The organism is Cellulomonas pakistanensis, assembly GCF_016862755.1.
Lineage (GTDB): Bacteria > Actinomycetota > Actinomycetes > Actinomycetales > Cellulomonadaceae > Cellulomonas > Cellulomonas pakistanensis.
Genome location: NZ_BONO01000033.1, coordinates 1 through 44,436, shown reverse-complemented (window position 1 = coordinate 44,436; position 44,436 = coordinate 1). Strand labels below are relative to the sequence as shown.

At 76.2% G+C, this 44,436-nt stretch carries 39 protein-coding genes; 11 read left to right on the top strand and 28 right to left on the bottom strand.

Annotated elements, in window-relative coordinates:
* Positions 1-521: 521 nt before the first annotated feature.
* The 11 genes from tyrS to argC all read right to left on the bottom strand — a co-directional run bounded on the left by tyrS (position 522) and on the right by argC (position 12,023).
* Positions 522-1,787 carry a tyrosine--tRNA ligase gene (gene tyrS, locus Cpa01nite_RS17210; protein ID WP_203670085.1) on the bottom strand — a complete coding sequence of 422 codons (1,266 nt, stop codon included), beginning with the start codon at positions 1,785-1,787 and terminating at the stop codon, positions 522-524.
* 52 nt (positions 1,788-1,839) lie between these two features.
* On the bottom strand, positions 1,840-2,547 hold the full coding sequence (locus Cpa01nite_RS17205) for a DNA-3-methyladenine glycosylase (protein WP_373307467.1): 708 nt from the start codon (positions 2,545-2,547) through the stop codon (positions 1,840-1,842).
* Between the two features lie 122 nt (positions 2,548-2,669).
* Entirely contained in the window at positions 2,670-3,272 is a 603-nt protein-coding gene (locus Cpa01nite_RS17200) for a nucleoside/nucleotide kinase family protein (RefSeq protein ID WP_239068883.1), read from the bottom strand.
* A gap of 19 nt (positions 3,273-3,291) precedes the next feature.
* A complete protein-coding gene (argH, locus tag Cpa01nite_RS17195; RefSeq protein WP_203670083.1) occupies positions 3,292-4,707 on the bottom strand; it encodes an argininosuccinate lyase in 1,416 nt (471 codons plus the stop codon).
* Complete coding sequence (locus Cpa01nite_RS17190; protein WP_203670082.1) at positions 4,700-5,938, bottom strand: argininosuccinate synthase; 1,239 nt, start codon at positions 5,936-5,938, stop codon at positions 4,700-4,702. The genes argH and Cpa01nite_RS17190 overlap by 8 nt, the downstream gene beginning before the upstream one ends.
* Positions 5,939-5,997: 59 nt before the next feature.
* Positions 5,998-6,549, bottom strand: coding sequence for an arginine repressor (locus Cpa01nite_RS17185; RefSeq protein ID WP_203670081.1), 552 nt, complete (start codon positions 6,547-6,549; stop codon positions 5,998-6,000).
* Complete coding sequence (gene argF / locus Cpa01nite_RS17180) at positions 6,546-7,478, bottom strand: ornithine carbamoyltransferase (RefSeq protein ID WP_203670080.1); 933 nt, start codon at positions 7,476-7,478, stop codon at positions 6,546-6,548. Before argF ends, Cpa01nite_RS17185 begins: the two co-directional genes overlap by 4 nt.
* Complete coding sequence (locus tag Cpa01nite_RS17175; protein ID WP_239068882.1) at positions 7,475-8,761, bottom strand: acetylornithine transaminase; 1,287 nt, start codon at positions 8,759-8,761, stop codon at positions 7,475-7,477. The genes argF and Cpa01nite_RS17175 overlap by 4 nt, the downstream gene beginning before the upstream one ends.
* On the bottom strand, positions 8,762-9,775 hold the full coding sequence (gene argB, locus Cpa01nite_RS17170; RefSeq protein WP_203670079.1) for an acetylglutamate kinase: 1,014 nt from the start codon (positions 9,773-9,775) through the stop codon (positions 8,762-8,764). It abuts the gene before it with no gap.
* Positions 9,772-10,956 carry a bifunctional glutamate N-acetyltransferase/amino-acid acetyltransferase ArgJ gene (argJ, locus tag Cpa01nite_RS17165; protein WP_239068881.1) on the bottom strand — a complete coding sequence of 395 codons (1,185 nt, stop codon included), beginning with the start codon at positions 10,954-10,956 and terminating at the stop codon, positions 9,772-9,774. Before argJ ends, argB begins: the two co-directional genes overlap by 4 nt.
* A complete protein-coding gene (gene argC, locus Cpa01nite_RS17160; protein ID WP_239068885.1) occupies positions 10,953-12,023 on the bottom strand; it encodes an N-acetyl-gamma-glutamyl-phosphate reductase in 1,071 nt (356 codons plus the stop codon). Before argC ends, argJ begins: the two co-directional genes overlap by 4 nt.
* Positions 12,024-12,148: 125 nt before the next feature.
* Here argC and Cpa01nite_RS17155 point away from each other — a divergent pair, with 125 nt between their 5' ends.
* The 3 genes from Cpa01nite_RS17155 (at position 12,149) to Cpa01nite_RS17145 (ending at position 14,338) form a co-directional block, all read left to right on the top strand.
* Positions 12,149-13,132 carry a quinone oxidoreductase family protein gene (locus Cpa01nite_RS17155; RefSeq protein ID WP_203670077.1) on the top strand — a complete coding sequence of 328 codons (984 nt, stop codon included), beginning with the start codon at positions 12,149-12,151 and terminating at the stop codon, positions 13,130-13,132.
* Positions 13,129-13,860, top strand: a complete 732-nt coding sequence (locus Cpa01nite_RS17150) for a DsbA family oxidoreductase (RefSeq protein ID WP_203670076.1) — start codon at positions 13,129-13,131, stop codon at positions 13,858-13,860. Before Cpa01nite_RS17155 ends, Cpa01nite_RS17150 begins: the two co-directional genes overlap by 4 nt.
* Before the next feature lie 85 nt (positions 13,861-13,945).
* Positions 13,946-14,338 (top strand): VOC family protein, encoded by a 393-nt coding sequence (locus Cpa01nite_RS17145; protein ID WP_203670075.1) that lies wholly within the window; start codon positions 13,946-13,948, stop codon positions 14,336-14,338.
* 2 nt (positions 14,339-14,340) lie between these two features.
* Here Cpa01nite_RS17145 and Cpa01nite_RS17140 read toward each other — a convergent pair whose 3' ends face one another.
* The 9 genes from Cpa01nite_RS17140 to infC form a co-directional block, all read right to left on the bottom strand.
* The gene (locus Cpa01nite_RS17140) at positions 14,341-15,036 is read right to left on the bottom strand and encodes a helix-turn-helix transcriptional regulator (protein WP_203670074.1); all 696 of its coding nucleotides are present in this window, start codon (positions 15,034-15,036) and stop codon (positions 14,341-14,343) included.
* Between the two features lie 92 nt (positions 15,037-15,128).
* Positions 15,129-19,376, bottom strand: a complete 4,248-nt coding sequence (locus Cpa01nite_RS17135) for an ExeM/NucH family extracellular endonuclease (RefSeq protein WP_203670091.1) — start codon at positions 19,374-19,376, stop codon at positions 15,129-15,131.
* Positions 19,377-19,748: 372 nt separating this feature from the next.
* Entirely contained in the window at positions 19,749-22,331 is a 2,583-nt protein-coding gene (pheT, locus tag Cpa01nite_RS17130; protein WP_203670073.1) for a phenylalanine--tRNA ligase subunit beta, read from the bottom strand.
* Complete coding sequence (gene pheS / locus Cpa01nite_RS17125) at positions 22,331-23,395, bottom strand: phenylalanine--tRNA ligase subunit alpha (RefSeq protein ID WP_203670072.1); 1,065 nt, start codon at positions 23,393-23,395, stop codon at positions 22,331-22,333. Before pheS ends, pheT begins: the two co-directional genes overlap by 1 nt.
* A 267-nt stretch (positions 23,396-23,662) precedes the next feature.
* Positions 23,663-24,301, bottom strand: a complete 639-nt coding sequence (thpR, locus tag Cpa01nite_RS17120; RefSeq protein WP_203670071.1) for an RNA 2',3'-cyclic phosphodiesterase — start codon at positions 24,299-24,301, stop codon at positions 23,663-23,665.
* A 189-nt stretch (positions 24,302-24,490) separates the two neighbouring features.
* Positions 24,491-25,387, bottom strand: a complete 897-nt coding sequence (locus tag Cpa01nite_RS17115) for a TrmH family RNA methyltransferase (protein WP_203670090.1) — start codon at positions 25,385-25,387, stop codon at positions 24,491-24,493.
* Positions 25,388-25,742: 355 nt separating this feature from the next.
* Positions 25,743-26,129, bottom strand: a complete 387-nt coding sequence (gene rplT, locus Cpa01nite_RS17110; protein ID WP_147793760.1) for a 50S ribosomal protein L20 — start codon at positions 26,127-26,129, stop codon at positions 25,743-25,745.
* A gap of 61 nt (positions 26,130-26,190) precedes the next feature.
* Positions 26,191-26,385 (bottom strand): 50S ribosomal protein L35, encoded by a 195-nt coding sequence (gene rpmI, locus Cpa01nite_RS17105; RefSeq protein WP_147793761.1) that lies wholly within the window; start codon positions 26,383-26,385, stop codon positions 26,191-26,193.
* A gap of 86 nt (positions 26,386-26,471) precedes the next feature.
* On the bottom strand, positions 26,472-27,524 hold the full coding sequence (gene infC / locus Cpa01nite_RS17100; protein ID WP_239068880.1) for a translation initiation factor IF-3: 1,053 nt from the start codon (positions 27,522-27,524) through the stop codon (positions 26,472-26,474).
* 371 nt (positions 27,525-27,895) lie between these two features.
* Between infC and Cpa01nite_RS17095 the strand changes: the two genes are divergently transcribed.
* From Cpa01nite_RS17095 to Cpa01nite_RS17085, 3 genes are all read left to right on the top strand, one after another.
* On the top strand, positions 27,896-28,387 hold the full coding sequence (locus tag Cpa01nite_RS17095) for a Fur family transcriptional regulator (RefSeq protein ID WP_203670070.1): 492 nt from the start codon (positions 27,896-27,898) through the stop codon (positions 28,385-28,387).
* 139 nt (positions 28,388-28,526) lie between these two features.
* Positions 28,527-30,029 carry a catalase gene (locus Cpa01nite_RS17090; RefSeq protein ID WP_203670069.1) on the top strand — a complete coding sequence of 501 codons (1,503 nt, stop codon included), beginning with the start codon at positions 28,527-28,529 and terminating at the stop codon, positions 30,027-30,029.
* Between the two features lie 186 nt (positions 30,030-30,215).
* A complete protein-coding gene (locus Cpa01nite_RS17085; protein WP_203670068.1) occupies positions 30,216-30,572 on the top strand; it encodes a DUF1844 domain-containing protein in 357 nt (118 codons plus the stop codon).
* A 116-nt stretch (positions 30,573-30,688) separates the two neighbouring features.
* Here the strand turns inward: Cpa01nite_RS17085 and Cpa01nite_RS17080 are convergent, their stop codons facing one another.
* Entirely contained in the window at positions 30,689-32,089 is a 1,401-nt protein-coding gene (locus Cpa01nite_RS17080) for an MFS transporter (protein WP_308439397.1), read from the bottom strand.
* A 138-nt stretch (positions 32,090-32,227) separates the two neighbouring features.
* Here Cpa01nite_RS17080 and Cpa01nite_RS17075 point away from each other — a divergent pair, with 138 nt between their 5' ends.
* From Cpa01nite_RS17075 to Cpa01nite_RS17065, 3 genes are all read left to right on the top strand, one after another.
* Complete coding sequence (locus Cpa01nite_RS17075) at positions 32,228-32,992, top strand: hypothetical protein (RefSeq protein WP_239068879.1); 765 nt, start codon at positions 32,228-32,230, stop codon at positions 32,990-32,992.
* Entirely contained in the window at positions 32,989-33,726 is a 738-nt protein-coding gene (locus Cpa01nite_RS17070; protein ID WP_239068878.1) for a S1C family serine protease, read from the top strand. The genes Cpa01nite_RS17075 and Cpa01nite_RS17070 overlap by 4 nt, the downstream gene beginning before the upstream one ends.
* 81 nt (positions 33,727-33,807) lie before the next feature.
* On the top strand, positions 33,808-34,650 hold the full coding sequence (locus Cpa01nite_RS17065; RefSeq protein WP_203670095.1) for a hypothetical protein: 843 nt from the start codon (positions 33,808-33,810) through the stop codon (positions 34,648-34,650).
* A 234-nt stretch (positions 34,651-34,884) separates the two neighbouring features.
* Here the strand turns inward: Cpa01nite_RS17065 and Cpa01nite_RS17060 are convergent, their stop codons facing one another.
* The 6 genes from Cpa01nite_RS17060 to Cpa01nite_RS17035 all read right to left on the bottom strand — a co-directional run bounded on the left by Cpa01nite_RS17060 (position 34,885) and on the right by Cpa01nite_RS17035 (position 39,657).
* Positions 34,885-35,757, bottom strand: a complete 873-nt coding sequence (locus tag Cpa01nite_RS17060) for an SseB family protein (RefSeq protein ID WP_203670066.1) — start codon at positions 35,755-35,757, stop codon at positions 34,885-34,887.
* Positions 35,754-36,494: a bifunctional 1-(5-phosphoribosyl)-5-((5-phosphoribosylamino)methylideneamino)imidazole-4-carboxamide isomerase/phosphoribosylanthranilate isomerase PriA gene (gene priA, locus Cpa01nite_RS17055; protein ID WP_203670065.1), complete on the bottom strand. Its 741-nt coding sequence runs from the start codon at positions 36,492-36,494 to the stop codon at positions 35,754-35,756. The genes Cpa01nite_RS17060 and priA overlap by 4 nt, the downstream gene beginning before the upstream one ends.
* Positions 36,495-36,566: 72 nt before the next feature.
* Positions 36,567-37,214, bottom strand: coding sequence for an imidazole glycerol phosphate synthase subunit HisH (gene hisH / locus Cpa01nite_RS17050; RefSeq protein WP_203670064.1), 648 nt, complete (start codon positions 37,212-37,214; stop codon positions 36,567-36,569).
* A 69-nt stretch (positions 37,215-37,283) separates the two neighbouring features.
* Positions 37,284-37,919 carry a hypothetical protein gene (locus Cpa01nite_RS17045; protein WP_239068877.1) on the bottom strand — a complete coding sequence of 212 codons (636 nt, stop codon included), beginning with the start codon at positions 37,917-37,919 and terminating at the stop codon, positions 37,284-37,286.
* Positions 37,916-38,530: an imidazoleglycerol-phosphate dehydratase HisB gene (gene hisB / locus Cpa01nite_RS17040; RefSeq protein ID WP_203670063.1), complete on the bottom strand. Its 615-nt coding sequence runs from the start codon at positions 38,528-38,530 to the stop codon at positions 37,916-37,918. Before hisB ends, Cpa01nite_RS17045 begins: the two co-directional genes overlap by 4 nt.
* The gene (locus tag Cpa01nite_RS17035) at positions 38,527-39,657 is read right to left on the bottom strand and encodes a histidinol-phosphate transaminase (protein ID WP_203670062.1); all 1,131 of its coding nucleotides are present in this window, start codon (positions 39,655-39,657) and stop codon (positions 38,527-38,529) included. Before Cpa01nite_RS17035 ends, hisB begins: the two co-directional genes overlap by 4 nt.
* Before the next feature lie 100 nt (positions 39,658-39,757).
* Here Cpa01nite_RS17035 and Cpa01nite_RS17030 point away from each other — a divergent pair, with 100 nt between their 5' ends.
* Entirely contained in the window at positions 39,758-41,947 is a 2,190-nt protein-coding gene (locus tag Cpa01nite_RS17030; RefSeq protein ID WP_203670061.1) for a RecQ family ATP-dependent DNA helicase, read from the top strand.
* Positions 41,948-42,532: 585 nt separating this feature from the next.
* Here the strand turns inward: Cpa01nite_RS17030 and hisD are convergent.
* On the bottom strand, positions 42,533-43,855 hold the full coding sequence (hisD, locus tag Cpa01nite_RS17025) for a histidinol dehydrogenase (protein ID WP_203670060.1): 1,323 nt from the start codon (positions 43,853-43,855) through the stop codon (positions 42,533-42,535).
* Positions 43,856-43,931: 76 nt separating this feature from the next.
* Here hisD and Cpa01nite_RS17020 point away from each other — a divergent pair, with 76 nt between their 5' ends.
* Complete coding sequence (locus Cpa01nite_RS17020; protein ID WP_203670059.1) at positions 43,932-44,150, top strand: RNA-binding S4 domain-containing protein; 219 nt, start codon at positions 43,932-43,934, stop codon at positions 44,148-44,150.
* The last annotated feature ends 286 nt before the right edge of the window (positions 44,151-44,436 follow it).

The window sequence follows — 44,436 nt, the reverse complement described above, 5'->3', positions numbered from 1 at the left end:
TCTACCAGAGCTTCTTTCTCGTCTTCACCGCCCGTTCATCGGGCGTTTCCGACGTTCCGAAACCCTACCAGGCTTTCCGGCCCGGTTTGTCCGCGGCATTTCGCGAACTGCACCGACCATGGTTCCCGGTCCGGCGCGACCGTAGGGGCGCCGAAGCGCCTGCAGGCCGTGCCGGGGGTTCGTCGTCCGTGGGACCAGCCGCCGAGGTGACCCTCGGTGTCCGTTCCTCCCTGCGGGGCGACGAGGAGATACCTTACGCACGCCGTCCGACCATCGTCAAACCGGCGCCTCGGGCGCTCCTCGCACCCCGTCCCACCTGGGCTTTCGCCCCGCGGCGGCCAGGGTGACCCCCCCGTCGTCGGGCTGGGACCTCGGTCCTGCGCCCGTCGAGCTCATCCATGGTGACCCGACCGCGTCACGGGCGCAACCCGTCGGGGCACGGCCGCCGCGGAACGGCGGAGGGGCGGCCCGCACCCGCGGACCGCCCCTCCCCGGCCGGCGCGCGCCGGTCGGCAGGCCTGTCAGGCCCCGGCCACCCGCGCCACCGCGAGCGTCCGCTTCCCGCGCCGGAGCACGAGGTACTTCCCGTGCAGCAGGTCGCCGGCCTCGACCACCGCGGCCTCGTCGGTGACCTTGCGGTTGTTGACGTTCGCCCCGCCCTCGGCGATCGCCCGCCGGGCGGCGCCCTTGCTCGCGACGAGCCCGGTCGCGGCGAGCACGTCGACCAGCGGGTCGCCGACGGCGACGTCCGCCGCGGGCAGCTCGGCGACCGCGGCCGCCAGGGTCGCGGCGTCCAGCTCGGCCAGGTCGCCGCCGCCGAACAGCGCGCGGCTCGCGGCGATGACCTTCTCGGTCGCGTCGACCCCGTGCACGAGCGAGGTCACGTCGTACGCCAGGGCGCGCTGCGCCTCGCGGGCGGCGGGCCGGGCGGCCACGGCCTCCTCGAGCTCGGCGATCTGCTCCCGGGTCCGGAAGGTGAAGACCTTGAGGTAGCCGATCACCTCGGCGTCGTCCTGGTTGAGCCAGAACTGGTAGAAGGCGTACGGGCTCATCATCTCGGGGTCGAGCCAGATGGCCCCGCCCTCGGACTTGCCGAACTTGGTGCCGTCGGCCTTCGTGATGAGCGGCGTGGTCAGCGCGTGCACGGACGCGTGCTCGGCCTTGCGGATCAGCTCGACGCCGGACAGCAGGTTGCCCCACTGGTCGTTGCCGCCGGTCTGCAGCGTGCACCCGTGCCGGCGGTGCAGCTCCAGGTAGTCCATGCCCTGGAGGATCTGGTAGCTGAACTCGGTGAACGAGATCCCCTCGTCGGACGCGAGCCGCCGGGCGACGGTGTCCTTGGCGAGCATGGTGCCGAGCCGGTAGTGCTTGCCGACCTCGCGCAGGAAGTCGATCGCGGTGAGCTCGCCGGTCCAGTCGAGGTTGTTCACCATTCGCGCGGGGTTGTCCCCGTCGAAGTCGAGGAACCGGCTGATCTGGCTCTGCAGGCGCTGCACCCACTCGGCGACGGTGTCCTTGGTGTTGAGCACCCGCTCCCCCGACATCCGGGGGTCGCCGATGAGGCCGGTGGCCCCGCCGACGAGCGCCAGCGGGTGGTGGCCGGCGAGCTGCAGGTGCCGCATGAGCACCAGCTGCACGAGGTGGCCGTGGTGCAGGCTCGGCGCGGTCGGGTCGAACCCGGCGTAGAAGGTCACCGGGCCGGCGTCGAACGCCTCGCGCAGGGCGTCGAGGTCGGTGGTCTGGGCGACGAGGCCGCGCCAGGCGAGCTCGTCCAGAAGGTGGGTCACGTCGTGCTCCTTGCTTCGCGCGGCCGCGGGGCCGCACCGTCGGCGGAAGAGGTCAGGCCGGCGTCGTCCCGCGTCGCGGGGTTGTCGACGCCGGCCGGCGATACGCCGGCCGGAACGCCGAGACCGTCGGCTCGCCCGAGAGCCAGAACCGCCAGGGGTAGGTCGCCGCGTCGCCGCCGGGTCCCGCCACCCCCACACGCGGCCCGGTGGCGTGCACGCCCACGACCGCGTCCGGGTCCCGGTGCACGACGACCCGCCCGCCGGGCTCGGTCAGGTCGGCGCCGTAGTCGGACAGGTCCAGCCCCAGCGCGACGGCGAGCCGCGCCGGGCCGCGGGCGATCTGCCGGTCGGAGTCGACGACCCCGGACCGCAGCCGCCTGTCCCGGGCGAGCTCCACGCCGTCGACGACTTCGCCCGCGCGCAGCAGCACCGCCGAGGCGGCGCCGGCCGGGCCGGTCACGACGTTGACGCAGTGGTGCAGGCCGAGGTGCCGGTACACGTACAGCCGGCCGGGCTCGCCGAACATGACGGCGTTGCGGGCGGTGCGGCCACGGAAGGCGTGCGAGCCCGGGTCGGCCTCGCCGGCGTAGGCCTCGACCTCGGTGATCCGCAGCGTGATGTCGCCCTCGTCGGACCGCACGGTCACGAACGCTCCGAGCAGGTCGGGGGCGACGGTCAGCACGGGGCGGCCGAACCAGGTCCGCGCGGGGACGACGCCGGGGACGTCGCCGGGCAGCCGCGGCCTGGCGACGTCCGACACCCTCGCACCCGACGGCACTCCCGCACCCGCCGCCGCGGCGCCCGCCCGCACCGCGGGGTCACCGGTGCCGGCGGGCGTCGCGTCGCGCGCGTCGTCCGCCCCGCCGTCCGGGACCGCCTGGCTCACCCGGCCATCCTGCCCCATGCGTCGACCCGCACGTCGGCGCGTCCACGCGTGCCCTCGCGGGAGTAGTGCTCCGCCTCGTCGCGCATCCACCGCCGCCAGTGCGGCAGGGCGTCCGCGCCGTCGCGCTCGAGCCCGCGGGCGAGCCGCGTCGCGTCGTCGGCCTCGACCCACACGAGCGCCGACAGGTCCCGGGCGCCCGCGCGCCGGCCCGAGCCGCAGCCCTCGAGCACGAGGACGTCCGGCACCGGCACGTCCACCCAGCCGTCGAACCGCCCGGCGTGCCAGTCGTACCGCTGGAACCGCCCGGGCCGTCCGCGCCGCAGCGGCTCCAGCACCTGCGCGGACAGGCGCGGCCACAGGTCGCCGTCGAGCCCGGACCAGCCCGCGTAGAGGTCGTCCATGTGCACGACGTGCGCGCGCACGCCGGCCTCGGCGCACCGGCGCGCGACCGACCCGGCGAGCGTGGTCTTGCCGGACCCCGCCGGGCCGTCGACCGCCAGCACCCGGACCGGGCCCAGCCGCCGCGGCGCGGACAGCAGCAGGGGCACGAGCACGCCCGCGGCGTCCTCGTGCCCCTGCTGCTGCCGCGTCAGGTCCACGCGGTGATCGTGCCAGACCTCACGACGCGACGGCGCGCAGCTCGCTCGCCCGGGCCCGCGCTCGGGCCAGCTGCTCCGCCACCCGCACCGGCGCCGTCCCGCCGTGGGCGGACCGCGAGGCGACCGACCCCTCGACGCTCAGGACCGACCGCACCTCCGGCGTGAGCGCCGGGTGGATCGCGGCGAGCTCGTCGTCGGTCAGCTCCCACAGCTCGACCGGCGGCTCGTGCTGCTCGCACGCCCGGACGCACGCGCCCGCGACCTCGTGGGCCACCCGGAACGGCACGCCCTCGCGCACCAGCCACTCGGCGATGTCGGTCGCGAGGGAGAAGCCCTGCGGCGCGAGCGACGCCATCCGCTCGGTGTCGAACCGCAGCGTCGCGACCATGCCCGCGAAGGCCGGCAGCAGGACCGTCAGCGTGTCGACCTGGTCGAACACCGGCTCCTTGTCCTCCTGCAGGTCGCGGTTGTACGCCAGCGGCAGGCCCTTGAGCGTGGTGAGCAGCCCCGTGAGGTCGCCGACCAGCCGCCCGGCCTTGCCGCGCGCGAGCTCGGCGACGTCCGGGTTCTTCTTCTGCGGCATGATGCTCGACCCGGTCGAGTACGCGTCGTCCAGCCGGACGAACCCGAACTCGACCGTCGACCAGAGGATGACCTCCTCGGCCAGCCGGGACAGGTCGACGCCGAGCATCGCGGACACCCAGGCGAACTCGGCCACGACATCGCGGGACGCGGTGCCGTCGATCGAGTTCTCCACCGGGCCGTCGAAGCCGAGGTCGGCCGCGACGGCCGCCGGGTCCAGGCCCAGCGAGGACCCGGCCAGCGCGCCGGAGCCGTACGGGGACACCGCCGCGCGGCGGTCCCAGTCGGCGTACCGCTCGACGTCGCGCAGCAGCGGCCAGGCGTGCGCCAGCAGGTGGTGCGCGAGCAGGACGGGCTGCGCGTGCTGCAGGTGCGTGCGCCCCGGCATGATCGCGTCGCCCGCCGCCTCGGCCTGCGCGACGAGCGCGTCGACGACGTCGAGGGTCAGCCCCACGATGTCGCGGGCCGAGTCCCGCAGGTACATCCGCACCAGCGTGGCGATCTGGTCGTTGCGCGACCGCCCGGCGCGCAGCCGCCCGCCGAGGTCGGCCCCGGCGCGCTCGATCAGCCCGCGCTCCAGGGCGCCGTGCACGTCCTCGTCCGACTCGGCGGCGACGAACGCCCCTGACGCGACGTCGGCGCGCAGCCGCTCGAGCGCGTCGAGCATGCCCGCGAGCGCGTCGTCGTCCAGCAGTCCGGCGGCGTGCAGCACCCGGGCGTGGGCCTGCGAGCCCGCGATGTCCTGCGGCGCCAGCCGCCAGTCGAACTGCGTGGACTTGGAGAGCACAGCCAGCGCGTCCGACGGGCCGCCGGCGAACCGGCCGCCCCACAGCGCGCCGGCCTGCTCAGGCACCGATGCCGCCCTGCGAGCCGAGGTCCTCGGCGTTGCCGAACTTCACGTCGCGCGCGGCGGCGAGCTTGGACGACAGGCCGTAGATCTCGATGAACCCGCGCGCCGCGGACTGGTCGAACGTGTCGCCCGAGTCGTAGGTCGCCAGGTTGAAGTCGTACAGCGACGTCTCGGAGCGCCGGCCGGTGACCGTCGCGCGGCCGCCGTGCAGCACCATGCGCACCTCGCCGGAGACGTACCGCTGGGTGTCGTCGATGAACGTGTCGAGCGACTTCTTCAGCGGGGAGAACCACTGGCCGTCGTAGACCAGCTCGGTCCAGCGCTGCTCGACCTGGCGCTTGAACCGCGCCTGCTCGCGCTCGACGGTGACGTTCTCGAGCTCCTGGTGCGCGGCGATGAGCGCGATCGCGCCCGGCGCCTCGTAGACCTCGCGGGACTTGATGCCCACCAGGCGGTCCTCGACGATGTCGATCCGGCCGACGCCCTGGGCGCCCGCGCGGCGGTTCATCTCCTGGATCGCCTGGAGCGGGGTGACCGGCGCGCCGTCCAGCGCGACCGGGACGCCCTGGTCGAACGTGATGACGACCTCGTCGGCGACGGGCGGGAAGGTCGGGTCGTCCGTGTAGGTGTAGACGTCCTTGGTGGGCTCGTTCCAGATGTCCTCGAGGAAGCCCGTCTCGACGGCGCGGCCCCACACGTTCTGGTCGATCGAGAACGGGTTGTGCTTGGTGGTCGCGATCGGCAGCTTCTTCCGCTCGGCGAACTCGATCGCCTTGTCGCGGGTCAGCGCCAGGTCGCGCACCGGCGCGAGGCACTTGAGGTCCGGCGCCAGTGAGGTGATGCCGACCTCGAACCGCACCTGGTCGTTGCCCTTGCCGGTGCAGCCGTGCGCGACGGTGGTGGCGCCGAACTGACGGGCCGCGCGCACCAGGTGCTTGACGATGACCGGGCGGGACAGCGCGGACACCAGCGGGTACCGGTCGAGGTACATGCCGTTCGCGCGCAGCGCGGGCATGCAGTACTCGGCGGCGAACTCGTCGCGGGCGTCGGCGACGTACGCCTCGACGGCGCCGCAGTCGAGCGCGCGCTGGCGGATGACCTCGAGGTCCTCGCCGCCCTGGCCGACGTCGACCGCCACGGCGATCACCTCGGCGCCGGTCGCCTCGGCGATCCAGCCGATGCCCACGGAGGTGTCCAGGCCGCCCGAGTAGGCGAGGACGACGCGCTCAGTCATGTGTCTTCTCTTTCGGTGTCGTGAGTCGTACGGAGCAGGGGGCGCGAGGGCCGGCGCGGTCAGCCGGTCGTCGCGAGCTCGAGGAACCGGGCGGCGAGCGCGGTGCCCTCGGGGCCGTCGGCGCCCTCGCGGGCGATGACGAGGACGGTGTCGTCCCCCGCGATGGTGCCGAGCACGCCCGGCAGCACCGAGTGGTCGATCGCGGAGGCGAGGAACTGGGCGGCCCCGGGCGGGGTCCGCAGGACGACGAGGCTGCCGGACGCCTCGGCGGTGACGAGCAGCTCGGAGCACAGCCGGGCGAGCCGGGCGGCGAGCGCCTCGGCGTCGACCACGGGGGCCGGCGTCCGGTCGCCGCCCTCCCCCGGCGCCGCGTACGCGAGCGACCCGGCGGGCGTGCGGATCTTCACCGCGCGCAGCTCGACGAGGTCCCGGGACAGCGTGGCCTGGGTGACGGTGACGCCCTGGTGCGCGAGCAGGTCGGCGAGCTCGGACTGCGAGTGCACCGACTGCCGGGCGAGCAGGTCGCGGATCAGCGCGTGCCGGGCCGCCTTGGTCGACGGCACACGGCCGGTCGTGGCGGCGGGCTCGTCGGCCCGGGCGGACGCCGTCATGCCGCACGCTCCAGCAGCCAGGCCAGCAGCGCCTTCTGCGCGTGCAGCCGGTTCTCCGCCTCGTCCCAGACCACCGACTGCGGGCCGTCGAGCACCTCGGCGGTGATCTCCTTGCCGCGGTAGGCGGGCAGGCAGTGCAGGACCAGCGCGTCGGGGGCCGCGAGGGCGAGCGCCGCGGCGTCCAGCCGGTAGGGCACGAACGGCTGCTCGCGCTCGGCGGCCTCGGCCTCCTGGCCCATCGAGACCCAGGTGTCGGTGGCGACGGCGTCCGCGCCGGCGACGGCCCTCGCGAGGTCGTCGGTCACCTCGACGGACCCGCCGGTACGTGCGGCGATCGCGGCCGCGGCCTCGACCACGTCCGCCGCCGGCAGGTACGCCGCCGGCGTCGCGATCCGCACGTGCATCCCCGCGGTCGCCCCGCCGAGCAGGTACGACTGCGCCATGTTGTTCGACCCGTCGCCGGTGTAGGCGAGCGTCCGCCCGTGCAGCGCCGCGACGCCGCCCCGGTGCTGCGCGATCGTCAGCAGGTCGGCGAGGATCTGGCACGGGTGGAAGTCGTCGGTCAGCGCGTTGACCACCGGCACGCCGGCGTAGGCCGCCATCTCGTCGATCCGCGCCTGCGCGTGGGTGCGCCAGACGACCGCCGCCACCTGGGGCCCGAGGACCCGCGCGGTGTCGGCGATCGACTCCCGCTCCCCGATCCGGGCCAGGTTGCCGTCGACCAGCAGCGGGTAGCCGCCGAGCTCGGCGACCCCGGTCGTGAACGACACCTGGGTCCGCAGCGTCGGCTTGTCGAAGATGATCGCGACCGCGCGCGGGCCGTCGAGCGGGCGCCGGGCGAACCGGTCCGCCCGCAGCGCGAGCCCGAGCTCGAGGACCTCGGCCTGCTCGGCGGGCGACAGGTCGTCGTCGCGCAAGAAGTGCCTCACGCCGTCACCCCCAGGTCGTGCGGGAGCGCCGCGAGGAAGTCGGTGAACGTCGCGGCCTGCTCGCGGGTGAGCACGAACGGCGGCGCGAGCCGGATGGTCGACGGCGTGCAGGGGTTGACGACGAAGCCCTCGCCCAGCGCCCGGGAGGCGACCTCGGCCGCCACCGGGGCCGTGAGCTGGACCGCGATCAGCAGGCCCTCTCCGCGCACCTCGGCGACCAGCGGGTGGCCCAGCGCGGCGATCGCGCCCCGCCACCAGGCGCCCAGGTCGGTCACGTGCGCCAGCAGGCCGTCGCGCTCGATGACGCCGATGGTCGCCAGCGCCGCGGCCGAGGCGACCGGGTTGCCGCCGAACGTCGTGCCGTGCTGGCCGCGGCCGAGCAGCGTCGCCGCCCGCTCGCCGTACGCGAGGACGGCGCCGACCGGGAAGCCGCCGCCCAGGCCCTTGGCCAGGGTGACGACGTCCGGGCGGATGCCGCCGCCCAGGTGCGGGTGCTGGTGCGCGAGCCAGGCGCCCGTGCGGCCCATCCCGGTCTGCACCTCGTCGAGGATCAGCAGCGCGCCGTGCGCCTCGGTCAGCTCGCGCGCCCGGACCAGGTAGCCGGGCGGCAGCGGCAGCACGCCGGCCTCGCCCTGGATCGGCTCGAGGAACACCGCGGCGACCGTGTCGCCGCGGCCGTCGGCGAACGCCGCCTCCAGCGCGGCCGTGTCGCCGAACGGCAGGAACTCGACCCCGCCGGGCAGCGGCTCGAACGGCTCGCGGTACGCGGCCTTGGAGGTCAGGGCGAGCGCGCCCATCGACCGGCCGTGGAACGCGCCCTCGAGCGCCAGGACCCGCGTCCGGCGTGCGCCGCCCGGCCCCTCGCTGTTGCGGCGGGCCATCTTGAACGCCGCCTCGTTGGCCTCGGTGCCGGAGTTCGTGAGGAACACCCGGGAGCCCTCCGGGGCGTCGGCGACGGCGAGCAGCCGCTCGGCCAGCGCGATCTGCGTCGGGCTCGCGAAGAAGTTCGAGATGTGGCCGAGCGTGCCGAGCTGCGCGGAGATCGCCGCGGTCAGCGTCGGGTGCGCGTGGCCGAGGGAGTTGACCGCGATGCCGCCGAGCAGGTCGAGGTAGCGGAACCCGTCGGCGTCCCACACGTACGGGCCCTCGCCGCGGACCAGTACGCGCTGCGGCGCGCCGAACGTGTCCATGAGCGCGTGGCCGTAGCGCTCGGTCCAGTGCGCGACGGAGTCGGCCCCGGCCAGCGCGGCCGGGTCCTGCGGCTCCAGGTGCTGCTCGGTCACTCAGCTCACCTCGGGGACGTGGGGGACGTGCGGGGTCGCCGCGACCACCTGCGGGATCGGGGCGGTGAACGGCGAGGGCGTCGGCTCGTCGTCGGGCAGCACCATCGTGCCGATGCCGTCGGACGTGAAGACCTCGACCAGGACGGAGTGCGCCTGGCGGCCGTCGATGACGTGCGCGCGCCCGACGCCGCCCTGCACCGCCCGCCAGCAGGCCTCCATCTTGGGGCGCATGCCGGCGTCCAGGGTCGGCAGCAGCTCCGACAGCGCGGCGGCGCGGATGCGGCGGACCAGCGAGCCCCTGTCCGGCCACGCCGCGTACAGGCCCTCGACGTCGGTGAGCACGATGAGCTTGCGCGCGCCGAGCGCCACCGCGAGCGCCGCCGCCGCGGTGTCGGCGTTGACGTTGAGCACCTGCGTGGGGTCCTCGACGTCGGGCGCGACGGTCGACACCACGGGGATCCGGCCGGCGTCGAGCAGGTCGTGCACCGCCGCGGGGTTCACCTCGACGACGTCGCCGACCAGGCCGATGTCGACCTGCTCGCCGTCGACCGTCGCGGTGCGCCGCCGGGCGCGCAGCAGGCCGCCGTCCTCGCCGGACAGGCCGACCGCGTAGGGGCCGTGCGCGTTGAGCAGGCCGACGAGCTCGCGGGACACCTGGCCGGTGAGCACCATGCGGACGACGTCCATCGCCTCCGGGGTGGTGACCCGCAGGCCGCCGCGGAACTCCGACTCGATGCCGAGCCTGTCGAGCATCGCGTTGATCTGCGGGCCGCCGCCGTGCACGACGACCGGGCGCAGGCCGACCTGGCGGAGGAACACCATGTCCTCGGCGAATGCCCGCTTGAGGTCGTCGTCCACCATGGCGTTGCCGCCGTACTTGACGACGACGAGCGCGCCGGCGAACCGCTGCAGCCAGGGCAGCGCCTGGATCAGCACCTCGGCCTTCTGGTCGGGGCGCAGGTCGGTCCGCGTGTCGAACGCGTCGTGGTGCGGGGGCGGGGCGTCGAGGCTCATGTGGAGTACGCGCTGTTCTCGTGGACGTAGTCGTGCGTGAGGTCATTGGTCCAGACGGTCGCCGTGGCGTCGCCGGCGTGCAGGTCGACGTCGACCCGCACCTCGCGGGCGGCGGCCAGGTCGACCAGGTCGCGCGGCTCGCCGACCCCGCCGGCGCGGCACACCTGCACGCCGTTGATCGACACGTCGAGGGCGGCCGCGTCGTAGGGGGCGACGTCCTCCGGCACCGTGCCGACGGCGGCCAGCACGCGGCCCCAGTTCGGGTCGTTGCCGAACACGGCGGCCTTGAACAGGTTCGACCGGGTGACCGCGCGGGCGACGGCGACGGCCGCCTCCTCGGTCGTCGCGCCGGTGACGGTGACCGCGATGTCGTGCGAGGCGCCCTCGGCGTCCCCCACCAGCTGCCGGGCCAGGTCGGCGGAGGCGGCGGCCACGGCGGCGGCGAACGCCTCGGGGTCGGGCGTCACGCCGCTGGCGCCGGAGGCGAGCAGCAGCACGGTGTCGTTCGTCGACATGCAGCCGTCGGAGTCGACCCGGTCGAACGTGGTCCGGGTGGCGCCGCGCAGCGCCGCGTCGGCCTGCTCGGCGGTGACGACCGCGTCGGTGGTGAGCACGACGAGCATGGTGGCCAGGCCCGGGGCGAGCATGCCCGCCCCCTTGGCCATGCCGCCGACCGTCCAGCCGTCGCCGGCCACCGCGGCCGTCTTGCTCACGGTGTCGGTGGTCATGATGGCGGTGGCGGCGTCGGGGCCGCCGTCGGCGCCGAGGCCCGCGGCGGCCGCGTCGACGCCCGCGAGCAGCCGGTCCATCGGGAGTCGCTCACCGATCAGGCCGGTCGAGCAGACCAGGACGTCGCCGGCCGAGGTGCCGAGCACCTCCGCGACGTGCTCGGCGGTGCGGTGCGTGTCGAGGAACCCCTCGGGGCCGGTGCACGCGTTGGCGCCGCCCGAGTTCAGGACGACCGCGGTGGCGACCCCGTCGGACACGGCCTGGCGGGACCAGACGACCGGCGCGGCGACGACGCGGTTCGTGGTGAACACGCCCGCCGCGACCTGGAGCGGGCCGTCGTTCACGACCAGGGCGACGTCCGGCTTGCCGGACGGCTTGAGGCCGGCGGTGACCCCGGCCGCGCGGAACCCGGCCGGGGCGGTCACGCCCGCGGTCTCGATGGCGGCGGTCACGGGGCGACTCCCTCGGTGGTGAGGCCGGTGCGCTCGGGCAGGCCGAGCGCGAGGTTCAGCGACTGCACCGCGGCGCCCGCGGTGCCCTTGACCAGGTTGTCCAGGGCGCACAGCGCGACCATCCGGCCGGCGGCCTCGTCGACCGCGACCTGCACGAGCGCGGTGTTCGCGCCGGCGGTGACGCCGGTGCTCGGCCACTCGCCCTCGGGCAGCAGCTCGACGAACGGCTCGGCGGCGTACGCCGTCTGCCAGGCCGCGCGGACCGACGCGGCGTCGGCGCCGGGGGCCAGCGGGGCGGTCACCGTCGCGAGGATGCCGCGGGCCATCGGCACGAGCACGGGCGTGAACGACAGCCCGACCGACGCCGCGCCGGCGACGCCGAGGTTCTGCTGGATCTCCGGGATGTGCCGGTGCGTGCCGCCGACGGCGTACGGCTGCGCGGAGCCCAGCGCCTCGGACGCGAGCAGGTGGGTCTTGAGCGACTTCCCCGCGCCCGAGTACCCGACGGCCAGCACCGCGACCACGTCGGCCGGGTCGACGACGCCCGCGGCGACGCCCGGCTGGAGCGCCAGGGTCACGGCGGTGACGTTGCAGCCGGGGACGGCGATGCGGCGGGCCGTCGCCAGGGCGTCCCGCTGCCCGGCCGCGGTGCGCTCCCCCGCGTGCAGCAGCTCCGGCATGCCGTAGGGCCAGGTGCCCGCGTGCTCGGTGCCGTAGAACCGGCGCCAGGCCTCGGGGTCGGTCAGCCGGTGGTCCGCGCCGAGGTCCACCACGAGCGCGCCGTCGCCGCGGTCCGCGAGCGCCGCGGCGATCTCGCCGGACGCGCCGTGCGGCAGCGCCAGCACGACCACGTCGTGGCCGGCGAGCTCGTCGACCGAGGTCGGGGTCAGCACGCGGTCCGCGAGCGCGCGCAGGTGCGGCTGGTGCGCGCCGAGCCGGGTGCCCGCGTTGGAGTGGGCGGTGAGCGCGCCGATCTCGGCCTCGGGGTGGCCGAGCAGGAGCCGCAGGGTCTCGCCGCCGGCGTACCCGGAAGCGCCCGCGACGGCGACGGAGAAGGACATGTGCATGACCATACACCCGAGTGCACAGTGATTCATCGGCGGTGCGCCGGCGCGGCGCCCCGTCGGCCGTGGCCGGTGTCGGACCCTGACACGGCCGGAATGCCCCGCGGCGGCGGGCCGTTGCTGCTGGTATGCACGCGATCCTCGCCACCGAGCCGGGTGGACCCGACGTCCTGGTGCCCGACGAGATCCCCGACCCGCTCCCCGGGCCGCGCGACCTGCTGGTGCGGCTGAGCGCCGCGGGCGTGAACTTCATCGACACGTACCGCCGCACCGGGGCTTACCCGATGCCGTTCCCGCACGTGCCCGGCACCGAGGGCTCGGGCGTCGTCGAGGCCGTGGGCCGCGAGGTCCGCGAGTTCGCGGTCGGCGACCTGGTCGCGTGGGCGTCGGCGCCGTCGTCCTACGCGGAGCTGGTCGTCGTGCCCGAGGCCGTCGCGCTGCGCGTGCCGGACGGCGTGCCGGACGAGGTGGCCGCGGCGCTGCCCCTGCAGGGCCTCACCGCCCACTACCTCGTGACGTCGACCTTCCCCGTCCTCGAGGGCCAGGACGTGCTGGTGCACGCGGGCGCCGGCGGCGTCGGCCTGCTGCTGACCCAGCTCGCCGCCGCCCGCGGCGCGCGCGTCATCACGACCGTCGGCACGGTGGAGAAGGAGGCGCTGTCCCGCGCCGCCGGCGCCGCCGACGTCATCCGGTACACCGAGCTCGACGACCTGGCGACCGAGCTGCCCGCGCTGGTGCGGGACCTCACCCGCGGGCGCGGCGTGCACACGGTGTTCGACGGTGTCGGCGCCTCGACGTTCGACGCGTCGCTCGCCTCGCTGCGGCCCCGCGGCGGGCTCGCGCTGTTCGGCGCGGCGTCCGGCCCGGTGCCGCCGTTCGACCCGCAGCGGCTCAACGCCGCCGGGTCCCTGTTCCTCACCCGGCCCACCCTGGGCCACTACACCGCCACCCGGGACGAGCTGACCCGGCGGGCCGACGAGCTGTTCGCGGCCGTCGCCGCCGGCACCCTCGACGTCCGGGTCGGCGCGACCCACCCCCTGCCCGAGGCCGCCGAGGCGCACCGCGCGCTCGAGGGCCGGGCGACCACCGGAAAGGTGCTGCTCACCGCATGAACGACCTCCACGTCGAGATCTGGTCCGACATCGCGTGCCCCTGGTGCTACATCGGCAAGCGCCGGTTCGCCGCGGCGCTCGAGACGTTCGAGCACCGGGACCGCGTCCGCGTCACGTGGCGCTCGTTCGAGCTGCAGCCCGACGCCGAGCCGTCGACCGCGCACCCCGGGCTGACCGAGGCGCAGATGCTGTCGGAGCGCAAGGGCCTGCCGGTCGACCAGGTGCGGCAGATGTTCGACCAGGTCACGCAGGTCGCCGCGTCGGTCGGCCTGGCGTACGACTTCGACACCGTCGTGCCGGCCAACACGTTCGACGCGCACCGGCTCGTGCACGTCGCGGCCTCGCTGGGCGGGGACGGTGCCGCGGCCGACGTGGTCGAGCGGCTGATGAGCGCGCACTTCGAGCACGGCCGGGTCGTGGACGACGCCGACGTGCTGGTCGAGATCGCGGTCGAGGCCGGGCTGGACGCCGAGGCCGTGCGCGCCGCGCTGGCGTCCGACGCCGGGGCCGGCGCCGTGCGCGCCGACGAGGCCGAGGCCGCCGCGCTCGGCATCCAGGGCGTGCCGTTCTTCGTCGCGGACCGCCGGCTCGGGCTGTCGGGCGCGCAGCCGGTCGAGGTGTTCACGCAGCTGCTCGAGCAGGCGTGGCGGGACGCGAACCCGCCGCTCGCGATCCCGACGATCGCCGGGGCGGCCGGCGCGGAGGCGTGCGGCCCGGACGGCTGCTGACGGCGACACGCGGGGCGGGTCGTGGGCGGGCCGGGTGTCCGGAACGTCCACGACCCGCGCGGGCCGCGGTGCCTACGGTCGGGGCATGACACCGCAGCTGGACATGATCGGGCTGGTCGCGAGCGACCTGCCGCGCACCCTCGCCTTCTACCGCGCCCTCGGCCTGGACGTGCCGCCCGACGCGGACGCCGCGCCGCACGTCGAGGTGACGCTGCCGGGCGGCCTGCGCCTCGCCTGGGACACCGCGGACGTGGTCCGGTCGTTCGACCCGCGCTGGGCGCCGCCGGCCGGCGGCCACCGCGCCGCGCTCGCCTTCCGGTGCGGGGACGCCGCCGAGGTCGACGCCACGTACGCGCGGATGGTCGAGGCCGGGTTCACCGGGCACGTCGCGCCGTGGGACGCCGCGTGGGGCCAGCGGTACGCGGTCCTGCACGACCCGGACGGCACGGCCGTCGACCTGTTCGCCGACGCCGCCTGACCTCAGCGCGCCGCGCGCTCGGCCGCGAGCGCCCCGGGCGACCGGCCCGCCAGGGCGCGCACCTCGCGGGAGAGGTGCGGCTGGTCGGCGTAGCCCGCGCGGTGCGCGGCCTCCGCGAGCGGGAGCCCGGCGTCGAGCAGGGGCAGCACGCGCTGCAGCCGCAGCACGCGCGCCAGCGTGCACGGGCCGTACCCGAACGCGGCCCGCGCGCGCCGGTGCAGGGTGCGGGTCGTGACGCCGAGCCGGTCGGCCACCTCCTCCGCCCCGAGACCGGCCGCGACCAGGCGCGCGACGACCGCCGCGTCCCGGCCCGGCCCACCGCGGTCGGCGAGCGACGCCGCCACGCGGCGCTCCAGCGCCGCGACCCCGCCGTCGGCGGCGGCGTCCACCCAGGGCCGGGCCGCACGCGTGCCCCAGAGGTCCGCGAGCTCCGGCCGCTGGTCGCGCAGCACGTCCGCGGGCACGCCGAGCACCACCGGCGCGGCCCCCGGCGGGAACCGCAGGCCGCTGACGGGGTCGCCCGCCGCGACCGGCGCCGACGTGTGCGCGCGGGTGTCCGGGCCCGCCACCAGGAGCCGCCCGCCGGACCACACCAGGTCCATGCACCCGTCCGGGAGCACGCTGCCCCCGGGGGTGGCGGCGGCGACCGACCACAGCGCGGCGCCCGGGAGCCGGGTCGAGGGGCGTTCGGCGTACACGCCCGCAGCATGGCACCCGCCCACGACACGGGCCCCCGCCCGCCGGATCGCTCCGGCGGGCGGGGGCCCGTGTCGTCGTGCGGCGGCTCGGGTCAGCGCTTGACGGTGACCGTCACCGGCGCGCTGGTGCTGCCCGCGACCACGTCCGGCTTCGACGGCACGAACACCGCCGTGTACTCGTGCGCGCCCACCGAGGCGGTGCGCGGCACGGAGCCGAGCGCGAGGCCGAGGACCACCGGCGAGCGGCCGATGACCTTGTCGCCCTCGCGGAACTCGACGGTGCCGGACGGGAACCACGTGCCCTCGACCCGGACCTGCGAGACCAGCAGCGTCGGCAGCCAGGTCCCGAAGGACTGGGTGCTGCGGCTGGCCGCGAGCGACACCGAGGACTCGCGCAGCTCCGGCTCGGGCTCCTCGGCCGCGGCCACCGTGACCGGCAGCGTGACCGTGGTGCCACTCGGCGCGGCGACCAGCGTGAGCACGTGCTCGCCCGCCGCGGTGCCGGCCGGGACCGTCACCGCGACCTGCGCCGCGCCGGCCGTGACCGCCGCCGTACCGATCGAGGTGCCGTCCAGCCGGACGTCGAGCGTGGTGTTCTCCGGCGCGCCGAGGCTGGTGAGGTTGAGCCCCGTCACCGGGAACGCCAGCTCGGTGCCCGCGGTGACCTCCTCGGGCAGCGCCGGGACGCCGACCGCCCGCTCGTCGAACTCGGGCGCCAGGCCCGGGTTCGCCTCGAGGTAGGCGATCCACGCGTCGCGGTCCACCAGGCCGGAGTCCGTGGTGCCCTCGCCCTCGGCGAAGACCCGGAAGTTGTCCCCGCCCTGGGCCAGGAAGGAGAACGTGCCGATCCGGTAGTCCGCGGCCGGGTCGATCGGCTCGCCGTCGACCGTCACCGAGGTGATCCGCTCGCCCAGGGGCAGCGACTCGTCGTAGGTGTAGCTGACGTTGTCCGACAGGCCGAGCTGCAGGTACGGGCGGCTCGGGATCGTGCCGTCCGTGTTGGTCTGCCACTGCTGCTCGAGCATCGTGACGACCTGGTCGCCGGTCAGCGTGGTCGTCCAGAGGTTGTTCACGAACGGCAGGACCGCGTTGGCCTCGGCGTAGGTGATGGTGCCGTCGGGCGCGTACAGCAGCTCCGCCCGCAGGCCGCCGGGGTTGACGACGCCGATCTGCGCGCCGCCCCGCTCCTCGGAGGACAGCGTCTCCAGCAGCGAGTCGGCGACGAGGTTGCCCAGCGTCGACTCCTTGGACCGGTCGTCGCGGGTGCCACCCGTGTAGACGCCGTTCGTGTACGCGCCGCCCGCGAAGGCGGTGGTGATGTCCGCGGTCACCGAGCCCTTGGGCTGGTTGCCGACCACGGCCGCCTCGGCCAGCGCGGCGTCGACGATCGTCTTGACCTCGGCGACGCGCGGGTACTGCGCCACCAGGGCCGCGTCGAGCTGGGCCTGTGTCTGGCCCGCCGCCGGGGCGACGCGCTTGACGTTCTCGCCCGCGAGCGCCGAGACCTCGTCGGTCGCGGGGTCGTAGGTCAGCGTGACCCTGCCGATGTTCTCGCCGTACGAGCCGGTCTGGACGATCGGGCGGGTCCACTCGCCGGAGGTGTCCGGCTCGGCCGGGCCGTACCAGGCGTACTGCTTGTGGGTGTGGCCCGTGAAGATCACGTCCACGGCGCCCGAGGTGAGCGCGGCGATGTCCGAGAAGGCGCCGCCCGCGGCGATCTCCTCCTCGAGCGTCGCGCCGTCCGGCGTGCCCGCGCCCGCGCCCTCGTGGTACTCGGCCACGACCACGTCGGCCTCGCCGTTGGCGTCGTCGCCGTCGGTCAGCTGCGCCGCGACGCGGTTGACCGCCTCGACCGGGTCGCCGAACTCCAGGCCCTCGATGCCGCCTGGGCTGACCAGCGTCGGGGTCTCCTGCGTGACGGCGCCGACCACGGCGACCGTCACCCCGTCCACGTCGAGCAGCGCGTACTCGTCGAGCGCCGGGGTCTGCGTGCCCTCCTGGTAGACGTTCGCGCCCAGGTACGGCCACTCGGCGTTCTCGCCGCCGGCGATCACGCGGTCGACCAGGTCGGCGTAGCCGAGGTCGAACTCGTGGTTGCCGACCGCCGAGGCGGCCAGGTCGAGCGCGTTCAGCACGTCGATCGTCGGCTGGTCCTGCGCGACCGCGGAGGCGAACAGCGACGCCCCGATGTTGTCGCCGGCCGACAGGAAGATCGCCTCGCCGCCCGCGGCCTCGGCAGCCGCGCGCTGCTGCTCGACGGTCCCGGCGAACGCGACGGTGTTGGCGTCGATCCGGCCGTGGAAGTCGTTGATGTTGAGCAGCGTCAGGTCGACGGGGCCGTCCGGGGTGGTGCCCGTGTCGCCGGCGGTCAGGCCGACCAGGACCGGGTCGTGGTCCGAGGAGCGGTAGGCGTCCGCCGCGTAGAACAGCGTGCCGTGCGCGTTGTACCGGCTGTACTCCAGCGCCACCGACTCGCCCGCGTTGATGTTCCAGACGTCGGCGCCGGTCGCCCGGCCCAGGGCCGCGTCGTTCAGCAGCACGTGGTCCAGCGAGCCGGACAGGCCCTGGTAGGAGTACGAGTACTCCCCCGCGTCGAGCGCCGTCGTGGCGTCGGTGTAGCCCGCCGCGTACAGCACCTGCAGCGGGTCCTCCTGGGTGTAGGCGTTGAAGTCGCCGAGCAGCGCGACCGCCTCGGCGTCGCCCTGCACCGTCGGCACCCAGTCGCGCAGCGCCTCGGCCTGGCGGACCCGGGACTCGTTGGACGCGCCCTGGCCGTCGCCGGCGTCGGCGTCGCCCGGCCACGGGCCCGCGGAGCCCTTCGACTTGAGGTGGTTGACGACGACGAACAGCTGCTCGCCGCCCTCGGTCGGGACGAACGCCTGGCCGATCGGCTCGCGGGCGTTGCCGAAAGCCTGGTCGTCGCCGGACTGCGTGCCGAGCGCGCGGGCGTCGCCCACGGTCTCGACCGCGGCCGGGCGGTAGATCAGCGCGTTGGTGATCGTGTCCTGCTCGGACGCGTCCGGCAGCTCCTTCGACGACGGCACGAACGCCCAGGTGCCCTCGCCGGCGGCCGCGTTGAGCGCCGCGGTCAGCGTGGACAGCGCCTCGTCGGCCACGCCGTCGACGGCCGCGGAGTTCTCGATCTCCATGAGGCCGACGACATCCGCGTCCAGCGCGTTGATCGCCGCGACGATCTTGTCCTGCTGGCGCTGCAGGTCGGCAGGGTTCCACGCCCCGCGCTGCGCGCAGCCCTCGCGCACGGTCACCGGGGTGCCCGTGCGGTCGGTGTAGGGCACGCAGGACGCGGTGTCGGCGCCGAGGGTGGTGAAGTAGTTGAGCACGTTGAACGACGCGACCGTCACGTCCGCCTCGCCCAGGCCCTCGGGCGCCACCGTGCGGTCGTTCTCGAACGTGGCCGGGTAGCCGCCCGGGTTCGCCGCGTCGAGCGGCAGCGTCGGGCTGAGCTTCCACGCGTTGTTGCGGTAGTCAACGACCACCGGGGCGGTGAACGTGGCCGCCGCGCCGACCCGCACCGGGTTCTCGACCGACACGTACGGCGGGGTCAGGCCGGAGTTGGCGGCCGACAGGTAGTTGGTGCTCGCGCCGTCGTCCAGCACGACCGCGCGGGCCGCGTTGTCCGCGACCGCCGCGTCGTACCCGGGGGTGCCCGGACGCGCGACCTCGGTCGGCTGGATCAGCGGGGTCGTGCCGCTCGCGAGGCCGACCTCGCCGTACTGGTTGGTCGAGTAGGTGTTGCTCACCGTCAGGTCGCCCGACGGCAGGTACAGCATCGACTCCAGGGTCTCGCGCGCGGCGTCGTCGGCCGGCCAGGCGGCGGTGACCGGCTGGACCGGGGCCGGGGCGTCGCCCAGCTGGACCAGGCCGGCGGCGCTGCCGACCGTGATCTCCGTCAGGCCCTGGTACTCCGAGACGGCGCCGGTGACCTGGACGTGGTCGCCGATCGCGACCGAGCCCGCCGTGGCGCCCGAGAACACGAAGACCGCGTCCGAGGCGGTGCGGGCCGAGACGTCGGTGTCCCCGCCCGTGCCCGGCGTCTGGATGACGTAGCCGCGGTAGCCGCCGGTCGCGTAGACCGCGGTCACGACGCCGGACGTCGTGACCGTCCGGCCCGCGAGCGGCGACGCGTCGCCCGGGCCCTGGACCTCCGCGATGGTGTGGGTGTCCTCCGCCGCAGCCGCGGGGACCGCGGTCAGGGGTACCCCGACCATCGCCCCCACGGCGGCGAGGCTCGCCGCCCACCTGGTGCGTGTGCGTACAGCGCTCACCTGATCTTCTCCGATCCCCCGGGGGCGGGTTCCGCCCTCGTCAGCAGGCCGCATCACAGTCGTCACACAGCCGTCTGACAACGTATGGGCGGTATGTCCGGATACACAAGCACGAGCGGGGGACACGCAGGTTGCGATCGGGTGAACGCCGGGGTCGGCGCGCTGCTCCGGACGGGTCGCGGGACGCCGAGGTCGACTGCGGAGACGCGCGAGGTCGTCAGAAGCGCGCGAGGTCGTCACTCGTTCCTGACGACCTCGCGCGCATGTGACGACCTCGGCCGGCGGAGGTCGCCGGTCGCGCGCCGGGGCGGGGCGCGGAACCGGCGAGCTCGCGCGGAACCGGCGGGTTCGCGCCGGGACGGCGACGGCCCCGGTCCGCGCGCACCCCCGAGGGGCTGCGCGCGGCCGGGGCCGTCGCTGGGGGTGCTACGCGCGGAGGGTCGCGCCGAAGCGGCGCTCGGCCTCCGCGACGACCGCGGCGCGCACGGCCGCGGTCTCGTCCGCCGTGAGCGTGCGGTCGGCGGCGCGCAGGCGCAGCGCGAACGCGAGCGACCGCCGGCCCTCCCCGACCTGCTCGCCGGTGTACACGTCGAACAGCCGCGCGCTCTCCAGCACGTCGCCCGCCGCGCTGGCCGCGGCGCCGCTCCGGACGGCGTCGAGCACGTCGGCCACCGGCACGTCGGCCGGGACCACGAGCGCCACGTCCTCCTTGGCGACCGGGAACGTCGACACCTCGGTGGCGACGACCTCGGTCCGCGGGGCGGCGGCGAGCAGCACGTCGAGGTCGACCTCGAACGCGCTCGCCCGGGCCGGCAGCCCGAGCGCCGCGACGACGGACGGGTGCAGCTCGCCGGCGTGGCCGACCAGGGTGCCGTCCGCGGTGATGAAGCGTGCGCAGCGCCCGGGGTGCCACGGCGCGCGCTCCGCGTCCGCCGCGACCGCGAGCTCGACGCCCAGCGTCTCGGCGAGCAGCCGCACGGCGTCGATCGCGTCGGTGTGGTCCGCCGGGCGGCCCTCGCCCCACCAGCCCGCGGGCTCCCGCAGGCCGGTCAGGACGCCGGCGACGCGCCGCGGCTGGGCCGGGACCGCGGCGCGGACGGCGTCCAGCACGTCGTCGGACGGCCGCTGGGCGATCGGCGGCACCGGGGCCGGCGCGGCGCCCGGGCGGGGCAGCGTGACCGCCCCGACCTCGTACACCGCGAGGTCGGTGGTGCCGCGCGCGACGTTCCGGCGCGCGGTGTCGAGCAGCGTCACCAGGAGCGACGCCCGCATGGACGGCCGCTCCTCGGACAGCGGGTTCGCCAGCCGGACCATCGTCCGCCGCTCGTCGTCCGCGGGCAGCGCGAGCGCGTCGAGCTGCGCCGCCCCGACGAACGGGTAGGACAGCGTCTCGACCCAGCCCGCGTCCGCCAGCGCCTGCGCCACCCGGCGGCGGCGCCGCTGCGCGACGGTCAGGCCGAGGCCCACCGGCGACCGCGGGACGACCGACGGGATGGCGTCGTACCCGTGCAGGCGCGCCACCTCCTCGACCAGGTCGACCGGCTCGGTGAGGTCGGGGCGCCAGGTCGGCACGGACACGGAGACGACCGCGTCCGCCCCGGCCCCGGCGACCTCGCCGACGGTGCAGCCGATCTCGCGCAGGTAGCGCGAGACGGCGGCGACGTCCAGGTCCAGGCCGATGAGCCGCGCCGGGAGGTCGACCGGCAGGGTGAGCACCGGCGGCGGGGTGGTGCGGTCGACGTCGGTCAGCACCGGGTCGGCCGTGCCGCCCCCGTGCTCGACCAGCAGCTCGACGACGCGGGCCGCGGCCACGCGGGGCAGCTGCGGGTCGACGCCGCGCTCGAACCGCTTGCTCGCCTCGCTCGGCAGCTTGTGCCGCCGGGCGGTGCGCGCGATCGACACCGGGTCGAAGTGCGCGGCCTCGATCAGCAGGTCGGTGGTCGACTCCGAGACCTCGGTCTCGGCGCCGCCCATGACGCCCGCCAGGCCGAGCACGCGCCCGGCGTCCGGTCCGTCGGTGATGAGCAGGTCCTCGGGGTCGAGGGCCCGGTCCACACCGTCGAGCGTGGTGAGCCGCTCCCCTGCCCGCGCGCGGCGGACGACGATCGGGCCGTCGAGCGTCGCCAGGTCGTAGGCGTGCAGCGGCTGCCCGAGGTCGAGCATCACGTAGTTCGTGACGTCGACGGCGAGCGAGATCGGCCGCATGCCGGCCTGGGTCAGGCGCTGCTGCATCCAGGTCGGCGACGGCTTGCTCGCCGCGACGCCCCGGACGACCCGCGCGACGAACCGGTCCGCGCCGGCGACGCCGTGGATCGGCGCCTCGTCGCGGAGCTCGACGCCGAAGCCGCCCGTGGTGGCCAGGTCCTCGTCGGCGCCCGCGCGCGGCAGCCCGTGGTCGGTGAACACCGCTCCGGTCGAGTGCGCGTACTCACGGGCGACGCCGCGCATCGCGAAGCAGTACCCGCGGTCCGGCGTCACGTTGATCTCCAGGACCTCCTCGCCGAGCCCCAGCAGGGCGCGGGCGTCGGCCCCGGGCGCGGCGTCGATCCCCATCTCCGCCAGCACGATGATGCCGTCGTGGTCGTCGCCGAGGCCGAGCTCGCGCGACGAGCAGATCATGCCGTCCGAGACGTGGCCGTAGGTCTTGCGGCTGGCGATCTCGAACGGGCCGGGCAGCACGGTGCCGGGCAGCGCGACGACGACGTGGTCGCCCACGTCGAAGTTGTGCGCGCCGCACACGATGCCGCGCGGCGTACGCGAGCCGTCCTCGGCCGTGCCGTTGTGCTCGCCCACGTCGACCTGGCACCAGTTGATCGTCTTGCCGTTCTTCTGCGGCTCGGGCACGCGCTCGACGACGCGGCCGACCACGAGCGGGCCGGACACGGCGGCCGGGTGCACGGCCTCCTCCTCGAGCCCGACCCGGACCAGGTCCGCCGCCAGCTGCTCGGCCGACAGGCCCTCGGGGAGCTCGACGTGCTCGGCGAGCCACGTCAGGGGGATGCGAGGCATCAGATCACCGCCCGGAACTGGGTGGAGAAGCGCACGTCGCCCTCCACCATGTCGTGCATGTCCGCGATCTCGTGGCGGAGCATGAGCGTGCGCTCGATGCCCATCCCGAACGCGAAGCCGGAGTACACCTCGGGGTCGACGCCCGCCGCGCGCAGCACGTTGGGGTTGACCATCCCGCAGCCGCCCCACTCGATCCAGCCGGGCCCGCCCTTCTTCTGCGGGAACCACAGGTCCATCTCGGCGCTGGGCTCGGTGAACGGGAAGAACGAGGGCCGCAGGCGCGTGCGCGCGTCCGGGCCGAACATCGCCTTCGCGAAGTGGTCGAGCGTGCCCTTGAGGTGCGCCATCGTGAGGCCCTTGTCCACCGCGATGCCCTCGACCTGGTGGAACACCGGGGTGTGCGTCGCGTCGAGTTCGTCGGTGCGGAACACCCGGCCCGGGCACGCGACGTACAGCGGCACGCCGCGCTCCAGCAGGCTGCGGGCCTGCACCGGCGACGTGTGCGTGCGCAGCACGAGGTGCGGGTCCGGCTCGCCCTCGGGCGCCGCCACGTAGAACGTGTCCTGCATCTGGCGCGCCGGGTGGTCCGGGCCGAAGTTCAGGGCGTCGAAGTTGAACCACTCCGCCTCGACCTCGGGGCCCTCCGCGATCTCCCAGCCCATCGCGACGAACACGTCGGCGATGCGCTCCTGGAGCAGCTCCAACGGGTGCCGGGCGCCTCGGGACTCGCGGTCGGACGGCAGCGTGACGTCGACGGCCTCCTCGACGAGGACGCGGGCGTCGCGCTCGGCGGCGAGGACCTCGTCGCGCGCCGCGATGGCCGCGTTCAGCCGGCCGCGGGCCTGGCCGAGCGCCTTGCCGGCGACCGCCTTGTCGGCCGGGGCCAGGCCGCCGATCGCGCGGTTCGCCAGCGCGAGCGGGCTGCGCTCGCCGGTGTGCGCGAGACGGGCGGCCTTGAGGGCGTCGAGGTCACCGGCCGCCGCGACGGCCGCGAGGGCGTCGTCCAGGGCGCGGCCGACGGCGTCGGCGTCGAGCGGGTTCAGGGGTGTGTCGGGCGTGGTCATCCGGACCTTCTTGTGGAGGTGGGCGGCGGGCCGGGCCGGGTCGGGCGCGCGGGGCGCGCGCGACGGGCCGACCGACGGGCGAGTCTAGTGGCGCCCGCTCCCGGGGCCCCGGGACCGTCCGCGCACGCCGTGGCGCCGGACGGGACCTGGTGCGCGCCTCTCAGCGCCGCGGCCCGGGAACGGGCCCGGGAAATCGACGGCCGAGGGGGCGGGCGGAGGTCATGCCGGTCATCGTGCCATAGCGTGCCCCGTGGCCGCGGGCGGGCCTCACGCGTCCCGGTGCCCGGGGTCGCCGAGCGGCCAGGCGCCGAGCGGCCGGTACAGCGGGCCGCCCGCACGCCCCTCGCCGGGGAGCGACTCGGCCAGCACGAGCTCGGTGACCGGCCAGCGCGGGCCGCGGTAGACGGCGAGCGCGTGCACGAGCACGTCGCCCGGGTCGGGGCCGCGCGCCGCCCGGTCCCGCCGGCGGTTCCCACCCCGCTGCGGGGCGACCCGGCCGAGCGTGAGGTGCGGGCGCGAGCGGACCCGGTCGTCCTGCCGCGCGCCGACCGCCTCCCCCGCGTCCCGGCAGCCGGCGACCAGCGCGTGCACCGGCTCGACGTCGCCGCCGACGCCCGCCCACAGCGTGCGGTGCGCGAACACCCCGGCGCCGGCGAGCTCCAGGTCGAACGGGGCCGTGTCCGCGGCGACGCCCGCCACGTGCTCGCCCAGGACCTCGGCCTGACCCTCCCCCACGTCACCGTAGAACGCGAGCGTCACGTGCCAGTTCTCCGCCGGGGTCCATCGCACGCCGTCGGGCGCGCGGCCCGGGGCGTGCTCGGCGTCGACGCCGACGGCCGTGCGCAGCGCCGACGCGAGGTGCCGGCGGACCTCGTCGGTGGGCCACAGGGCGGCGAAGACGCGCATCGGTCCAGCATGCCGGACCGCGCGCCGGGTGGGTGGCCGGGGTGGGTGGCCGGTGCTCGCGTGCGTCGAGTGGACGATCTGGCCCGACACGCCTCGGCGTGTCGGGCCGGATCGTCCACTCGTCCGGCGCCGTGGGCGGGTGCTCGGACGCGGGTCGTCCGGCGCCGTGGGTGGGCCTGCGGCCCCCCGTCAGCGGTGGGCGCGCGAGGAGGCGTAGAGGCAGACCGCCGCGGCGGTGCCGAGGTTGAGCGACTCCGCCCGGCCGCGCAGCGGCACCCGGACGACGGCGTCGGCGCGGTCGCGGTCCTCGGGCGGCAGGCCCCAGGCCTCGTTGCCGAACAGCCAGGCGGTGGGGGCGCGGAGGTCGGCGCGCGCATCGGGGGCACCCGCGCCCGGCGCGCCCGCCGCACCGGCCACCGCCGCCGCGTCCTGCAGGTCGTCGAGGTCGAGGTCGCCGGTGCCGTCGGCCGCCAGCACCGCGAGCCCCGCGCGCCGCAGCGCCGCGACCGCGTCCGCGACGGGCACGCCCGACACCACGGGCAGGTGGTACAGCGACCCGGCGGTCGAGCGGACGACCTTGGGGTTGGTGGTCTCGACGCTGTCCCCCGCCACCACGACGGCGTCGGCGCCGGCCGCGTCCGCGACCCGGATGACCGTCCCGGCGTTCCCGGGGTCCCGCACCTGCGCGAGCACGGCGACGAGCCGGGGCCGGGCGGCCAGCACGGCGTCGAGCGCGGCCGCGCCGAGCGGGCCGACGGGCACCTCGTCGCGGGCGGCCTCGCGGGCGGCCTCGGGCAGGTCGGCGACCGCGAGCACGCCCTGGGCATCCGGCGACATCGCCTCCAGCACCGCGGCGTCGCCGAGGTGCACGCGCAGGCCGGCGGCCTCGGCGTCGGCGAGGATCTCGGCGTACCGGCCGGCCGCCTCCGGCGTCAGGTAAACGTCGCGGATCGTGCGCGGCGCCCAGCGCACCAGCTCGCGCACGGCCTGCGGGCCCTCGACGGGGTACCGCCCGGCGCGCCGGCGGCCGGAGCGGGTGCCGAGCGCGCGCACGGCCCGGACCCGGTCGGCGTGCGGGTTGGTCATCGGGGAGCGTGCGGCGGCGGGGCCGTCGGGTGCGGAGCGGGACACGGGGCCATCCTCCCGCACCCGCGGGGCAGGCGACGTGCGCGCGCCCGCCCCCTCGCCCGGCGCCCGGCGGGCGAGGGCCGCCCCGGGTCGGTCGCCACCGGCACCGAGCGGGCAGGCGACGCGTCGAGAGAGGATCCGGCGGACGCTCTCTCGACGTGTCGTCTGCACGGTCGAGGACCGCGCCGGCCGCGGGGGCACGGGCGCAGGCGCGCGGCCCCCGGACGCGCAGGACCCCCGGGAGCAGGGCTCCCGGGGGTCCTCAGGGTGCGTGCGCGCGGTCAGGCCGCGCGCCCCGCGGTGACGCGGTCCGTCAGGCGGCGGCCTTCGGCGCGTTCACGTCGGCGGGCAGCGCGTCCTTGGCGACCTGCACCAGGGCGTTGAACGCCGCGACGTCGGTGACGGCCAGGTCGGCCAGCACACGACGGTCGACCTCGACGCCAGCGGCCTTGAGGCCCTGGATGAGGCGGTTGTAGGTCAGGCCCTGCTCGCGCGCAGCCGCGTTGATCCGCTGGATCCACAGCTTGCGGAAGTCGCCCTTGCGCGCCTTGCGGTCGCGGTAGGCGTAGACCAGGGAGTGGGTGACCTGCTCCTTGGCCTTGCGGTACAGGCGCGACCGCTGGCCGCGGTAGCCGGAGGCCCGCTCGAGGGTCGCCCGGCGCTTCTTCTGGGCGTTGACCGCCCGCTTCACGCGTGCCACGTGATGCTCCTTGCTTCGTTATCGGGTCGGCTCAGGACCGCGGCGCTCGCGCGCCGACGGGTCACTTGCCGAGCAGCTTCTTGATCTTGGGGGCGTCGGCCGCGGAGACGACCTGGTCCGAGGCGAGGCGGCGCGTGCGACGGCTCGACTTGTGCTCGAACAGGTGACGCGCGTTGGCCTGCTCGCGCATGACCTTGCCGCTCCCGGTGATCCGGAAGCGCTTCTTCGCACCGGAGTGCGTCTTGTTCTTCGGCATGGCTGCCGTCTCTCCTTGTCGTCGCATCGCGCCGGGGCGCGACTCGGCCGTCCGGTCCCGGTGGGGACCGGGCGTGTCAGTGCAGGTCAGGCGTTCCCGGTGCCACCGGACGACTGGCCGCGCGGGGCCGGTCGCGCCGAGGGACGCGGGGTCGGTGCCGGGCGCGGCGTGGGCCGCGGGGCCGGCGTCGCCGTCGACCCGGCCGCGGGGCCGGGCGCCGGGCGGGGGGTCGAGGTCGGCCGCGAGGCCGGCTTCGGGGCGGCAGCAGGCTTCGGCGCGGCGGCCGGCCGGGGCGCTGCGGCGGGCCGCGGGGCCGACGCCGGACGCGGCGCGGTCTGCGGACGCGGCGCGGCGGCCGGGGCCGGAGCGGCGGTCTCCACCGGGGCCGGGGCGGCAGCCGGGGCGGCCGTCTCGACCGGAGCCGGAGCAGCAGCGGCCGGGGCGGCGGCCTCGACCGGGGCGTCCGTCTGCGGCTCCTCGGCCTCGGGGGCCTCGGGACGCGGCTCGCGCTGGGCGCGGGCACGGCGCTGCTCGTTCTTCTGCTCGGCCTTCTTCTTGGTCGGGCCGAGCACCATGATCATGTTGCGGCCGTCCTGCTTCGGCATGCTCTCGATGAAGCCGAGCTCGGACACGTCGTCCGCCAGCCGCTGCAGCAGGCGCACGCCCATCTCCGGGCGCGACTGCTCGCGGCCGCGGAACATGATCATGACCTTGACCTTGTCGCCGGCCGCCAGGAACCGCTCGACGTGGCCCTTCTTGGTGCCGTAGTCGTGCGGGTCGATCTTGAGCCGGAAGCGGATCTCCTTGAGAACCGTGTTGCTCTGGTTCCGCCGGGCCTCGCGGGCCTTCATGTCTGCTTCGTACTTGAACTTGCCGTAGTCCATGATCTTGCAGACGGGCGGGCGGGCGTCCGGCGCGACCTCGACCAGGTCGAGATCGGCGTCCTGGGCCAGGCGCAGCGCGTCCTCCACGCGGACGATGCCGACCTGCTCGCCGTTCGGGCCGACCAGGCGGACCTCGGCGACGCGGATCCGATCGTTGATGCGGGGCTCGCTGATGTGGTGCTCCTCGAAGTCGAAGTGGTGACCTCCAGGAACGAGGAAGGCCCTCGCACCTGAGCACAGGTGGAGGGCCGACACGGATCCACGGCGCCCCGTCTCGGACGGTGCACCGTCGGGCCACGCTCCCCGCAAGGGGCTCGTGACCTGGACCGATGACCTGGACCCTGCTGCCGGCGGACCGGGCGGTCGGGACTCAGGTGGGAGTGGCCTCCACTTGTGCACCCGGGCCGTCCGCGACCCCGCCGCGAAGCGGGAGCACAGGTCGACCCAGGCCAGTCGTGAATGACTCTACCAGAACACCCGAGACACCCCGGCTGTTCCCTGCGTCGACCCTGACCCGCCGCCGCCCCGCCATCCCCGCGGCACCGCCTCAGCACCCCGACGCACCGACGTGACACGCCGTCAGATACCTGCTTGAACAGTTCCAGAAAACGTGCCAGGGTGGCGCCATGCCCGTCGACCAGCACGCTCACGCCGCGCCGGCCGCCGTCGCGACGAGCGCCGGCGCCGCGCACCACCTCCAGGACCCCGCGGACCTGCTCCGCGCCCGGGGCCTGCGGGTGACCGCGCCCCGGCTCGCCGTGCTCGGCGCCGTCGCGGACCTGCCGCACGCCGACGCCGACGCCGTCCTCCGGCACGCCCGCGCGGCGCTGCCGACCGTGTCGGTCCAGGCCGTCTACGACGTGCTGCACGCGCTGACGGACGCGGGCATCCTGCGCCGCATCGAGCCCGCCGGTCACCCGGCGCGGTACGAGCGGCGCGTGGGCGACAACCACCACCACGTGGTCTGCCGCTCGTGCGGCGCGGTCGACGACGTCGACTGCGTCATCGGCGAGGCGCCCTGCCTCGTCCCGAGCTCGACGTCCGGCTTCTCGGTCGAGACCGCCGAGGTCACCTTCTGGGGCGTCTGCCCCGACTGCCGCAGCCTCGCGACCGACTGACCGCAGCCCCGGGGCGAGCCGCCGCCCCGGCCCGAGACCCGCACCACCGACCCCCACGACTCCCGGTCGGGCGACCCCGCCCGACCGGTCCCCGGCGCGCCCTCGACCAGCCCGCCGCCGACCCGGAAGGACACCCCCCGTGACCCAGGTCCACCCGACCACCACCAACTCCGGCGCTCCCGTCGCCTCCGACGCGCACTCGCAGTCGGTCGGCGCCGACGGCCCGATCGTCCTGCACGACCACTACCTGGTCGAGAAGCTCGCCCAGTTCAACCGCGAGCGGGTCCCCGAGCGCGTGGTGCACGCCAAGGGCGGCGGGGCGTTCGGCACGTTCACCACCACCGGCGACGTCAGCCGCTACACCCGCGCCGCGCTGTTCCAGCCGGGCGTCGAGACCGAGATGCTCGCGCGGTTCTCCTCCGTCGCCGGCGAGCACGGCTCCCCCGACACGTGGCGCGACCCCCGCGGCTTCGCGCTGAAGTTCTACACGTCCGAGGGCAACTACGACCTGGTCGGCAACAACACCCCGGTGTTCTTCCTGCGCGACGGCATCAAGTTCCCCGACTTCATCCGCTCGCAGAAGCGCCTGCCGGGCTCGAACCTGCGCGACAACGACATGCAGTGGGACTTCTGGTCGCTGTCCCCCGAGTCGGCGCACCAGGTCACCTGGCTCATGGGCGACCGCGGCCTGCCGCGCTCGTGGCGGACCATGGACGGCTTCGGCTCGCACACCTACCAGTGGATCAACGCGGCCGGCGAGCGGTTCTGGGTCAAGTACCACTTCACGACCCAGCAGGGCATCGACAACCTGACCGCCGACGAGGCCGCGCAGCTCGCCGGCTCGGACGCCGACCACCACATCCGCGACCTGTTCGAGCACATCGCCGACGGCGACTTCCCGCGCTGGACGCTGTCGGTCCAGGTCATGCCGTACGAGGACGCGAAGACCTACCGGTTCAACCCGTTCGACCTCACGAAGGTGTGGCCGCACGCGGACTACCCGCTGATCGAGGTCGGCGTGATGGAGCTCAACCGGAACCCGGAGAACTACTTCGCGCAGATCGAGCAGGCGACGTTCGCGCCGAGCAACTTCGTCCCCGGCATCGCGACCAGCCCGGACAAGATGCTGCTCGCGCGGATCTTCTCCTACGCGGACGCCCACCGGTACCGCGTCGGCACGAACCACGCGCAGCTCCCGGTGAACGCCCCGCAGTCGGCGGTGCACTCGTACTCCAAGGACGGCGCGGCCCGCTACCACTTCAACGCGCCCGAGGTCCCGGTCTACGCGCCGAACTCGGTGGGCGGCCCGGCGGCCGACCCGGCCCGCGCGGCGGAGTCGGCCGGCTGGGAGGCGGACGGCGAGCTCGTGCGCTCGGCCGCGACCCTGCACCCCGAGGACGACGACTGGGGCCAGGCCGGCACGCTCTACCGCGAGGTGTTCGACGACGCCGCGCGCGCCCGGTTCCTCGAGACCATCACCGGCCACGTCGGCGCGGTGAAGAGCGACGTCATCCGCGCGCGCGCGATCCAGTACTGGACGAACGTGGACGCGGGCCTGGGCGCCGCGCTGGCCGCCGCGCTCCAGGGCGAGGCGCCGGTCGAGAACGGCGAGCCCGCCACCGCGAGCACGCCGGTCGCCTGAGACCCGCGGGGCGGGCGGTCCCCCCACCGCCCGCCCCGCACCGCCGCCGCGGCGAACCCCGCGGCGGCGCACCGCCCCGGAGTCGGCCCTGCGCCGGCCCGGGGCACCTGCACCGCACGCGGCGCGGCCGGCACTCGCCCCGGCCGCGCCGCTCCCGTTCCCCCGACGGGTGAGAGGATCGGCGCCATGAGCGAGACCCCGGACCCCACGACCGCCACCCGCGACATCGCCGACGTGGCCGCGGTCGAGGTGATCACCACCGCCGCCGTGCACCTGATGAGCGCCGCCGCCGTCAAGTGCGGCCTGTCCCCCGACACCGACGACACGTCGGGCCGCGACTACCTGGACCTCGACGAGGCCCGCAAGCTGATCACCGCGCTCGCCGCGCTCGTGACGGCCTCGGCGCCGGACATCGGCAACCAGCACGCGCGCTCGCTCCGCGACGGCCTGCGGTCCCTGCAGCTCGCGTTCCGCGAGGCGAGCCCGTTCCCGGACGCGCCGGGCGAGGGCCCGGGCGAGAAGTTCACCGGCTACGTGTCCTGAGCGGACGCGGGCGCCCCGCGCCCTCGCCGCCGGGTCTCCGTCTCCCGCCTGCCGCCCGCCCGCCCGCGCGGCACGGGCGCGGGACGGAGACCCGGCGTCGCGCTGGGAGGCGGTCGTCAGCGGGTCGTCGGCTCCTGGGCCGCGTCGACCGGCGACGGCCGCACGGGGACGTCGTCGGCGCCGGCGGGCGCGGGCGTCGGCACCACCCACTCGGCGGGCGACGACGCCCGCGCGGGCTCGTTCGACGGCTCCGGCTCGGTCGACGGCGCCGGCCCGCGCGACGGCCCCGGCCCGGCCCCCGCAGGCACCCCGTCGGCACCGGGCGCGTCCGCGGCGCGCGCGCCCGCGCCCCGCCGGCGCGCGGCGGCGAGCACCGCCAGCCCGAGCACCGACAGCACCAGCCCCACGCCGCCCGCCGCGGCGAACCCGCCCTGCGGGCCGGCGGTGTCGATGACCGCCCCGACGACGGGGGCGCCGAGGGCCGCGCCGACCGTGTTCGCGGTGCCGCTCCAGCCCATGATCTCGCCGCGCCGGTGCTCCGGGACCGCGCGCACGAGCGAGGCGTTGATCGCCGACAGCGCGGCCGCGCACGGCAGGCCCGCCAGCACGACGGCGACCGCGAGCTGCGCCTGCGTCTGCGCCAGCGCCGCCGGCACCGTCGCCGCGCCCAGCAGCGCGACGAGCGCCAGCGGGTGCAGCTCGCGCTTCTGCGCGCCGTAGACCAGGCCGCCGACGACGGAGCCGACGCACCACAGCGCGATCATCCAGCCCACCGCCGACTCGCGGTCCCAGCCCTCGAGCGCCGCGACGATGCCGACGTCGGTGCCGGTGAGGATGAGCGAGGCCGCGGACGCGGCGGCGAGCACGACGAGCAGCCCCGGCGTGAGCAGGCGCGGCCGCCGGCCGTCCGCCCCGGCGGGCGCGACCGCCCCACCCGCGGACCGGGTCGGCGGGTTGAACCACATGAGCACCAGGCCGGCCCCGACGGTGGACACGCCGACCAGGGTCAGCGCGGCGGTCGTCGACACCTGCGTCGCCACCAGCACGCCGAGGGTCGGGGCGAGCATGAAGGTCATCTCCGTGGCGACCGAGTCCAGGGCGTACGCGGTGCGCTGCTGCTCGGCGGGCACGAGCACCGCGAGCGACTGCCGGACGACGGAGAACACCGGCACCAGGAACACGCCCGCGACCACCGCCGCGACGAGCAGCGCCTCGTAGCCCAGCCGGGGCGCGATCAGCCACACGGCCGACTCGACGACCACGGACGGCAGCAGCGCCTTGCGCAGCCCCAGCTTGTCCACCCGCCGGCCGCGCCACGGCGCGCCGACCGCGACGCCGACCGTCATCGCGGCCGCGACCAGGCCGGCGCGCGCGTACCCGTGTCCGAGCGGGCCCACCACGTGCAGGGTGAGCACCACGCCGGTCATCGCGTGCGGGATCCGCGCGACGAACGAGACGAGGACCAGGGGCAGGACACCGGGCAGGCGCAGCAGGCGGCCGTAGGGGGCGAGGGACACGACCGTGATCCTCTCCCGGGCGGGGCCCGCCGGACGACAGGATGCGGCCGTCCGGGGCGGCGCGCGGGCGTGACGTCCACCACCCCCGCGGACCGCCGCCGACCGCCCCGGCACCGCCGGCCCCCGTAAGGTGGTGCCGTGACGTCTGCCACCGGGCCCCATGACCCGATCGGCCCGCCGCGGTCGGCCGGGCCCTCGGCGTGGCCGGACGCCGGCGCGACGGGAACGGGCGGGCCGTCCGTCGCGCACCCCGCGACGCACCCGGATGAGCGCCCGGCCGGCGAGCGGCTCCACCCCGACGACCGCCCGGACGAGCGGACGGCGCGGTCCGAGCGGCTCGAGCACAGCCACCTCGCGCCGCCGCCGGGGCCCGCCCGGCGCCCCGGCCGCGGCCGCACCTGGGCCGTGGTGGTGCTGTCCCTGCTGCTCGTGCTGGTCATGGCGCTGGCCGCCTACCTCTGGGTCCGCACCGTCCGGTACCAGGAGTACGCCGACGCGCTCGAGGCCCAGGGCCGGTCGGTCGGCGGCGAGCTCGCCAGCCTGCGGGTCCAGCACGACGGCACCCTCACCGAGCTCGCCGCGGTCAACGAGCAGCTCGCGACGGCGCAGACGCGGATCACCCAGCTCGCCGACGAGAAGGCCCAGGTCGGCGACGACCGCGAGGTGCAGCGTCAGCTCGTCGACTACCAGGAGCGCATCTCCCAGGCCGCCGCGAACGTCGCGTCCGCGCTGTCGACCTGCATCGACGCGCAGAACCAGCTGATCACCTACCTCGAGGACGCGGCGTCCTACGACCCGGCCGACCTCGCGCGGTTCAAGACCGACGTCCAGGGCGTCTGCAAGGCCGCGACGGACGCGAACGCCGAGCTGCAGCGCCAGCTCGCCGCCGGGGCGACCGGGTGACCCGGGCCGCCAGCCGCGCCGTCGTGGGCGCCGCCGCCGCGCTGCTGCTCGCCGGCTGCGGCGTGCTGCCGGCGATGCCCGGCCCGGTGCCGACGGACCTGGTCCCGTCGACCGCGCCGGTCCCGACGCCCACCTCGTCCGGCAACCTGTCCCCCGACGGCTTCGACGCCGCCCAGCGGATGGCCGTGCGGATCCGGAACGTCGGCTGCAACTCGCTGTCGACGGGCTCGGGCTTCGCGATCGACGAGACGACGCTCATCACGAACCGGCACGTCGTCGCCGACTCCGCGGACCTGCAGCTCAGCACCTACGACGGCCGGGACGTCGCCGTGACCGCGTCGTCGACCGCCGCGCTGGCCGACCTGGCCGTCGTGCGCACGGCCGACGCGCTGCCCTCTGCGCCCGGGCTGGCCGACGCCGACCCGAACCCCGGCGACGAGGTCACCGTGGTCGGCTACCCGCAGGGCGGCGCGCTCACCGTGACGGAGGGCCAGGTCATCGGCGCGACCACCGACCCCCTCAACGAGAACCTCGGCCAGGTGCTCGTCACGAACGCCGAGGTCGAGCCGGGCAGCTCCGGCTCCGCCGTGCTCGACGCGGAGGGCCGGGTCGTCGGCGTGGTCTACGCCAAGAACTCGACCGGCCAGAGCTTCGTCGTGCCCGTCAGCACCCTGCGCCAGCTGCTCGCCGACGAGACCGCCTTCACCGCCAGCACCTCCTGCGCCACGTCCTGAGGTCCAGCCCGGCGCGGACCCTGGTGGGCGCGCGACCCGCCGTGCCACGGTGGGCGGACGGACCCACCGAGGAGGACGACGATGACCGACGAGAACCACCCGGACCTGCCCGGGCTGACGCGCGCCGCGAGCGACATCATCTCCGTGCGCCGCGTGTTCGGGGAGCCGTACGAGCAGGGCGGCCGGCTCGTGGTGCCGGTGGCCAAGGTGCTGGGCTGGCACGCGGTGGCCGGCGCGCACGGCGACGCGCGGATGGGGATCCGCGGCGGGCGCGGGCAGGGCGGGCACGGGCCGGGCGGGCACGGGTCGGACGGGCACGGGCCGGAGGGGCACGGGCCGGAGGGCGACGACGCGCCGCGGTCGCACGGCGGCGACGGCGGGCCGGGCGCGGACGCGGGCGGCGCACCCGGGCCCGACGCCCCCGAGGGGACGGGCCACGGCGCGCACGCCGGACCGGCGCCGACCGACGCGGCCGAGACGGGCGCCGCGCAGGCGGGACCGGGCGCGCCGGCCGGGGCGGTCGGCAGCGCGGGCGGCAACGCCGGGGAGGGCGCCGGTGCGGGCGCGGGCGGCGGCGCGGGCGGCGGCTCGGGCGGCCGGCTGCACGGCGCCGGGCGCGGGCCGTGGCCGCACGGCGGTCCCGGCCACGGGCCGTTCGACCGCGCCGCGCTCGGGCGCTCGGTGCTCGGACGCGGGCCGCTCTGGCCGTTCGGCGCGGGCCGGCCGGGCGGCCGCGGGGTCGGGTCGGCGGACGCGGGCAGCTACGCGACGCGGGTCAAGCCGCTCGGCGTGTTCGTGATCGACGACGACGGCGCCCAGTGGCAGCCGGCGCTCGACCTGAACCGGATCATCCTGGGCGGCCAGGTCGTCGGCGCGGTGGCGACGGTCGCGCTGGCCTGGGCCCTGCGCCGTCGCCGGCACTGACGCCGGCGCCCGGCACCCGCGCCGCACGAGTACCCGACACGTCGGGCGAGGACCCCGTGGGTCCGCGCTCGACGTGTCGCGTGCTCGCTCGGTTCGGCGTCCAGCGGGCACCGGACGCGCCGAATGGGCAACCAGGAGATGCCCGCTCGACGTGTCCGGTGCCCACTCGCGCACGAGGCCGCTCAGCAGCGGGCGCGCGACCTCAGGCGTCGCGAGCGCGGACGACGCCGCGGGTCAGCGGAGGCGGACCTCGACCGAGTCGACCCGCTGGGTGACGGTCTCGTCGGCGGCGAGCGCCTCGCCGACCCGGCGCAGCAGGCCGTCGAGCGTCGCCCGGTCCAGGCCCGGCACGAGGGTCAGCACGACGGCCACCTCGGCGCGCGCGCCCGGCTCGGCGTCGACGTCGCGCACCGGTCCCGTCGCGGCGGCCGGCGCGGCGTCGGTGGCCGGCTCCGGGCGCCGCCGGCGGAACCACGACCGCCCACCGGCGGGCTGCTCCGCAGCAGGTGCGCGCACGGGCTGGTCGGCCGCCCCGGGCAGCGCGCCGAGCACCGCCGCGCGGACGGCCGCGCGCACCTCGGGGTCGACGGACCCGGCGGCCCCGCCCGGCCCCCCGGCGTCCGGCAGCACGGCCGGTCGCCACGGCTGCTGCTGCGCCAGCGCCCACACCGCGGGCCGCGGGAGCAGCGCCGTGACCGGCCCGCCGGCGTCGAGCACCAGCAGCTCCCAGCCCTCGCCCACCGCGGACAGCGCTGCACGCACCACGTCCGTCGGCACCGGCCGCGCGTCACGCCGCCAGGCGGTCATCGCCGCGACGGACGAGAACACCGGCAACGCGGTCCGGCCGTCGGGCGCCTGCAGGGCGACGATGCCCGCCGACGCCTCCTTGTCGACGGTGTGCGCGTGCCCGCCGACCTCGACGGTCTCCGCCGCCTCGAGCTCCGCCAGCACCGGCACCAGCACGCGCGTACCGGCCAGCGCCTCGACGACCCCGGCGAGCGTGCCGGTGCCGTCGCCGTACGCGGTCAGCGCCGCCGCGACCCGCGGGTCGGCGCTGCCGTCGTCCCCGGCGAACGCCGAGGTGGGCGGGAGCTCGCGCCCGGTCACGGGCGCCCGGCGACGTCCAGGGCCTCGGGCAGCGTGAACGCGCCCGCGTACAGGGCCTTGCCGACGATCGCGCCCTCGACGCCCACCGGCACGAGCTCGCGCAGCACCCGCAGGTCGTCGAGCGAGGAGATGCCGCCGGACGCGACGACCGGCGCGTCGGTGCGCGCGCACACCTCGCGGAGCAGGTCGACGTTCGGGCCGCGGAGCGTGCCGTCCTTGGTGACGTCGGTGACGACGTAGCGGGAGCAGCCGACCGAGTCGAGGCGGGCCAGGACCTCCCAGAGGTCGCCGCCCTCGCGGGTCCAGCCGCGGGCCGCCAGCGTGGTGCCGCGCACGTCGAGGCCGACCGCGATGGCGTCGCCGTGCCGGGCGATCGCGTCGGCGGTCCACTCCGGGTCCTCGAGCGCGGCCGTGCCGAGGTTGACCCGGGCGGCGCCGGTGGCGAGCGCGCGCTCCAGCGACGCGTCGTCGCGGATGCCGCCGGACAGCTCGACCTTCACGCCCTTGCTCGACAGCACCTGCGCGACGTCCGCGAGCAGCGGCGCGTTCGAGCCCCGCCCGAAGGCGGCGTCCAGGTCGACGAGGTGGATCCACTCCGCACCGCCCGCCTGCCAGTCGAGCGCGGCGGCGAGCGGGTCGCCGTAGGACGTCTCCGAGCCGGCCTCGCCCTGGACGAGGCGGACGGCCTGGCCGTCGGCGACGTCGACGGCGGGCAGGAGCTGCAGGCGGTCGGACATGGATCTCCTCGTGAGGGCGTGCGGTGGTGCGCGTGGTGCGGGGACGGCCGGGCGGGGTCGCCCGGGCCGGGGTCAGTCGAGCGAGCGGACCCAGTTCTCGAGCAGCTGGGCGCCGGCGTCGCCGGACTTCTCCGGGTGGAACTGGGTCGCGGCGAGCGGGCCGTTCTCGACGGCGGCGACGAACCGGCCGCCGTGCTCGGACCAGGTCACCAGCGGGGGCGCGAGGCGCTCGGTGTCGACCTGCTCGGACAGCGGGAAGCTGCGCGCGGCGTACGAGTGCACGAAGTAGAACCGCTGGTCCTCGATGCCGGCGAACAACCGTGTGCCCTCGGGCGCGTCGACGGTGGACCAGCCCATGTGCGGGACGACCTCGGCCTCGAGGCGGTCGACCGTGCCGGGCCACTCGCCGAGGCCCTCGGTCCGGTCCCCGTGCTCGTCGCCGCGCTCGAACATGACCTGCATGCCGACGCAGATGCCGAGCACCGGCCGGCCGCCCGCGAGCCGCCGGTCGACGATCTGGTCGCCGCGGACGCCGCGCAGGCCGTTCATGACGGCCGCGAACGCGCCGACGCCGGGCACGACGAGGCCGTCCGCCTCGGCGGCGTGCTCGGGGTCCGACGTCAGCTCGACCCGGGCACCGACCCGCTCGAGGGCGCGCACGGCCGAGCGGACGTTCCCGAACCCGTAGTCCAGGACGACGACAGAAGGCTGGCTGGGCACCCGACCAGGCTACCGGCCGCGCGCCGGGCGGGCCGTCCGGCGTCCGCCCCGCGGGACGTGACGTGCGCGTCAGTCCCGGCGGCGCCGGCCCCCGGCGGACAGCGCGCGCATCGCGGCCCAGCGCGACATGCCGACGCTGGTCTCCACGCCGTCGACCTCGCCGACGGCCGCCCCGCCGACCAGCAGGTCGTCGAGCACCTCGGGCGCGCCGGACAGCACGAGGCCGGCCGCGAGGTCGTCCTCCTTCTCCCCCGCGGTCCACCGGCTGGCCTGGATCCGGCCCGCGCGGCGGTCCATGAGGATCACCGGCGACGTCCGCAGCATCCGGGAGATCGCCGCGGCGGCCTCGGCGGTGCGGGTGGCGTCCGTCGCGTCGCGCAGGACCGCGAGCGCCCCGACCGGCGACGGGACGGCGTCGACGTCGACCCCGGCGAGCGAGCACGCGGCGGCCAGCGGCTTGGCGCCGGCGACCTGGGTGACGACGATCGCGACCACCGGCTCGTCGGGCTCGGCGGCCGCCGCCTCGAGGCCGGACAGGTCGTCGGGCACGTCGACGGACGGGGCGTCGTCTCCGCCCTTCCCCGCGGGGGCCGCCGACTCGGTGGGCGCCGCGTCCAGGCCGTCGAGCCCGGACAGGTCGTCGGGGACCTCGAAGCCGAAGTCGTCGTCCGGGCGGCCCGGGCCGTCCGGGGTCCCGGCGGTCACAGCGCGCCCTTGGTGCTCGGGATGCCGTCGACGCGGGGGTCCAGCGCCACCGCGAACCGCAGCGCACGGGCCAGCGCCTTGAACTGCGCCTCCACGACGTGGTGCGGGTCCCGGCCGGCGAGCACGCGCACGTGCATGCCGAACGCCGCGTGGTGCGCGATCGACTCCAGGACGTGCCGGGTCAGCGAGCCGGTGAAGTGCCCGCCGATCAGGTGGTACTCCTGCCCCTCGGGCTCGCCGGAGTGCACGAGGTACGGGCGGCCGGACACGTCGACGACGGCCTGGGCGAGCGCCTCGTCCAGCGGCACGGTGGCGTCGCCGAACCGCGCGATGCCCCGCTTGTCGCCCAGCGCCTGCCGCAGCGCCTCGCCGAGGCAGATCGCGACGTCCTCGACCGTGTGGTGCGCGTCGATGTGCGTGTCGCCGGTCGCCTGCACGGTGAGGTCGATGAGCGAGTGCTTGCCCAGCGCCGTCAGCATGTGGTCGTAGAACGGCACCGTCGTGCTGATGTCCGTGCGCCCGGTGCCGTCGAGGTCGACCTCGACGACGACGCTGGACTCGCTCGTCGTGCGCTCGACCCTCGCGGTGCGCCCGCCGGTCGTCGTGCTCAAATCCCCAGCACCTCCCACAGCGCGGCGGTGAACGCCGCGGTCTCCTCCGGGGTGCCGACCGACACCCGGAGCCATCCTTCCGGCCCGACCTCGCGGATCAGCACGCCCCGGTCCAGCAGACCCTGCCAGACGGCGTGCCGGTCCTGGCCGACCTGGAACAGCACGAAGTTCGCGTCCGACTCCGCGACCCGCAGCCCGCGGTCGCGCAGGTCGAGCACGAGCTGGTCGCGCTCCGCGCGCAGCGAGCCGACCTGGGCCATGAGCTCGGGCGCGTGGCGCAGCGCCGCGCGGGCGGTCGCCTGGGTCACGGCCGATAGGTGGTACGGCAGCCGCACCACGCGCAGCGCGTCGACGAGCTCGCGGGAGGCGGCCAGGTAGCCCACCCGCGCGCCGGCCAGCCCGAAGGCCTTCGACATCGTGCGGCTGACCGCCAGGTGCGGGTGCTCGGCGAGCAGGGTGAGCGCCGACTCGACGCCCTCGCGCCGGAACTCGCCGTACGCCTCGTCGACCACGACGACGCAGCCGCCCGGCACCTCGGCCGCGGCGGCGAGCACCGCACGGACGGTGTCGAGCTCGAGGGCGGTGCCGGTCGGGTTGTTCGGGCTGGTGAGCAGGACGACGGACGGCGTCTCGCGGGCGATGAGCGCGCGCGCCTCGGCCGGGTCGACGTCGAACTGCTCGGTGCGGCGGCCGGCGACCCAGCGGGTGTGCGTGTCGCGCGCGTACTCCGGGTACATCGAGTACGTCGGCGCGAACGACAGCGCGGTGCGGCCCGGTCCGCCGAACGCCTGCAGCAGGTGCAGCATGACCTCGTTCGACCCGTTGGCGGCCCACACCTGCTCGGGCGCGACGCGGACGCCGGACTCGACGGCCAGGTACTCCGCCAGGTCGGCGCGCAGGCCGAGGAACTCCCGGTCCGGGTACCGGTTCAGCCCGTGCGCGGCCTCGGCGACCGCGGCGGCGATGTCGGCGACGACCTGCGCCGAGGGCGGGTACGGGTTCTCGTTGACGTTGAGCAGCACCGGCACGTCGAGCTGCGGGGCGCCGTAGGGCACCTCGCCGGCCAGCTCGGGGCGCACGGGCAGCACGGGGCGCGCGGCCTGGGGTGCGGCGTCGGGGGCGGTCACCGGGCGATCGTATCCGCGCGGCCGGGGTGGGACCGCGGTCGTCCACAGGCGAGCGCCGCGGGGCGGTGGGTGTCGGGGGCGGTGGCTAGGGTCGGGGGCGATGACTTCCGTCGACCAGCAGACACCGTCCGGACCCGACGCCGCCGAGCGCGCCGCCCTGCGCGAGGAGGCCGAGGCCGTGCTGCGCCGGCTCGTCGGCCGGGACGACGCGCGGCTGCGGGACGACCAGTGGCGGGCGATCGACGCGCTGGTGAGCGACCACCGGCGCGCGCTCGTGGTGCAGCGCACCGGGTGGGGCAAGTCGGCGGTGTACTTCGTGGCGACGGCCCTGCTGCGGGCGCGCGGGGCCGGGCCGACCGTGCTGGTCTCGCCGCTGCTCGCGCTCATGCGCAACCAGGTGGCGTCCGCCCAGCGGGCGGGCGTCAAGGCGGCGACGCTGAACTCCGCCAACGTCACCGAGTGGGACGACGTGCACGCGCAGATCGCCGCCGGCGACGTCGACGTGCTGCTCGTCTCCCCCGAGCGGCTCACCCACCCGCAGTTCCGCGACGAGGTGCTCCCGCGCCTGGCCGCCGACGCCGGGCTGGTCGTCATCGACGAGGCGCACTGCATCTCCGACTGGGGCCACGACTTCCGCCCGGACTACCGGCGCATCCGTACGCTGCTGGGCGAGCTGCCCGACGGCATCCCGGTCCTGGCGACCACCGCGACCGCCAACGCCCGCGTGACCGCCGACGTGGCCGAGCAGCTCGGCACCGCGGTGCGCGACGACGTGCTCGTGCTGCGGGGCCCGCTCGACAGGTCCAGCCTCGACCTGTCCGTGGTGCGGCTGCCCGACACCGCCGCGCAGCTCGCGTGGCTGGCGCAGAACCTGCCGGCGTTCGAGGGTTCCGGGATCATCTACTGCCTGACGATCGCCGCCGCCCAGCAGGTCACCGAGCACCTGCGCGCCGCCGGGCTCGACGTGCGCACGTACACCGGCCAGACCGACCCGGCCGAGCGCGAGGTGGCGGAGGCCGACCTGCTCGCGAACCGGGTCAAGGCGCTCGTGGCGACGTCGGCGCTCGGCATGGGGTTCGACAAGCCGGACCTCGGCTACGTCATCCACGTCGGGGCGCCGTCCTCCCCCATCGCCTACTACCAGCAGGTGGGGCGCGCGGGCCGCGCCGCCGAGGCCGTCGGCGGCCGGGCGACCGCGGTGCTGCTGCCCGGACGCGAGGACCGCGCGATCTGGGAGTGGTTCGCCTCGACCGCGTTCCCGCCGGAGGACGACGTCCGCGCGGCGCTGCGGGCGCTGCGCGAGGGCGGCACGCTGTCGACCGCCGCCCTGGAGACCCACGTGTCCCTGCGCCGGTCGCGGCTCGAGCAGATGCTCAAGGTGCTCGACGTCGACGGCGCGGTGCGCCGGGTGCGCGGCGGCTGGGAGGGCACCGGCGAGGCGTGGTCCTACGACGCCGAGCGGTACGACCGGGTCACCGCGACCCGGAAGGCCGAGCAGCAGCTCATGGTCGACTACGTGACGACCGAGGGCTGCCGCATGGCGCACCTCCGCCGGGCGCTCGACGACCCGGAGCTGGCCGGGCCCGCGGGCGAGACGTGGCGGTGCGGCCGGTGCGACCGGTGCACCGGGACCGCCGTGGGCGTCGCGCCGGACGCCGAGCACGTCGCCGGCGCCCAGGCGCTGCTGACCACGGCGGGCGTGGCGGTCGACCCCCGGCGGCAGTGGCCGTCCGGCATGGCGACCCTCGGGCTCGACCTGCGCGGGCGCATCCCCGCGGAGGAGAACGCCGAGCCCGGCCGGGCCGTCGCCCGGCTCGACTCGGTCGGCTGGGGCGGGCTGCTGCGCGAGCTGTTCGGCGGCGAGCCCGACCCGTCCGCCGGGCTGCCGGTCTCGCTGCGGGACCCGGTGCTCGCGACGCTCGACGCCTGGCACCCCGAGCACCGGCCCGAAGGCGTCGTGCTCATCCGCTCGGCGACCCGGCCGACGCTGGTCGAGCACCTCGCGGCGGGCGTCGCGCGGCATCTCGGCGTGCCGCTCGTCGGCGCCGTCGCGCCCCGGCCGGACAGCCCGCCGACCCGGCACGACGTCAACTCCGCGCACCGGCTGGCGGCCGTGGCGCGCCGCCTGGAGCTCGACCTCGCGCCGGCCGCGGCGGCGGGGCTGCCGGGGCGCACGGTGCTGCTCGTGGACGACCGGACGGACTCGGGCTGGACGCTCACCGTCGCCGCGCGGCTGCTCCGGCAGGCGGGGGCGGCGGCGGTGCTGCCGTTCGTGCTCGGCGTCGGCTGACCGTCGCGGACCCTGCGGGCGCCGCCCCCGGGCGGGCCGCTGCAGCGACCGCGCGAGGCCGACGCAGCGCCCGGTCGAGGGCGCCGCAGCGCCGGTCGAGGCGGCTGCGGCCCCCGAGCGGCGGTGCTGCGTCTCCGGGTGGGTGCGCCGCCCCACCCGATCGCGTCGCGCCCGCGCGCCGCAGCGCGCCGGGCTTGACGCCGCGCCGAACGAGTACCGGACACGTCGAGAGGGCATCCAGTGGGTGCTCACTCGACGTGTCCGATGCTCGCTCGCGGGACGCGCGCCGCGCCGGCGCCAGCCCGGGCCTGCGCCGAGGGATGCACGCTCGGCGGGCGTCGGCGGGGTGGGCGTCGGCCGGGCGGGCGTCACGACCCGCCCCCGCTCCGCGCTCGCGACTCGCGCGGGCCGACGTACGACACGTGACCACGGGCGCGGTCGGGTCGGCGTCGAGTGTCCAGAACCCGAAGGACATACCGGCACGAACCGCACCGGTTTCTGGACTCTCGACCGTGCCGCGCGCAGACCCGGGCTGGCCAGCAGGCGCTGGACCCGCGGGGCCCGCGCGGGACCGTCCGGCGCGGGTCAGAACCGCGCGCGGACCGCCTCGCCGTGGGCGGGCAGGCCCTCGGCGTCGGCGAGGGCGACGATCCGCCCCGCGACCTCGCGCAGCGCGTCGGCGTCGTACTCGACGACCTGCACCGCCCGCACGAACGAGTGCACGCCCAGCCCCGACGAGAAGTGCGCGCAGCCCCCGGTCGGGAGCACGTGGTTCGACCCGGCCATGTAGTCGCCGAGCGACACCGGCGAGTACGGCCCGACGAAGATCGCGCCCGCGCTGGTGACGCGCTCGGCCACCGCGGCGGCGTCCGCGGTCTGGATCTCCAGGTGCTCCGCGCCGTAGGCGTTCACGACGTCGAGGCCGGCGTCCAGGTCGTCGACCAGCACGATCGCCGACTGCGGCCCGGTCAGCGCCTGGGCGACGCGCTCGGCGTGCCGGGTGGTCTGCACCCGCGGGACGAGCTTGGACTCGACGGCGCCGGCGAGCTCGATCGACGTCGTGACCAGCACCGACGCCGCCAGCGGGTCGTGCTCCGCCTGGGACACCAGGTCCGCGGCGACGTGGTCGGCGTCCGCGGTGCCGTCGGCCAGCACGGCGATCTCCGTCGGGCCGGCCTCGGCGTCGATGCCGACGGCGCCGCGCACCAGGCGCTTGGCGGCGGCGACGTAGACGTTGCCCGGGCCGGTGATGACGTCGACCGGCTCGCACAGGGTGTCGCCGTCGACGTCCTCGGAGCCCGCCGCGCCGTAGGCCAGCATGCCGATGGCCTGGGCGCCGCCGACCGCGTACACCTCGTCGACGCCGAGCAGCGCGCAGGTCGCGAGCACGACCGGGTCGGGCAGGCCGCCGTTGTCCCGCTGCGGCGGGGAGGTCACCGCGAGCGAGCCGACGCCCGCCTCCTGCGCCGCGACGACGTTCATGATGACCGACGACGGGTAGACGGCCAGGCCGCCCGGCACGTAGAGGCCGACCCGGCGCACCGGGATCCACCGCTGGCGTACCTGCGCCCCGGGCGCGACCTGCACGGTGTGCGGCTGCGGCCGCTGCGCGGCGTGGACCTTCCGGACCCGGGCGATCGTCTCGTCGAGCGCCGCGCGCACGTCCGGGTCCAGCACGGACACCGACGCCGCGATCGCGTCCGCGGGCACGCGCAGGTGCTCGGGGCGCACGCCGTCGAACCGCTCGGCCAGCTCGCGCAGGGCGGCGGCGCCGCGGGTGCGGACGTCGGCGAGGATCGGCTCGACCGCCGCGGCGGCGGACTCGACGTCCAGCTCGGGGCGCGGGAGGGTCTCGAGCAGCTCGCGGCGGGACAGGGTGCGACCACGCAGGTCGATGCGGGAGATCACGGGTCGAGTCTAGGCGCGCGGGCCGACGCCCACCGCCCGCGCCCACCGCCCGCGCGCGCCCTGGCAGGATGGCCGGGTGACCATCGTGCCGATCTCCGACGACTCCATCCGCCTCGGGCAGTTCCTCAAGCTCGCCGGGCTGGCCGACTCGGGCGCGGACGCTCGGACGCTGCTGGAGGAGGGCGAGGTCACGGTCAACGGCGAGCCCGAGAGCCGCCGCGGCCGCCAGCTGCGCAAGGGCGACGTGGTCGAGGTCGACGACCCCCGCGGCTCGAACTCCGCCGAGGTCGGCTGACCCACCCCGCGCCACCGCCGCCGCGCGCGCCACCCGCCGCACGCTGCCCGCCCGAACGCCCCACGCCCCCCGGCCCCCGGCCCCCACGCCGAGGTTGCACTTGTTGCGGGGTTCGACGCCGACGAACCCCGCAACAAGTGCAACCTCGGCGGATCTCTTCGCCGCGGAGCCGCGCGGAGTCGGGCAGCGCGGGGTTGGGCAGCGCGGGGTTGGGCAGCGCGGGGTTGGGCAGCGCGGGGTTGGGCAGCGCGGAGTTGGGCAGCGCGGAGTTGGGCAGCGCGGAGTT

What these genes read in the sequence shown, in the direction of transcription:
- Cpa01nite_RS17190 (WP_203670082.1), bottom strand. Translation starts at nt 5,938, where the DNA reads ATGACTGAGCGCGTCGTCCTCGCCTACTCGGGCGGCCTGGACACCTCC.
- Cpa01nite_RS17095 (WP_203670070.1), top strand. Translation starts at nt 27,896, where the DNA reads ATGCCCGTCGACCAGCACGCTCACGCCGCGCCGGCCGCCGTCGCGACG.
- priA (WP_203670065.1), bottom strand. Translation starts at nt 36,494, where the DNA reads ATGTCCGACCGCCTGCAGCTCCTGCCCGCCGTCGACGTCGCCGACGGC.
- argB (WP_203670079.1), bottom strand. Translation starts at nt 9,775, where the DNA reads ATGAGCCTCGACGCCCCGCCCCCGCACCACGACGCGTTCGACACGCGG.
- rpmI (WP_147793761.1), bottom strand. Translation starts at nt 26,385, where the DNA reads ATGCCGAAGAACAAGACGCACTCCGGTGCGAAGAAGCGCTTCCGGATC.
- thpR (WP_203670071.1), bottom strand. Translation starts at nt 24,301, where the DNA reads ATGCGCGTCTTCGCCGCCCTGTGGCCCACCGACGAGGTCCGCCGGCAC.
- argC (WP_239068885.1), bottom strand. Translation starts at nt 12,023, where the DNA reads ATGCACATGTCCTTCTCCGTCGCCGTCGCGGGCGCTTCCGGGTACGCC.
- Cpa01nite_RS17145 (WP_203670075.1), top strand. Translation starts at nt 13,946, where the DNA reads ATGACACCGCAGCTGGACATGATCGGGCTGGTCGCGAGCGACCTGCCG.
- Cpa01nite_RS17135 (WP_203670091.1), bottom strand. Translation starts at nt 19,376, where the DNA reads ATGCGGCCTGCTGACGAGGGCGGAACCCGCCCCCGGGGGATCGGAGAA.
- Cpa01nite_RS17065 (WP_203670095.1), top strand. Translation starts at nt 33,808, where the DNA reads ATGACCGACGAGAACCACCCGGACCTGCCCGGGCTGACGCGCGCCGCG.
- Cpa01nite_RS17155 (WP_203670077.1), top strand. Translation starts at nt 12,149, where the DNA reads ATGCACGCGATCCTCGCCACCGAGCCGGGTGGACCCGACGTCCTGGTG.
- Cpa01nite_RS17150 (WP_203670076.1), top strand. Translation starts at nt 13,129, where the DNA reads ATGAACGACCTCCACGTCGAGATCTGGTCCGACATCGCGTGCCCCTGG.
- pheS (WP_203670072.1), bottom strand. Translation starts at nt 23,395, where the DNA reads ATGACCACGCCCGACACACCCCTGAACCCGCTCGACGCCGACGCCGTC.
- Cpa01nite_RS17185 (WP_203670081.1), bottom strand. Translation starts at nt 6,549, where the DNA reads ATGACGGCGTCCGCCCGGGCCGACGAGCCCGCCGCCACGACCGGCCGT.
- pheT (WP_203670073.1), bottom strand. Translation starts at nt 22,331, where the DNA reads ATGCCTCGCATCCCCCTGACGTGGCTCGCCGAGCACGTCGAGCTCCCC.
- Cpa01nite_RS17030 (WP_203670061.1), top strand. Translation starts at nt 39,758, where the DNA reads ATGACTTCCGTCGACCAGCAGACACCGTCCGGACCCGACGCCGCCGAG.
- Cpa01nite_RS17085 (WP_203670068.1), top strand. Translation starts at nt 30,216, where the DNA reads ATGAGCGAGACCCCGGACCCCACGACCGCCACCCGCGACATCGCCGAC.
- Cpa01nite_RS17115 (WP_203670090.1), bottom strand. Translation starts at nt 25,387, where the DNA reads ATGACCAACCCGCACGCCGACCGGGTCCGGGCCGTGCGCGCGCTCGGC.